This is a genomic window from Streptomyces sp. NPDC021096 (assembly GCF_040641275.1).
Classification (GTDB): Bacteria; Actinomycetota; Actinomycetes; order Streptomycetales; family Streptomycetaceae; genus Streptomyces.
This window is the reverse complement of record NZ_JBFADG010000008.1, coordinates 113,414-169,055: the sequence shown is the minus strand read 5'-3', so window position 1 is coordinate 169,055 and position 55,642 is coordinate 113,414. Positions and strand designations below refer to the sequence as shown.

54 protein-coding genes and 2 riboswitches (2 of these 56 cut by a window edge) are annotated in these 55,642 nt (G+C 73.0%); of the genes, 20 read left to right on the top strand and 34 right to left on the bottom strand.

Annotated features, from left to right (window positions below):
* Positions 1-2,185, top strand: the 3' portion of a protein-coding gene (locus tag AB0G59_RS14755; RefSeq protein ID WP_360911507.1) for a DUF3488 and transglutaminase-like domain-containing protein. 218 nt of this gene lie to the left of the window's left edge; the window shows 2,185 of its 2,403 coding nt (coding positions 219-2,403); its start codon lies beyond the left edge, outside the window; it ends in the stop codon at positions 2,183-2,185.
* 84 nt (positions 2,186-2,269) lie between these two features.
* Here the strand turns inward: AB0G59_RS14755 and AB0G59_RS14750 are convergent, their stop codons facing one another.
* The 3 genes from AB0G59_RS14750 to AB0G59_RS14740 all read right to left on the bottom strand — a co-directional run bounded on the left by AB0G59_RS14750 (position 2,270) and on the right by AB0G59_RS14740 (position 4,242).
* On the bottom strand, positions 2,270-2,665 hold the full coding sequence (locus AB0G59_RS14750; RefSeq protein WP_071966004.1) for a DUF3040 domain-containing protein: 396 nt from the start codon (positions 2,663-2,665) through the stop codon (positions 2,270-2,272).
* Between the two features lie 236 nt (positions 2,666-2,901).
* Positions 2,902-3,657 carry a methyltransferase domain-containing protein gene (locus AB0G59_RS14745; RefSeq protein ID WP_360911505.1) on the bottom strand — a complete coding sequence of 252 codons (756 nt, stop codon included), beginning with the start codon at positions 3,655-3,657 and terminating at the stop codon, positions 2,902-2,904.
* 117 nt (positions 3,658-3,774) lie between these two features.
* Positions 3,775-4,242, bottom strand: a complete 468-nt coding sequence (locus AB0G59_RS14740; RefSeq protein ID WP_360911575.1) for an SAV_6107 family HEPN domain-containing protein — start codon at positions 4,240-4,242, stop codon at positions 3,775-3,777.
* A gap of 230 nt (positions 4,243-4,472) precedes the next feature.
* On the opposite strand from AB0G59_RS14740, the gene AB0G59_RS14735 reads away from it, so the two are divergent.
* The 4 genes from AB0G59_RS14735 to AB0G59_RS14720 all read left to right on the top strand — a co-directional run bounded on the left by AB0G59_RS14735 (position 4,473) and on the right by AB0G59_RS14720 (position 9,849).
* Entirely contained in the window at positions 4,473-5,264 is a 792-nt protein-coding gene (locus AB0G59_RS14735) for an ATP-binding cassette domain-containing protein (protein ID WP_360911503.1), read from the top strand.
* Positions 5,236-7,362: a YhgE/Pip domain-containing protein gene (locus AB0G59_RS14730; protein ID WP_360911500.1), complete on the top strand. Its 2,127-nt coding sequence runs from the start codon at positions 5,236-5,238 to the stop codon at positions 7,360-7,362. Before AB0G59_RS14735 ends, AB0G59_RS14730 begins: the two co-directional genes overlap by 29 nt.
* A gap of 35 nt (positions 7,363-7,397) precedes the next feature.
* The gene (locus AB0G59_RS14725) at positions 7,398-8,015 is read left to right on the top strand and encodes a TetR/AcrR family transcriptional regulator (RefSeq protein WP_071966009.1); all 618 of its coding nucleotides are present in this window, start codon (positions 7,398-7,400) and stop codon (positions 8,013-8,015) included.
* Positions 8,016-8,346: 331 nt separating this feature from the next.
* A complete protein-coding gene (locus tag AB0G59_RS14720; protein WP_360911497.1) occupies positions 8,347-9,849 on the top strand; it encodes an NAD(P)/FAD-dependent oxidoreductase in 1,503 nt (500 codons plus the stop codon).
* A 22-nt stretch (positions 9,850-9,871) separates the two neighbouring features.
* Here the strand turns inward: AB0G59_RS14720 and AB0G59_RS14715 are convergent, their stop codons facing one another.
* From AB0G59_RS14715 to AB0G59_RS14695, 5 genes are all read right to left on the bottom strand, one after another.
* On the bottom strand, positions 9,872-10,855 hold the full coding sequence (locus tag AB0G59_RS14715; RefSeq protein WP_360911495.1) for a hypothetical protein: 984 nt from the start codon (positions 10,853-10,855) through the stop codon (positions 9,872-9,874).
* A gap of 39 nt (positions 10,856-10,894) precedes the next feature.
* Entirely contained in the window at positions 10,895-11,812 is a 918-nt protein-coding gene (gene metF / locus AB0G59_RS14710; protein WP_360911493.1) for a methylenetetrahydrofolate reductase [NAD(P)H], read from the bottom strand.
* Between the two features lie 86 nt (positions 11,813-11,898).
* A complete protein-coding gene (thiE, locus tag AB0G59_RS14705) occupies positions 11,899-12,570 on the bottom strand; it encodes a thiamine phosphate synthase (RefSeq protein WP_071966014.1) in 672 nt (223 codons plus the stop codon).
* Positions 12,571-12,660: 90 nt separating this feature from the next.
* Positions 12,661-13,026, bottom strand: coding sequence for an Rv2175c family DNA-binding protein (locus tag AB0G59_RS14700; RefSeq protein ID WP_360911490.1), 366 nt, complete (start codon positions 13,024-13,026; stop codon positions 12,661-12,663).
* A gap of 91 nt (positions 13,027-13,117) precedes the next feature.
* Positions 13,118-14,344: an FAD-dependent oxidoreductase gene (locus AB0G59_RS14695; RefSeq protein ID WP_360911488.1), complete on the bottom strand. Its 1,227-nt coding sequence runs from the start codon at positions 14,342-14,344 to the stop codon at positions 13,118-13,120.
* 188 nt (positions 14,345-14,532) lie between these two features.
* A riboswitch (TPP riboswitch) is annotated at positions 14,533-14,645 on the top strand.
* Here AB0G59_RS14695 and thiO point away from each other — a divergent pair.
* The 5 genes from thiO (at position 14,643) to AB0G59_RS14670 (ending at position 19,857) form a co-directional block, all read left to right on the top strand.
* Positions 14,643-15,821: a glycine oxidase ThiO gene (gene thiO, locus AB0G59_RS14690; protein ID WP_360911486.1), complete on the top strand. Its 1,179-nt coding sequence runs from the start codon at positions 14,643-14,645 to the stop codon at positions 15,819-15,821. Its footprint overlaps the riboswitch before it by 3 nt.
* The gene (gene thiS / locus AB0G59_RS14685) at positions 15,818-16,048 is read left to right on the top strand and encodes a sulfur carrier protein ThiS (RefSeq protein WP_071966019.1); all 231 of its coding nucleotides are present in this window, start codon (positions 15,818-15,820) and stop codon (positions 16,046-16,048) included. The genes thiO and thiS overlap by 4 nt, the downstream gene beginning before the upstream one ends.
* 9 nt (positions 16,049-16,057) lie before the next feature.
* The gene (locus AB0G59_RS14680; RefSeq protein ID WP_071966021.1) at positions 16,058-16,861 is read left to right on the top strand and encodes a thiazole synthase; all 804 of its coding nucleotides are present in this window, start codon (positions 16,058-16,060) and stop codon (positions 16,859-16,861) included.
* Positions 16,862-16,963: 102 nt separating this feature from the next.
* The gene (gene pknB / locus AB0G59_RS14675; RefSeq protein WP_360911482.1) at positions 16,964-18,952 is read left to right on the top strand and encodes a Stk1 family PASTA domain-containing Ser/Thr kinase; all 1,989 of its coding nucleotides are present in this window, start codon (positions 16,964-16,966) and stop codon (positions 18,950-18,952) included.
* A gap of 26 nt (positions 18,953-18,978) precedes the next feature.
* Positions 18,979-19,857, top strand: coding sequence for a deoxyribonuclease IV (locus tag AB0G59_RS14670; RefSeq protein WP_360911573.1), 879 nt, complete (start codon positions 18,979-18,981; stop codon positions 19,855-19,857).
* A gap of 29 nt (positions 19,858-19,886) precedes the next feature.
* On the opposite strand, the gene AB0G59_RS14665 is transcribed toward AB0G59_RS14670, so the two are convergent.
* The gene (locus AB0G59_RS14665) at positions 19,887-20,510 is read right to left on the bottom strand and encodes a sulfite oxidase-like oxidoreductase (protein ID WP_071966024.1); all 624 of its coding nucleotides are present in this window, start codon (positions 20,508-20,510) and stop codon (positions 19,887-19,889) included.
* 201 nt (positions 20,511-20,711) lie between these two features.
* On the opposite strand from AB0G59_RS14665, the gene bfr reads away from it, so the two are divergent.
* Positions 20,712-21,200, top strand: a complete 489-nt coding sequence (gene bfr, locus AB0G59_RS14660) for a bacterioferritin (RefSeq protein ID WP_360911480.1) — start codon at positions 20,712-20,714, stop codon at positions 21,198-21,200.
* A gap of 14 nt (positions 21,201-21,214) precedes the next feature.
* On the opposite strand, the gene AB0G59_RS14655 is transcribed toward bfr, so the two are convergent.
* Together AB0G59_RS14655 and AB0G59_RS14650 are read right to left on the bottom strand one after the other, a co-directional pair.
* Positions 21,215-21,478, bottom strand: a complete 264-nt coding sequence (locus tag AB0G59_RS14655; RefSeq protein ID WP_360911478.1) for a (2Fe-2S)-binding protein — start codon at positions 21,476-21,478, stop codon at positions 21,215-21,217.
* Between the two features lie 138 nt (positions 21,479-21,616).
* Positions 21,617-22,966 carry a class II 3-deoxy-7-phosphoheptulonate synthase gene (locus AB0G59_RS14650; protein ID WP_071966026.1) on the bottom strand — a complete coding sequence of 450 codons (1,350 nt, stop codon included), beginning with the start codon at positions 22,964-22,966 and terminating at the stop codon, positions 21,617-21,619.
* A 123-nt stretch (positions 22,967-23,089) separates the two neighbouring features.
* Between AB0G59_RS14650 and AB0G59_RS14645 the strand changes: the two genes are divergently transcribed.
* Positions 23,090-23,152, top strand: a complete 63-nt coding sequence (locus AB0G59_RS14645; protein WP_107423055.1) for a hypothetical protein — start codon at positions 23,090-23,092, stop codon at positions 23,150-23,152.
* A gap of 120 nt (positions 23,153-23,272) precedes the next feature.
* Positions 23,273-25,198, top strand: coding sequence for an anthranilate synthase family protein (locus AB0G59_RS14640; RefSeq protein WP_360911476.1), 1,926 nt, complete (start codon positions 23,273-23,275; stop codon positions 25,196-25,198).
* A 127-nt stretch (positions 25,199-25,325) separates the two neighbouring features.
* Here AB0G59_RS14640 and AB0G59_RS14635 read toward each other — a convergent pair whose 3' ends face one another.
* Genes AB0G59_RS14635 through AB0G59_RS14620 form a run of 4 tightly spaced genes read right to left on the bottom strand, consistent with a single transcriptional unit; the run spans position 25,326 to position 29,087 of the window.
* Positions 25,326-26,357: a 6-phosphofructokinase gene (locus tag AB0G59_RS14635; RefSeq protein ID WP_360911474.1), complete on the bottom strand. Its 1,032-nt coding sequence runs from the start codon at positions 26,355-26,357 to the stop codon at positions 25,326-25,328.
* Positions 26,358-26,399: 42 nt separating this feature from the next.
* Positions 26,400-27,068, bottom strand: coding sequence for a response regulator transcription factor (locus AB0G59_RS14630; protein ID WP_360911472.1), 669 nt, complete (start codon positions 27,066-27,068; stop codon positions 26,400-26,402).
* Positions 27,068-28,291: a DUF5931 domain-containing protein gene (locus AB0G59_RS14625; RefSeq protein WP_360911470.1), complete on the bottom strand. Its 1,224-nt coding sequence runs from the start codon at positions 28,289-28,291 to the stop codon at positions 27,068-27,070. Before AB0G59_RS14625 ends, AB0G59_RS14630 begins: the two co-directional genes overlap by 1 nt.
* A 28-nt stretch (positions 28,292-28,319) precedes the next feature.
* Positions 28,320-29,087, bottom strand: coding sequence for a lysophospholipid acyltransferase family protein (locus tag AB0G59_RS14620; protein ID WP_360911571.1), 768 nt, complete (start codon positions 29,085-29,087; stop codon positions 28,320-28,322).
* A 137-nt stretch (positions 29,088-29,224) separates the two neighbouring features.
* On the opposite strand from AB0G59_RS14620, the gene AB0G59_RS14615 reads away from it, so the two are divergent.
* Both AB0G59_RS14615 and AB0G59_RS14610 read left to right on the top strand, forming a co-directional pair.
* The gene (locus AB0G59_RS14615; RefSeq protein WP_360911468.1) at positions 29,225-30,043 is read left to right on the top strand and encodes an alpha/beta fold hydrolase; all 819 of its coding nucleotides are present in this window, start codon (positions 29,225-29,227) and stop codon (positions 30,041-30,043) included.
* Positions 30,036-30,680: a hypothetical protein gene (locus tag AB0G59_RS14610; protein ID WP_360911466.1), complete on the top strand. Its 645-nt coding sequence runs from the start codon at positions 30,036-30,038 to the stop codon at positions 30,678-30,680. The genes AB0G59_RS14615 and AB0G59_RS14610 overlap by 8 nt, the downstream gene beginning before the upstream one ends.
* 77 nt (positions 30,681-30,757) lie before the next feature.
* On the opposite strand, the gene AB0G59_RS14605 is transcribed toward AB0G59_RS14610, so the two are convergent.
* From AB0G59_RS14605 to AB0G59_RS14580, 6 genes are all read right to left on the bottom strand, one after another.
* Positions 30,758-31,507, bottom strand: coding sequence for an endonuclease/exonuclease/phosphatase family protein (locus tag AB0G59_RS14605; protein WP_360911464.1), 750 nt, complete (start codon positions 31,505-31,507; stop codon positions 30,758-30,760).
* 75 nt (positions 31,508-31,582) lie between these two features.
* On the bottom strand, positions 31,583-32,524 hold the full coding sequence (locus AB0G59_RS14600) for an ROK family glucokinase (protein ID WP_071965298.1): 942 nt from the start codon (positions 32,522-32,524) through the stop codon (positions 31,583-31,585).
* A gap of 87 nt (positions 32,525-32,611) precedes the next feature.
* Positions 32,612-33,073: a DUF5304 domain-containing protein gene (locus AB0G59_RS14595; protein ID WP_360911462.1), complete on the bottom strand. Its 462-nt coding sequence runs from the start codon at positions 33,071-33,073 to the stop codon at positions 32,612-32,614.
* Between the two features lie 57 nt (positions 33,074-33,130).
* A complete protein-coding gene (locus tag AB0G59_RS14590; RefSeq protein ID WP_360911460.1) occupies positions 33,131-34,372 on the bottom strand; it encodes an ArsA-related P-loop ATPase in 1,242 nt (413 codons plus the stop codon).
* A 50-nt stretch (positions 34,373-34,422) separates the two neighbouring features.
* The gene (locus tag AB0G59_RS14585; protein WP_360911458.1) at positions 34,423-34,872 is read right to left on the bottom strand and encodes an SRPBCC family protein; all 450 of its coding nucleotides are present in this window, start codon (positions 34,870-34,872) and stop codon (positions 34,423-34,425) included.
* 71 nt (positions 34,873-34,943) lie between these two features.
* Positions 34,944-35,705 (bottom strand): metallophosphoesterase, encoded by a 762-nt coding sequence (locus AB0G59_RS14580; RefSeq protein ID WP_360911456.1) that lies wholly within the window; start codon positions 35,703-35,705, stop codon positions 34,944-34,946.
* 267 nt (positions 35,706-35,972) lie between these two features.
* Between AB0G59_RS14580 and AB0G59_RS14575 the strand changes: the two genes are divergently transcribed.
* Positions 35,973-37,769: an AMP-dependent synthetase/ligase gene (locus tag AB0G59_RS14575; RefSeq protein ID WP_360911454.1), complete on the top strand. Its 1,797-nt coding sequence runs from the start codon at positions 35,973-35,975 to the stop codon at positions 37,767-37,769.
* 59 nt (positions 37,770-37,828) lie between these two features.
* Here AB0G59_RS14575 and AB0G59_RS14570 read toward each other — a convergent pair whose 3' ends face one another.
* Positions 37,829-38,971, bottom strand: coding sequence for a glycosyltransferase family 4 protein (locus AB0G59_RS14570; RefSeq protein WP_360911452.1), 1,143 nt, complete (start codon positions 38,969-38,971; stop codon positions 37,829-37,831).
* Positions 38,972-39,122: 151 nt separating this feature from the next.
* Here AB0G59_RS14570 and AB0G59_RS14565 point away from each other — a divergent pair, with 151 nt between their 5' ends.
* Complete coding sequence (locus AB0G59_RS14565; protein WP_360911450.1) at positions 39,123-40,367, top strand: glycosyltransferase 87 family protein; 1,245 nt, start codon at positions 39,123-39,125, stop codon at positions 40,365-40,367.
* Here AB0G59_RS14565 and AB0G59_RS14560 read toward each other — a convergent pair.
* From AB0G59_RS14560 to AB0G59_RS14540, 5 genes are all read right to left on the bottom strand, one after another.
* Positions 40,357-41,616, bottom strand: a complete 1,260-nt coding sequence (locus AB0G59_RS14560; RefSeq protein ID WP_360911448.1) for a hypothetical protein — start codon at positions 41,614-41,616, stop codon at positions 40,357-40,359. The genes AB0G59_RS14565 and AB0G59_RS14560 overlap by 11 nt on opposite strands.
* Before the next feature lie 48 nt (positions 41,617-41,664).
* On the bottom strand, positions 41,665-42,723 hold the full coding sequence (locus AB0G59_RS14555; protein ID WP_360911446.1) for an NlpC/P60 family protein: 1,059 nt from the start codon (positions 42,721-42,723) through the stop codon (positions 41,665-41,667).
* Between the two features lie 275 nt (positions 42,724-42,998).
* Complete coding sequence (locus AB0G59_RS14550) at positions 42,999-44,069, bottom strand: NlpC/P60 family protein (RefSeq protein WP_360911444.1); 1,071 nt, start codon at positions 44,067-44,069, stop codon at positions 42,999-43,001.
* Positions 44,070-44,242: 173 nt separating this feature from the next.
* A complete protein-coding gene (locus tag AB0G59_RS14545) occupies positions 44,243-45,595 on the bottom strand; it encodes an NYN domain-containing protein (protein WP_360911569.1) in 1,353 nt (450 codons plus the stop codon).
* A 40-nt stretch (positions 45,596-45,635) separates the two neighbouring features.
* On the bottom strand, positions 45,636-45,875 hold the full coding sequence (locus AB0G59_RS14540; RefSeq protein WP_360911442.1) for a hypothetical protein: 240 nt from the start codon (positions 45,873-45,875) through the stop codon (positions 45,636-45,638).
* A 155-nt stretch (positions 45,876-46,030) separates the two neighbouring features.
* Here AB0G59_RS14540 and AB0G59_RS14535 point away from each other — a divergent pair, with 155 nt between their 5' ends.
* Positions 46,031-46,750 (top strand): rhomboid family intramembrane serine protease, encoded by a 720-nt coding sequence (locus tag AB0G59_RS14535; protein WP_071964902.1) that lies wholly within the window; start codon positions 46,031-46,033, stop codon positions 46,748-46,750.
* Positions 46,747-47,028 carry an Lrp/AsnC ligand binding domain-containing protein gene (locus AB0G59_RS14530; RefSeq protein WP_071964901.1) on the top strand — a complete coding sequence of 94 codons (282 nt, stop codon included), beginning with the start codon at positions 46,747-46,749 and terminating at the stop codon, positions 47,026-47,028. The genes AB0G59_RS14535 and AB0G59_RS14530 overlap by 4 nt, the downstream gene beginning before the upstream one ends.
* Positions 47,029-47,064: 36 nt before the next feature.
* Here AB0G59_RS14530 and AB0G59_RS14525 read toward each other — a convergent pair whose 3' ends face one another.
* The 6 genes from AB0G59_RS14525 to AB0G59_RS14500 all read right to left on the bottom strand — a co-directional run bounded on the left by AB0G59_RS14525 (position 47,065) and on the right by AB0G59_RS14500 (position 54,129).
* Positions 47,065-48,420: an aminotransferase class V-fold PLP-dependent enzyme gene (locus AB0G59_RS14525; RefSeq protein WP_360911439.1), complete on the bottom strand. Its 1,356-nt coding sequence runs from the start codon at positions 48,418-48,420 to the stop codon at positions 47,065-47,067.
* A gap of 143 nt (positions 48,421-48,563) precedes the next feature.
* Positions 48,564-48,680: riboswitch (SAM riboswitch) on the bottom strand.
* A 61-nt stretch (positions 48,681-48,741) separates the two neighbouring features.
* A complete protein-coding gene (gene trpD / locus AB0G59_RS14520) occupies positions 48,742-49,806 on the bottom strand; it encodes an anthranilate phosphoribosyltransferase (RefSeq protein WP_360911437.1) in 1,065 nt (354 codons plus the stop codon).
* A gap of 153 nt (positions 49,807-49,959) precedes the next feature.
* The gene (locus AB0G59_RS14515; RefSeq protein WP_360911435.1) at positions 49,960-51,582 is read right to left on the bottom strand and encodes a cytochrome bc complex cytochrome b subunit; all 1,623 of its coding nucleotides are present in this window, start codon (positions 51,580-51,582) and stop codon (positions 49,960-49,962) included.
* Entirely contained in the window at positions 51,579-52,634 is a 1,056-nt protein-coding gene (locus tag AB0G59_RS14510) for a Rieske 2Fe-2S domain-containing protein (RefSeq protein WP_360911433.1), read from the bottom strand. The genes AB0G59_RS14515 and AB0G59_RS14510 overlap by 4 nt, the downstream gene beginning before the upstream one ends.
* Positions 52,631-53,440: a c-type cytochrome gene (locus AB0G59_RS14505; protein ID WP_360911431.1), complete on the bottom strand. Its 810-nt coding sequence runs from the start codon at positions 53,438-53,440 to the stop codon at positions 52,631-52,633. The genes AB0G59_RS14510 and AB0G59_RS14505 overlap by 4 nt, the downstream gene beginning before the upstream one ends.
* A gap of 68 nt (positions 53,441-53,508) precedes the next feature.
* Positions 53,509-54,129 carry a heme-copper oxidase subunit III gene (locus tag AB0G59_RS14500; RefSeq protein ID WP_071963529.1) on the bottom strand — a complete coding sequence of 207 codons (621 nt, stop codon included), beginning with the start codon at positions 54,127-54,129 and terminating at the stop codon, positions 53,509-53,511.
* Positions 54,130-54,367: 238 nt separating this feature from the next.
* Here AB0G59_RS14500 and AB0G59_RS14495 point away from each other — a divergent pair, with 238 nt between their 5' ends.
* The gene (locus AB0G59_RS14495; RefSeq protein WP_360911429.1) at positions 54,368-54,787 is read left to right on the top strand and encodes a hypothetical protein; all 420 of its coding nucleotides are present in this window, start codon (positions 54,368-54,370) and stop codon (positions 54,785-54,787) included.
* A gap of 3 nt (positions 54,788-54,790) precedes the next feature.
* Here AB0G59_RS14495 and AB0G59_RS14490 read toward each other — a convergent pair whose 3' ends face one another.
* A protein-coding gene (locus AB0G59_RS14490) for an Ig-like domain-containing protein (RefSeq protein ID WP_360911427.1) crosses the window boundary here: on the bottom strand, positions 54,791-55,642 show its 3' portion. 396 nt of this gene lie beyond the right edge of the window; only the last 852 of its 1,248 coding nucleotides appear in the window; the start codon falls outside the window, past its right edge; its stop codon occupies positions 54,791-54,793.

Here is a 55,642-nt window from a genome sequence, read left to right as displayed (position 1 = left end):
GGTCTTCGCCCGGTCGCAGGCGATCGGCGGGCTGCTGCCGGGGCCGGGTGTCTTCCGGGAGTTCGGCCAGCTGCTGCAGGAGGGCGCGGAGGACGTCGGGCGGTATGCGATCCCGGCGCCGGCGACGCTGGCCATCAGGCTGCTGCTGGTCGGCGGGGTGCTGGTCGTGGGCCTGGTGGTGGACGCGGTGGCGGTCACGTTCCGCAACGCGGCGCCGGCGGGCCTGCCGCTGCTCGCCCTGTATTCGGTCGGGGCCGGGCTGGCCAAGGGCGGCTTCGACTGGCTGTGGTTCCTGGCGGCGGCGGGCGGCTATCTGCTGCTGCTCCTGGCCGAGAGCCGCGAGCGGCTCGCGCAGTGGGGCCGGGTCTTCGCCGGCGGACCGAATCCCCCGCCGCCCGGCTCCCCCGGGCCGGCGGCCGGGGGTCCGGGGTCCGCCGTGAGCCCGGTGCGCACGGGGCGGCGGATCGGTGCGCTCGCGCTCGGACTCGCCCTGGCGATACCGGCCGTGCTGCCGTCGGTCGGCGGCGGGCTGCTGCAGCCGCGCGGCCGGGACGCGGGCTCCGGCGGCGACGGCGGCACGATCTCCGCCGTCAATCCGCTGGTCTCGCTGCAGAACAACCTCAACCAGCCGGAGAACCGCGAGGTGATGCGCTACCGCACCTCCACGGCCTCCACCGAGGACCTGTATCTGCGCATTGTCGCGCTCGACGACTTCGACGGTTCGTCATGGCGCGCCTCCGAGCGGCGCATCACCGATGTGCCCGACCCGCTGCCCGCCCCTGCCGGGCTGGCCCCCGGGGCCCGCACCACGGAGGTGACCACCTCCGTCGCGGCCTCCGAGGGCTACCGGCAGAACTACCTTCCCCTGCCCTATCCGGCGGAGCGGGTCCGGGTCGGGGGGCAGTGGCGGTACGAGCCGGAGGGCCGGACGTTGGTCGGCGACCACGGGCAGACCACCCGAGGTGTCCGCTATCAGGTCTCCAGCCTGCTGGTGGAGCCGACCGCCGCCCAGCTCGCGGCGGCGCCCGCACCCCCGCAGCAGCTGCTGCGCGAGTACACCAAGGTGCCGCAGACGCTGCCGAAGGTGGTGTCCTCGACGGCCCGGACGGTGACCGCCGGTGCGGCGAACGCCTATCAGCAGGCGGTCAGGCTGCAGGACTGGTTCTCCGTGGGCGGCGGCTTCCAGTACGACACCGAGGTGCGCTCGGGCAGCGGCAGCAACGCGATATCGCGCTTCCTGGAGGAGAAGAAGGGCTTTTGCGTCCACTTCTCCTTCTCCATGGCGGCCATGGCCCGCACGCTGGGCATCCCCGCTCGGGTGGCGGTCGGCTTCACACCGGGCACTCCGCAGGCGGACGGCTCGGTGTCGGTCGGCTCCAAGGACGCGCACGCCTGGCCCGAGCTGTACTTCGAGGGCGCCGGGTGGACCCGCTTCGAGCCCACGCCGAGCCGGGGCACCCCGCCGGAGTACACGGTCTCGCAGACCCCCACCACCCCCGACCCTGCCGAGCCGGAGCCGCTGCCGCGCCGCTCCGCCGCGCCGGCGCCGGCCCCTTCGGCGGACGCGGGCTGCCCCCCGCGGCTGAAGAAGGACGGCGGCTGCCCGGAGCCCGCGCGGCAGGCATCCGCCGCCGACGGCGGCGACGGGCCCTCCTGGCGCACACCGGCCGGTGTGGCGTTGGCGGTGCTGGCCGCGTTGGCGCTGCCCGTGCTGCCGCTGCTGTGGCGGGTGCGGGTACGGGCCCGGCGCCTGCGCGGCGGGGGCGATCCGGGGGCGGACACGCTGGCCGCCTGGCGTGAGCTGACCGACTCGGCGTGGGACTACGGCATCCCGCCCGATGAGTCCCTGACGCCCAGGACGGCGGCCGAGCGGATCGTACGGGCCGCGGCTCTCAAGGCTCCGGCAGCCGGTGCCGCGGGCCGGCTGGCCACGGCGGTCGAGCAGGTGCTGTACGCCCCTTCGCCGCGGCCGGCGGCCGAACCGGCCGCGGACGTCGCGGCGGTGCGGGCGGGCCTTCGGGCCTGGGCGGGCCACGGGACGCACCTGCGTGCTCTGCTGGCCCCCCGCTCGGCCGCCCGTCTCGCATGGGGCGCCTCGCGGCGCCGGTCGGAAGCGGGTGCGCGGCTACGCACCGCGCTCAGGCGCCGCACAGCCGGTGACGGACCATCGGTCCGACGTCGGTGACGGTCCCCCGGCGCGGGCATACGCCTGGGGGCCAGGACCATCGGTCCTGGCCCCCAGGGCCACGCTGAAAGGGGATCGCCGGGCTCAGTGGCCCTGTTCGTCACGGCGGCGCTGCCACCGCTGCTCGATCCGGTCCATCATGCCGCGACGGCGACCGGCCGGCCGCCGGGGCATTCCCGCCGGGGCGGCACCCCGCTGGGCACCCGGCCGGGGGGCCTTCCGCCAGCCCGTCACCGCGAGCACGGCGCAGCCCAGCATGACGAGGAAGCCCACGACGCTGATCCAGATCCGCTGGGCGACCATTCCGGCCATGAGGAGCGCGATGCCCACCAGAAAACCCGCGACCGCCTGGTAGACCCGTCGCCGGGTGTACGTACGCAGGCCGCTGCCCTCGAGCGCTGTCGCGAACTTGGGATCTTCGGCGTACAGCGCTCGCTCCATCTGCTCGAGCATGCGCTGCTCGTGCTCCGAGAGCGGCACGGAGTCCTCCTACTCGTCGGTCGCGGGGGGCGACCGGGTGCGACCCTTTCAGGATAGGCAGGGAATCGCCCCCGTGAAACCCGCCCCTCTGCGCCAAATCGGCCACCGGCCCCGGTGTGGCGATCGATGCCGTCGGGACGTACATTCCCTGCTCGCCGATCCGCCATGCCGGACGGTGTCCCCCGATCATACGGGGCGAACGGGCCGACCGGGTGGCCTGCGTGCGATGCGCGGATTCAGCCGCGCTCGGCCAGGACGTGCAGTTGGGTGGCCACCGAGTGGAAGGCCGGCAGCTCGGCCGCCGCGGCCTCCAGCGCCAGGAGCGCGTCGAGGGCTCCGGGCTCGGCGTCGACGAGGACTCCGGGCACCAAGTCGGCGAAGACGCGCACGCCGTGCACCGCGGAGACCTCCAGGCCCGCGTCGCCCGCGAGCGCGCTGAGCTGCTCGGCGGTGAAGCGTCGGGTGACCGGGTCGCCGGCGCCCCAGTGCCCGGCGGGGTCGGTCAGGGCCTGGCGGGCCTCGGTGAAGTGCCCGGCGAGGGCGCGGGCGAGCACGGCGCCGCCGAGGCCGGCGGCGAGCATGCTGAGGGTGCCGGCGGGGCGGAGCGCGGCGGCGGCGTTGCGGACGCTCTCCGCGGGGTCCTCCACGTACTCCAGCACGCCGTGGCACAGCACCAGGTCGTAGCCGCCGCGCTCGACGACGTCGAACAGGCCGTGGGCGTCGCCCTGGACGCCGCGGACGAGGTCGGCGACGCCGGCCTCGGCGGCCCGGCGCTCGAGGGCGAACAGCGCGTTGGGGCTGGGGTCGACGACGGTGACCCGGTGGCCGAGCCGCGCGAGCGGCACGGCGAACTTGCCCGAGCCGCCACCGGTGTCCAGGACCTCCAGGGTGTCCCGGCCCGCGGCCTTGACCCTGCGGTCGAGGGCGTCCCGCAGGACCTCCCAGACCACGGCGGTTCGGAGGGACGCCCGGGGGCGCAGGGGGTCTGACACGGCGGGTGACTCCTCGGCGACGACGGATGACCGGCGGACGACTGCCGTCGGCGGCCCCCAGCCTAATGGGCCCCACCACGCCGTTCCGCACCCCGACCGCGCCGCCCGCGCGCCGCCTCAGCCCGCCCGGCCGTACTCCGCCAACGGCTGCCGGGGCAGCCTCGGCTGGAGCACCAGCATCCGCTCGACCAGGCGCAGGAAGGCGTCCGCGTCCCGGAGCAGATCATCGGCGTCCCGGCGGCTCGCGGCCGACCGTATGCCCGCCTCGGCCCGCGCCCGGCGCTCGGCGCCGGAGGCGAACAGGGCGCTCCACTCGGCCAGTTCGGGAGCGACCTCCGGCAGCACGTCCCAGGCGCTGCGGATGCGGCGGCGCCCGCGCCGGGGCGTCTCGGGGCGGGCCCGGGCGGCGAGCACGGCGGCGGCGGTGCGCAGGGCGGCGAGGTGTGCGGTGGCGTAGCGCTCGTGGGGCGCGTCCAGCCCGGCGGCCTCCGCGAGGCCCCGGTGGGCCTGGGTGAGCAGGTCGAGGGCCGCGGGCGGGGCCACGGCACGGTGCGACGGGGGCGTCCCGTCGGCCCTCGAGGTCATGGGGGAGGGATGGACGTCGCTCACGCGGGCTGCCATGACGAACCTCCTTCGTCGGGGCGGCGATCCGCACGGTGACGGAGCCGCCGTATGGCCCCATCGTGGGGCACCCCACTGACAATCGGCCCTGACCTGCGCGAACGCCCCCACGGGAGGACGGGGTTGACGGGCGGGGGGCCCGGCGCGCCATACTTTTTGCACTGACCGGTCAGTACAAGATCGTTGGAGGTCGCGTGGACAGCACCCCGCACGGAGCCGCGATCACGGCCGAGGCCCTCGGGGTGAAGGGGCCGCGCGGCTGGGTCTTCCGCGATGTGGACGTCGCCGCCCCGCCCGGCTCGCTTATCGCCCTCGAAGGGGCCTCCGGCTCCGGCCGCACCTGTCTGCTGCTCACTCTCACCGGACGTATGCGCCCCACCTGCGGCCGAGCCGAGGTCGGCGGCCTGCCGCTGCCGGGGAGGATGGCGGCCGTCCGGCGGACGAGCGCGCTCGCCCACGTCCCCGGCGTCGCCGAACTCGACCCCGCCCTCACCGTCGCCGAGCACCTGCGCGAACGAGGGCTGCTGCAGCGCCGGTTCGGCGGCCCGCCGCTCACCTGGCTGCGGCCGCGCACCGGCCGCGACGCGGCCCGGGCCCGTACCGACGCCGCCCTCGCGGCCGCCGGCCTCGACCTGGCCGCGCTGCCCAAGGGGGCGGCCACAGCTGTGCGGGAGCTGGAGCGCCTCGACGCGCTGCGGCTGTCGCTGGCCCTGGCGCTCATCGGCCGGCCGCGGCTGATCGCCGTGGACGACACCGACCTCAAGCTCCCGGACGCGGAACGCGAACAGGCCTGGGCACTGCTGCGCTCGCTCGCCGGAGCCGGCACGAGCGTCCTGGCGGTCTGCAGCCAGGCGCCCCCGGGCGCCCTCGTCGTACCGACCGCACCAAACGCACGGCGGCCGGCTCGCACCACCCCCGCCCGCGACACCGCCGGCCACGGCAGGAAGGGAGCAACGGATGCGCTCGCCGAAACTGGCCGCGCTTGAACTGAGGCGCTTCGCCAGGGGCAGCCTGCCCCGCGCCGCCCTCGTCGCGCTGCTCCTGCTGCCGTTGCTCTACGGCGCCCTGTACCTGTGGTCCTTCTGGGACCCCTACGGGCGGCTCGACAAGGTGCCCGTGGCCCTGGTCAACGCCGACCGCGGCACGCGGGTGGACGGCGAGAGGCTGACCGCCGGGGACACCATCGCCGAGGGGCTGCGCGGCAGCAAGTCCTTCGACTGGCACGAGACGAGTGCCGCCGGGGCCCGCGAGGGCGTCGAGAACGGCCGGTACTACCTGTCGCTGACCATTCCCGCCGACTTCAGCGAAAAGGTCGCCTCCAGCTCCGGTACGACACCCACGACCGGTGCGCTCCAGGTCCGTACGAACGACGCCAACAACTACATCGTCGGCCAGATATCCCGCACGGTCTTCTCCGAGGTCCGCGCCACCGCGTCCCGCAGGACCTCGCGCTCCTTCTACGACAAGATCTTCGTCTCCTTCTCCGGCCTCCACGACGAGACGGCGAAGGCGGCGGACGGCGCCGACCGGCTGGGCGAGGGCATCGGCACGGCGCGCAAGGGGGCCGGGGACCTCAAGGACGGCCTGGCACGGGCCCAGCGCGGCAGCGGCGACCTCGAGACCGGCGTGGACAGGCTGCACACCGGCGCGGGCGCCCTGGACGAGAAGTCGCGGGAGCTGGCCACGGGCGCGCGGCAGGTGGCGGCCGGCACCCGGCAGCTGGCCGAGAAGGTGAACGGCGCGGCCGGCCGCGAGGGAGCCTTCGTCAAGGAGCACGCCCAGGAGATCGGCAAGGCCGCCCGCGTCGTCGCCAAGGAGACGAAGACACTCCGCGAGCACCTGGGCGACCTGCCCTCCCCCGCCGTCACCGGGCCGCTGGCCGAGGGCAGCCGCAAGAGCGCCGCCGCCCTCTCCACGGCGTACGAGGAGCAGTGCGCGACGCGCCCCGCCGCCTACTGCCCCGCCCTGAAGAAGGCCGTCTTCGCCGCCACCCAGTCCGCAGCCGGCGCCGCGCGGCTCGACGCCCTCGTCCGCGACGAGGGCGGCGAACTCGAACGGCTCCCCGGCCGGCTGGACACCCTGCACGCCTACGCCCAGCGGCTCGCCGACGAGGCCCCCGACCTCGCGCGGGACATCGACGGCGCCGTACGGAAGGTCAACGCCCTCGACGACGGCGCCCGGAAGGTGGCCGACGGGGCCGGCCGGCTCCACACCGGGGCCGGGCAGCTGCACAGCGGCCTCGGCACCGCCAAGGAGGGCGCCGCCGGCCTCGACGACGGCATCGGCAAGCTGCGCGAGGGCGCCGACGCGCTCCAGGGCGGCATCGTCAAGCTCTCCGAGGGCTCCGCCCGGCTCGCCGGCGGACTGCACGACGGCGTCGCCCGGATCCCCGACTACGACAAGAACGACCGGGACGCCCGTACCGAGGTGATGGCCGATCCGGTCCGGCTGGCCTCCCAGGCGACGCACAAGGCCCCCAACTACGGCACCGGCTTCGCCCCGTACTTCATCCCGCTGTCCCTGTGGGTGGGCGCCATGGTCGCCTACATGCTCGTCCAGCCCCTCAACCGCCGGGCCCTTGCCGCCGGCGCCTCCCCGTGGCGGATCGCGCTGGCGGGCTGGCTGCCGGTCGTCGCCGTCGGCACGGTCCAGGCCGGTGCGCTGCTGGCCGTACTGCACTGGGCGCTGGGCCTGCAGATGGTGCGCGCGGCGGGCACGGCCGGCTTCCTCGTCCTCGTCGCGGCCTGCTTCGCGGCCATCGTGCAGTGGCTGGGCGCCCGCTTCGGACCGGCCGGCCGCATCCTGGTGCTGGCGCTGCTGATGCTCCAGCTCACCTCGGCGGGCGGCACGTATCCCGTGCAGACCAGTCCCGGGTTCTTCAACGCCATCCACCCCTTCCTGCCGATGAGTTACGTCGTCGAGGGGCTGCGCCACCTGATCACCGGCGGCGGGACGGCGCCGGTGTGGCAGGCGTGCGGCGTGCTGGCCGCGTTCACGGTGTGCGCACTGACGCTGACCGCCTTCGCGGCGCGCGGCAAACAGGTCTGGTCCGTGAAACGGCTGCACCCGGAGCTGACTCTGTGAGCGCGGACACTGCGAGTACAGGGAGAATCACTCTCATGGACAGCAGCAGTACGCGCCGCCAGAACACCCGGCGGAAGCTCTTCGAGGCGGCGGTCACCCTCATCGCCGAGCAGGGGTTCTCCTCCACGACCGTGGACGAGATCGCCGAGCGGGCCGGGGTGGCCAAGGGCACGGTCTACTACAACTTCGCCAGCAAGACCGTGCTCTTCGAGGAGCTGCTGCGGCACGGCATCGAGCTGCTGACGGACTCCCTGCAGGCCGCCGCGGACGAGACGGCCGACCGCGGCGGCAGCCGTGTGGACGCCCTCGACGCGATGATCCGGGCGGGCCTGGACTTCATCACGCGCTACCCCTCGCTCACCCAGCTGTACGTGGCCGAGCTGTGGCGCACCAACCGGGCCTGGCAGTCGACGCTGATGCAGGTGCGGCAGAAGGCGATCGCCGTGATCGAGTCCGTCCTGCGGGAGGCGGTGGCGGACGGCGAGCTGAGCGAGGACATCGACGTTCCGCTGACGGCGTCCGCGCTGTTCGGCATGGTGCTGGTGGCGGCGCTGGACTGGCAGTCGTTCCAGCCGGAGCGGTCGATCGACGAGGTCCACTCGGCGCTGTCCCGGCTGCTGCAGGGGCGGGTGAGCGGCGGCAGCCGCCGCTAGCGGCAGGGGCGCGTACGTCCGCTGTTCCGGTGCGGGCCGATCCCCCTCGGCGCCACACCGGAACAGCGTTCCCCCGTACTCCCCCGAGCCCCCCCGTGGGAGCCCCCGTGCCCCCCGGTAGCGGCAGGGCCGCCGTGCCGTTCCGCCGCCCCGTGTCGGCGGTGCGGTCACCGGCGTCCCCTCCGTGGGCACCACTCTGTCCTCCGGGCCGGTGCCACCCCATCCGCGCACCTACTCATCTCGGTTTCTGAGTACGCGTACTCAGACGTGAGCACCCGGCACCAGCGCCCGGTCCCGGGGGCTGTCAGTGGCGCCGGATAAAGTCGGGCGCATGGCACGGATTGCGGTGATCGGCGCCGGGATGGGCGCGATGGCAGCCGCTGCACGGCTGGCCGTCGCGGGCCACCGGGTGGCGGTGTACGAGCGCGCGGGGACGTACGGCGGTGGCGTCGGCCGGCTCGCGCGGGACGGCTTCGTCTTCGACACGGGGCCGGGGCTGCTGCACCTGCCCGCCGTCTACCGCGACCTGTTCGTCAAGACCGGCAAGGAGTCGCTGGAGCAGAGCCTGGAGCTCTCCCAGGTCGACCCGGCGAGCCGGCATCTCTTCGCGGACGGCACGGACTTCCGGCTGCCCAACGCCTCGCGCGCCGGCGTCGTCGCGGCGCTGGACGGCGCGCTCGGCGCGGGTGCGGGCGAGCGGTGGAGCGAGCTGATCAACCGGGCGCGCGAGGTGTGGGACGCGACGCGGCGCCCGCTGCTGGAGGAGCCGCTGCGCGCGGAGCGCGTCGAGGCCCTGGGCCGCGACCCCTACCCGGCGGTGCGCAGGCGCTCGCTGTTCCGCCGCGCGGCGCCGGTGACGCTGGCGTCGGTGGCCGGGCACGAGCTGAAGGACCCCCGCCTGGCCGCCCTCCTGGAGAGCTGCGCCCTGGCCTACGGACTCGACCCGCGCCGCGCCCCCGCGAGCGCGGCCGTGCTGCCGTACATGGAGCAGACCTTCGGCAGTTGGTATGTGAGCGGCGGCATGCGGGGGCTCGCGGACGCGCTGTACGAGCGGTGCCTGGCCCGGCGGGTGGAGTTCTTCTTCGGTGCCGCGGTGAGCGGCCTGGTGGAGAAGGACGGGCGCGCGGCAGGGGTGCGGCTGGCCGACGGAAGCGTCGCGGAGGCCGACATGGTGGTCGCCGGCGTCTCCCCCGGGCAGCTGGAGGCGATCGCGCCGGGCGCGGACGCGCCCGCGGCGCCCGTGCCGGCCGGCAGGTTCCATGTCTTCCTGGCGCTCTCCGGGGCGCGGCCCGAGGGCACGGTGCACCGCACGGTGGTCCACGGCGGCGACCGCACGGCCGAGGTGGACGCCGTGTTCGGCCCGGGTCCGGCCGGTGCCGGGTCGTACGGGCCGACGGTCACGGTGCTGCGGCCGGACGACCCCGCGACCCGCCCCGACGAGGAGCACGAGGCCGTGACGCTCACCGCCACGGTCGCGCCGCACGGCCGCGTCGACTGGAGCGAGGAGGCGACGGCCGCGGCGTTCGCGGACCGGCTGGTGGCCGCCGCCGAGGCGGCGATACCGGGCCTGCGGGAGCGGTCGCTGTGGCGGGAGGTGCGCACTCCGGCCGATACGGAGGCGGCGACCGGCGCCGAGGGGGGCGGGGTGCCCGCTCCCGTCCTGGCCGGGGGCGAGGGCGCGTTCCTGCGTCCGGGCAATGCCACCGCCGTGCCCGGGCTCTACCGCGCGGGCGGCTTCGCCCATCCCGGCGGGGGGCTGGCCCACGCCGGGATGTCGGGAGCGCTCGTGGCCGGCCTGATCGTGGACGGGGCCGACTGGCGCGGCTCACAGTGAGCGCGGTCGCCGGCCGGCGGCGTCAGTAGCGGTAGCGCTGCTGTTCGTCGTAGCCCTGGCCGGGCTGCTGCTGCGGCGGGTAGGGCTGCTGCTGGCCGCCCTCGGGCGCGGTGGCCGGGGGCGCCGTGAGGTCCGCGATCTCGTTGTCCCGCTGCTGGGGCACCCACACGCCGCCGGGCGGGGTGTCGATGTCGTACTGCCGGGGCGCGTACCCCTCGGCGGAGTAGGCGCCCTGGCCGTACTGCTGCTGCGGATAGGGCTGCTGCTGGCCGTAGGCGTCGTACTGCTCGTAGGACGGGGGCCGGTTGCCGATGTACGGGTCGGAGTAGGACGCGTACTGCTGCCCCTGGCCGTAGTCGAACTGGCCGGCGTAGCCGCCCTGGGCGGGCGCCGCGGCGGTCTCCGCGTTCTGCGTGCCGTTGCCGTAGGCGTCGTACGCGGCCGTCGGATAGCCGGCCGCGTCGTAGCCCGCGGCCGGGGCGGCCGGGGGGTGCTCGGCGGTCGGCTGCTGGGGCACGTTGGGCATCAGTTCCGTCACCGCGCTGTCCACGCCGGGGACGGCCGACAGCGCGTCCGGGCCGGACGCCGGGAGCGTCATGTCGGAGACGGGGGACGGCGGCGGGGTGGCGGGCCGCTCGGCCTTGCGGCGGCGCCCGGCCCTCGACGTGCTCTCGCTCCGGCCCGCGCTCCGGCCCGCGCTCCGGCTGGCGCCGGCGCCGCGGCCCTTGGCGGGGGCGCCCTCCTCGTCGTCGGTGCGGCGCAGGGCCCAGCCCCGGGAGAAGCCCCGCCGGAAGGAGAGCGTGACGAAGGTCTGGCCCACGGCGAAGGCGACGGCGCCCACGACGATGACGGCCACGGACGGGATGACCACGCCCACGACGACGCCGAGGAAGCCGACGAAGGCGAGGAGCCGCCAGCGCAGCCGCGCCTTGTACTGCAGCAGCACCTCGCCGAGCAGCCAGAGCGCGACGACCCCGAACGCGATGTAGAGGACCGTCCAGCCCATTAGCGCCCCTCTCGTCCGGCCGCCGTCGCCGGCCGGCCGTCAGGACCGCTGGTGCAGTCCCAGATTCTCGTAGATCTCCAACGTGGCCGTGGAGTGGTTCAGGGTAATGAAGTGCAACCCGGGAATCTCCTCGGCCATCAACCGGGCACACAGGTCCGTCGCGTACTCGATCCCGATTGAGCGTACAGCGGCCGCGTCGTCCTTCACCGCGAGGATCCTCTCCGCCAGGTCCGGGGGGAACGCCGCGTTGCTGAGCTGTGCGAATCGTTCAATTTGTCGCACGTTGGTGACCGGCATGATTTCCGGAATGATCGGAGTGTCACAACCTGCCGCCGCGACCCGGTCACGCAGCCGCAGGTAATCCTCGGCGTAGAAGAACATCTGGGTGATCGCGAAGTCCGCGCCCGCCCGGCATTTGTCGACGAAGTGCCCGATGTCGGACTCCCAGTCCGTGGACCGGGGGTGCATCTCGGGGAAGGCGGCCACGCCCACGCAGAAGTCACCCGACTCCTTGATGAGCCGGACCAGGTCGGCGGCGTAGCGCACCCCTCCCGGGTGACGCACCCACTCGCCCATGGGGTCGCCGGGCGGGTCGCCGCGCAGCGCGAGCATGTTGCGGATGCCGACGTCGGCGTACTGGCCGATGATGTTGCGCAGTTCGGCCACCGAGTGGTTGACCGCGGTCAGGTGGGCGACGGGGGTCAGGGTGGTGTCGGTCGCGATCCGCTCCGTGGCCCGCACGGTGCCCTCACGGGAGGAACCGCCGGCGCCGTAGGTCACCGAGACGAAGGTGGGGCCGACGGCCTCAATGCGGCGGATGGCGTTCCACAGCGTCCGCTCGCCCTTCTCCGTCCTTGGGGCGGCGAACTCGAAGGAATACGAACGCTCGCCGGAGGCAAGCAGGTCACGCACCGTGCGCGCGTGGTCCGTCCTGGTGGAGGCAGTGCCAAGGGCCATACCGGCAAGTTAACCAGCGGCCCGTGGGGCCCCCAAGCCAGATCGGCGATTTGCCCTTTTCGCCCGACCGGTATCCAGCGGGTGTCTCACGCCTCGGACAACTGCCGTCCCGCGTGGGCCCGGATCCGCCCGGCGAGCCGTGCGGCGGCCTCGCCCGGGTCGTCCGCCTCGGTGATGGCCCGCACCACCACGACGCGCCGGGCGCCGGCGTCCAGCACCTCGTCCAGATTGCCCTCGTCGATGCCGCCGATCGCGAACCACGGCCGTACGGGCTCGAGCGCGGCGGCGTAGCGCACCAGGGACAGCCCCGGGGCGTGGCGGCCGGGCTTGGTGGGGGTCGGCCAGCAGGGGCCGGTGCAGAAGTAGTCCACGCCGGGCTCGGCGACGGCGGCGGCCACCTCGGCCTCCGCGTGTGTGGAGCGGCCGATCAGCACGTCCTCGCCGAGGACGGCGCGGGCGGCGGGCACGGGCAGGTCGCCCTGGCCCAGGTGCAGCACGTCGGAGCCGGCGGCGTGCGCGACGTCCGCGCGGTCGTTGACCGCCAGCAGCCTGCCGTGGCGGCGGGCCGCGTCGGCGAAGACGGCGAGGTGCTCCAGCTCCTCCCCCGCCTCCATGCCCTTGTCGCGCAGCTGGATGATGTCGACGCCGGAGGCGAGGACCGCGTCCAGGAACTCCGGCAGGTCGCCCTGGCGCTTGCGCGCGTCGGTGCACAGGTACAGCCGGGCGTCGGCGAGCCGCTCGCGCGCGGTGACGGACATCGGGTCTCTCCCCGGGTCGGCGGCGTACGGGCCGGGGGCCGCCCGCTGGGCGTCCCCGGCCCGTACGCCGGACGGTTCACTCGGTCTCGGTCAGACGGCGAGCGCCTGGGCGCGGCGCTTCACCTCCGTGCCGCGATTCTCGCGCAGCGCCTGCGCCGGCGTGCCGGGCAGGGTGGGGTCGGCAGTGAAGAGCCACTCCAGCATCTCCTCGTCGCTGAAGCCGTCGTCCCGCAGCAGCGTCAAGGTCCCGGCCAGGCCCTTGACCACCTTGTCCTCGCCGATGAAGTCGGCGGGCACCATGAGCACTCGGTTCTCGCCACGGCGCACCGCGATCAGCTGGCCTTCCTTGACCAGCTGCCGGACGCGCGTCACCTCGACATCGAGCTTGTCTGCGATGTCGGGGAGGTTGAGCCAGGCGGGGACGAGAGCATCGATCTTTGCGTCAATCTCGGTCACGGGACAAGCCTGCCATCCGGGACTGACAGCCGGTAGCCGGGTTGACCCGAGCCGGGCCGGGAACCCCCGCCGACATCACCCCACCGGGCGCTCAGAGCGCGGCGGACTTCAGCGGAACCGAGGCGTCCGCCGCCTTCGCGCGGTCCAGCGCGGCGCCCTTCTCGATGAGCTTGCGCCCCTGGGCGAGGTCGCGCGGCCGCCCCACGGCCAGCAGCGCCACCAGGACGCCCGAGCGCAGCCAGCACACCGTCCAGGCCGCCCCCGAGGGGTTGCCGCGCCACAGGAGCTCGTCGGCGCCCGCGTGGTGGCCCGCGTACTGCACGAAGCGCCCGAACTGCTCCGACCAGAAGTAGGGCACCGGGTCGTACACCGGGCTCTCGGCGGGCCCGTGGACGATGTTCTCGGCGACGGTCCGCGGCCCCTGCAGAGCGTTGTCCCAGTGGTGCACCAGCAGCCGCTCGCCGTAGCGGGCCGAGGGGAAGGAGCAGCAGTCGCCGACCGCGTAGACGTCCGGCAGGGAGGTGCGCAGCCGGTCGTCGGTGACGACGGAGGCGTCGGGTGCGAGCTCGACGCCCGAGCCGGCCAGCCAGCCCGTCGCGGGCCGCGCGCCGATGCCCACGACCACCGCGTCCGCGGGCAGGCGGGTGCCGTCGGCGAGGAGGACCGCCCCCGGCTCCACGGCGGCCACGCGCGCGCCCGTGAGGAGCCGGGCCCCGCTGTCGGCGTACCACTCGGCCATGTGGGCGGCGACCTCGGCCGGCATGGCGCCCGCCAGCGGCCGGTCCGCGGCCTCGACGACGGTCACCCGGCAGCCGGCCTCGCGCGCGGCGGTCGCGAGCTCCGCGCCGATCCAGCCGGCCCCGACGGCGACGACGTCGCGCTGCCCGGCCAGGACCGGGCGCAGCCGCTCGGCGTCGTCGACAGTGCGCAGCACGTGGACGCCCGGCTGGTCCTCGCCGCCGGGCAGGGTGATCGGCTCGGCGCCGGTGGCGATGACCAGCACGTCGTACGGCACGGGGCCGCGCCGCGTCTGCAGGACGTGCTCGTCGGCGCTCAGGCCGGTGGCCTCCAGGCCGAGCTCCAGGTCGATGCCGAGCGAGTCGAAGTCCACCTCGAAGGCGGATCCCTCCGCCCTGCCGAGCAGCACGGCCTTGGACAGGGGCGGCCGGTCGTAGGGCTGGTGGGGCTCGGCGCCCAGCAGGGAGATCGCGCCGTTCCAGCCCTGCTCGCGCAGGGCGACCGCGGTCTGCACCCCGGCCATGCCCGCGCCGACGATGACGACGCGCCGGTCACCGGAAGGTTTCGTCTGCTCGCTCACCCGATCACTGTAGGACGGCGGCCCGCGTCTGCCGCAGCACCGCGTGAGGAGACCTCTGACACAACGTCACGGGGGTTGCCCCCGCTCCCCCGGATCCCCCACGGGGGCGCGGCGCGGCGCGTGTGCGGCCCTCCGCGCGGTGCGGCCGCCCTTCCGGGCGGTCCTCGGCGCGTACTAGGGTGGCCGCTGCACGCACTCGCGGGAGCCCGGACGCACCGGGCTGAGAGGGAGGCTGGACGGCCTCCGACCGTACGAACCTGATCCGGGTCATGCCGGCGAAGGGAGGGGCTGGACGCCCATGCACGCGCATCGAAATCCTGCGCACCATTCCTGTGACGTCCTCGTCATCGGCGGGGGCGTCATCGGCCTCGTCACGGCGTGGCGCGCCGCCCAGCGCGGCCTGCGCACCGCCGTCGCCGACCCGGCGCCCGGCGGCGGCGCGGCGCGGGTGGCGGCCGGGATGCTGGCCGCCGTGACCGAACTGCACTACGGCGAGCAGACGCTGCTCGCCCTCAACCTGGCCTCCGCGCGGCGCTATCCGCAGTTCACGGCCGAGCTGGAGGAGGCCAGCGGCCAGGACACCGGCTACCGCGCCTGCGGCACGCTGGCCGTCGCGCTGGACGCCGACGACCGGGCGCACCTGAGGGAGCTGCACGCCCTGCAGCAGCGATCGGGCCTGGAGTCGCAGTGGCTGTCGGGGCGCGAGTGCCGTCGGCTGGAGCCGATGCTCGCGCCCGGCGTACGCGGGGGGCTGCGGGTGGACGGCGACCACCAGACCGACCCCCGGCGGCTCGCGCGGGCCCTGCTGACGGCCTGTGAGCGGGCCGGGGTCGTCTTCCACCGCTCGGAGGCGGTACGGGCCCTGATCGCCGCGGGCCGGGCCGCCGGGGCGGAGCTCGCGGACGGCACCCGGGTCGCCGCCGGGCAGACGGTGCTGGCGGCGGGCAGCCTCAGCGGCCGCCTCGCGGGCCTGCCCGAGCACGTGCTGCCGCCCGTCCGCCCGGTCAAGGGCCAGATCCTGCGGCTGCGCGTCCCGGCCTCCCACCGGCCGTTCCTCTCCCGGACGCTGCGGGCGGTCGTCCGCGGCGGCCCGGTGTACCTGGTGCCGCGCGAGAACGGCGAGCTGGTCGTCGGCGCGACGACCGAGGAGCTGGGCTGGGACACCACCGTGACGGCGGGCGGCGTCTACGAGCTGCTGCGCGACGCCCACGAGCTGGTGCCCGGCATCACCGAGCTGCCCCTGGTGGAGACCCTCGCGGGGCTGCGCCCGGGCTCCCCGGACAACGCCCCGCTGCTCGGTCCGACCGAGCTGCCGGGGCTGCTCGCGGCCACCGGCCACCACCGAAACGGCGTGCTGCTGACCCCCGTCACCGGTGACGTGATGGCCGAGGTCCTGACCACCGGGCGGCTGCCCGAGGCGGCCCGCCCCTTCTCCCCCCGACGCTTCACCCCCGCATTCCAGGAGCAGTCCGCATGACCGGCAGCGAAGTCGCCACCCACACCATCAGCGTCAGCGTCAACGGAGAGCGCCGCGCCGTCCCGGCGGGGACGACCCTCGGCGGGCTCGTCTCGACGCTCACCGACGCGCACAGCGGCGTCGCCGCCGCCGTCAACGAAGCCGTCGTGCCCCGGGGCCGGTGGCAGGAGACCGTGCTCGACGACGGGGACCGCGTCGAGGTCCTCACCGCGGTGCAGGGGGGCTGATCAGCACAGATGGCTGACGATCTGCTCACCGTCGCGGACACCTCCTTCACCTCCCGGCTGATCATGGGCACGGGCGGCGCCCCGAGCCTGGACGTGCTCGAACGCGCCCTCATCGCCTCCGGGACCGAGCTGACCACGGTCGCCATGCGCCGCCTCGACGCGACCGTGCGGGGTTCGGTGCTGTCGGTGCTGGAGAAGCACGGCATCCGGGTGCTGCCGAACACGGCGGGCTGCTTCACCGCCGGCGAGGCGGTGCTCACCGCCCGGCTGGCCCGCGAGGCGCTCGGCACGGACTGGGTCAAGCTCGAGGTGATCGCCGACGAGCGCACCCTGCTGCCCGACCCCATCGAGCTGCTGGACGCGGCCGAGATCCTGGTGGACGACGGCTTCACCGTGCTGCCGTACACCAATGACGACCCGGTCCTGGCCCGCAAGCTGGAGGACGTCGGCTGTGCGGCGATCATGCCGCTGGGCGCGCCGATCGGTTCCGGCCTCGGCATCCGCAATCCGCACAACTTCCAGCTGATCACCGAGCGCGCGGGCGTCCCGGTGATCCTGGACGCGGGCGCGGGCACCGCCTCGGACGCCGCGCTGGCCATGGAGCTGGGGTGTGCGGCCGTGATGCTGGCCTCGGCCGTGACGCGCGCGCAGGAGCCGGTGATGATGGCCGAGGCCATGCGGCACGCGGTGGAGGCGGGCCGGCTGGCCCACCGGGCGGGGCGGATCCCGCGCCGGCACTTCGCCGAGGCGTCGTCGCCGGTGGCGGGCCGCGCGGACCTGGATCCCGAGCGGCCGGCGTTCGGCCGCCCGTAGCGCCGCCCCGAACGGGCATTCCTGTCACTGTTCGGCTTCAGAAAGCGCGAGCGAGGCACAACGCGCACGGGGTGTCGGTCATGGCTCGTAAACTCCTATGCCGTGGATACGACCCTGCCGGACCCCCTCGTCGATCACCTGCTCGACGGCCGTTACCGCGTCGAGGCGCGGGTGGCCGTGGGCGGCATGGCCACGGTGTACCGCGCGCTGGACACCCGGCTCGACCGGGTGCTCGCCCTGAAGGTGATGCACCCCTCGCTGGCCGCCGACGGGGCCTTCGTGGACCGCTTCATCCGTGAGGCCAAGTCCGTGGCCCGGCTCGACCACCCCAACGTGGTGAGCGTCTTCGACCAGGGCACCGACGGCCGGTACGTCTATCTCGCGATGGAGTACGTGGCCGGGTGCACGCTGCGCGACGTGCTGCGCGAGCGCGGGGCCCTGCAGCCGCGCGCCGCGCTCGACGTCGTCGAACCGGTGCTGGCGGCCCTGGGCGCCGCGCATCTGGCGGGGCTGGTCCACCGCGACATGAAGCCGGAGAACGTCCTGATCGGCGACGACGGCCGGGTCAAGGTCGCCGACTTCGGGCTGGTGCGGGCGGTGGACACCAACACCACGACCAGCACGGGCTCGGTCCTGGGCACGGTGTCGTACCTGGCCCCCGAGCAGATCGAGCACGGCACGGCCGACCCCCGGGCGGACGTCTACGCCTGCGGCGTCGTGCTCTACGAGATGCTCACCGGCGCCAAGCCGCACGGCGGGGCCACCCCCGCCCAGGTCCTCTACCAGCACCTGCACGAGGACGTACCGCCGCCGTCGGCGGCCGTTCCCGGGCTCGCACCCGGCCTGGACGCCCTGGTGGCCGCCGCCACCGCCCGTGACCCGCGGCAGCGGCCGGCCGACGCGGTCGCCCTGCTGGGCGAGGTCCGCCGGGCGCGTGCGGCCCTGACCCCCGAGCAGCTGGACGCGATGCCGCCGCAGGCGTCGGCGCCCCGGACGGACCAGGCGGGACAGCCGGGTCAGGCAGCTCAGGCGGGCTCCGAGGACCGTACGAGCGTGATCCCGCGGATCACCGCGCAGCCCCTGCCGCCGCGCGCCGAGGACGATCAGCTCAACCGCACCTCGCGCCTGGAGCTCCCGCCCACACCCGCCGCACCGCCGCCGGGCCACCACGCCCCGGTCCGCCCGCCGCGCACCGGGTGGCCGCTGCCGCGCCGCTGGGTGCTGGCGGCGGCCGCCGCCCTGCTGGCGATCCTGGCGGGCACGGGTGTCTGGTACATCAACTCCGGCCAGTTCACCTCCGTGCCGGCCGTCCTGGACATGACCGAGGCCAAGGCGACCTCCGAGCTGGACAAGGCGGGGCTGGGCGTGAAGACCCGGCAGGCGTTCAGCGACACCGTCGAGCGGGGCCACATCATCGCCACCGACCCCAAGCCGGGCGAGCGCATCCGCAACACCGGCAAGGTGACGATCACGATCTCGCGCGGCCCCCAGCGGGCCGAGGTGCCCAACCTCGCGGGCATGCCCTTCGCGGACGCCAAGCGGAAGATCGAGGGCCTGGGGCTGACCGTCGGCGACGTCAGCCGCCAGTTCAGCGACGAGACGCCCAAGGACGCGGTGCTCTCCAGCGACCCGCGCCCCGGTGCCCAGCTGCGCCCGGAGTCGCCCGTGGCGCTCGTCGTCAGCAAGGGCAGGCCGCTGAACGTCCCGGACGTGACCGGGCTGTCCGTCGCGGACGCGACCACCGCCCTGACCGGCGCGGGGCTGCAGGTGAAGGTCTCGGACACCGAGGTCTTCTCCCCGCAGAACAAGGGCGCCGTGGCCGAGCAGTCCCCCGCCAGGGGCTCCCGGGCCGCCGAGGGCGACACCGTCACCGTGACCGTCTCCAAGGGCAGGGAGATGGTCGCCGTCCCGGACGTCACCGGCCGCAGCGAGGCGGACGCCAAGAAGGCCCTGACGGACGCGGGCTTCCAGGTGAAGGTGGACCGGCCGTTCCTCTTCCCGAAGGACTCGGTCGAGAGCCAGTCCGTGCGCGCCGGCCAGCAGGCCGCCAAGGGCGAGACCATCGTCATCCGGATGAAGAGCGGATTCTGACCACCGTGAGCACGATCACCGCGACCATGGACGACGTCCTTCCCGGCCGGCTGCGCAATCCCGTCGGCGGCCACATTCCCGTGGCCGGCGGCCTGGCCCGCATCGGGCTGCCGTACGCCCGCGCGATGGGCGCCGAGGCCGTGCAGGTCTTCGTCGCCAACCCGCGCGGCTGGGCGACCCCGGCCGGCACGGCACGGCAGGACGAGGAGTTCCGCGAGGCCTGCGCCCGCGAGTCGCTGCCCGTCTTCGTGCACGCGCCCTATCTGATCAACTTCGGCTCGCACACCGAGGCCACCGTCGAGAAGTCGGTGGAGTCGCTGCGGCACTCCCTGCGCCGGGGCCGGGAGATCGGGGCGCGCGGCGTCGTCGTGCACACCGGTTCCGCGACCGGCGGCCGCCCCCGCCACGAGGCGCTGGCCCAGGTGCACGAGCGGCTGCTGCCCCTGCTGGAGGAGCTCGTCCACGACGACGACCCGCGGCTGCTGCTGGAGCCGACGGCAGGTCAGGGCGCCTCGCTGTGCTCGCTGGCGGCGGATCTGGGGCCGTACTTCGAGGCGCTGGAGCACCACCCCCGGCTGGGGGTCTGCCTGGACACCTGCCACCTCTTCGCCGCCGGGCACGACCTGGCCGGGCCGGGCGGGATGAAGCAGACGCTCGACGAACTGGTCTGCGTGGTCGGCGAGGGCCGGCTGGGGCTCATTCACGCCAACGACTCCAAGGACGTCGTCGGCGCGCACAAGGACCGGCACGAGAACATCGGTTCCGGCCATATCGGGGCCGAGCCCTTCGCCGAGCTGTTCACGCACCCGGCGACGCGCGGCGTGCCGCTGACGATCGAGACGCCGGGCGGCCCGGAGGGACACGCCGCGGACGTGGCGCGGCTGAAGGCCCTGCGGGACGGCTGACCGCCGCGCCCGGCCGCGGGGCCGGGCGGCTAGAGCTCCGGGCCCTCGCCCGGCTGCTCCTGGTAGGAGTAGCGCTGCTCGCGCCAGGGGTCGCCGATGTTGTGATAGCCGCGCTCTTCCCAGAAGCCGCGCCGGTCGGCGGTCATGTACTCCACGCCGCGCACCCATTTGGGGCCCTTCCAGGCGTAGAGGTGCGGCACGACCAGGCGGACCGGGAAGCCGTGCTCGGCGGTGAGGGCCTCGCCGTCCTTGTGGGTGGCGAACACGGTCTTCTCGGCGGTGAAGTCGGCGAGCCGGAGGTTGGAGCTGAAGCCGTACTCGGCCCACACCATCACATGCGTGACCTCCGGTGCGGGCGGGGCGAGTTCGAGGATCGTACGGGCCGAAACCCCACCCCACTCGGCGCCGAGCATGCTGTACTTCGTGACGCAGTGCAGATCCGCCACCACCGTCGTGTACGGCAGCGCCGAGAACTCCTCGTGCGTCCAGCAGTGCTTGTCGCCGTCGGCGGTCGAGCCGAAGACACGGAACTCCCAGCGGTCCGGCTTGAACTTCGGGACCGGCCCGTAGTGCGTCACCGGCCATCCGCGCTGGAGCCGCTGCCCCGGAGGCAGCTGGAGATGCTCCCCTTTGCGGCTTTCCGACTGACCCATGGGTCCATGGTGACAGACCTTCGGCAGTGGTGATGACCAGGGCCCGGGCCGGTACCGGCGTATCGGGGCAACTCCCACTAAGTGTGCACTTACTGGACGGTTCCGAAGGGCAGTGCGAGGATGCGCGCGCAACCTGCAAGCCACCCTCCCCCACAGGCCTGAACGGCCGTGGGAGGTGCCCCCAGGAAGGAGCACTCTGCAATGCAGGGCGACCCCGAGGTCATCGAGTTCCTGAACGAGCAGCTGACGGCCGAGCTGACGGCCATCAATCAGTACTTCCTGCACGCGAAGCTGCAGGAGCACCACGGCTGGACCAAGATCGCCTCGCACACCCGTGCCGAGTCGTTCGACGAGATGCGGCACGCCGAGGTCCTGACCGACCGGATCATCTTCCTGGAGGGGCTGCCGAACTATCAGCGGCTCTTCCACGTCCGGATCGGCCAGACGATCACCGAGATGTTCATGGCCGACCGCCAGGTGGAGGTCGAGGCCATCGACCGCCTCAGGCGGGGCGTGGAGGTCATGCGGGCCAAGGGCGACATCACCTCGGCCAATATCTTCGAGTCGATCCTCGCGGACGAGGAGGACCACATCGACTATCTCGACACCCAGCTGGAGCTGATCGAGAAACTCGGCGAACCGCTCTACATCGCCCAGTTCATCGAGCAGGAGAACGGCGGGGGCGACTGACCGGTGCGCGGCGCCTAGGCGGCGGCCCGCTCCTTCGCGGCCGCGGACGCCGGTATGAACGCCACGTCGGGGGCCAGCATGTCGGAATCCCCCTGGTCGGCCAGCTCACGGCGCGGGCACGCGCCCCGGCCGAGCAGGGCCTGGATGCGGCGCACACAGCTGCCGCAGTCGGTGCCGGCCTTGCAGGCGGAGGCGATCTGGCGGGGCGTGCAGGCCCCGTCGTCCGCGTGCTGACGCACCTGCTGCTCCGTGATGCCGAAGCACGAGCAGACGTACACGCGGTCACCGCCTTGCGTCGGCCGGAAGGCCGGGTTGATCAATAAGGTTACCCTTACCTTACCCGGCCCGACGGCCGAAAAACAACGCCGTGGGGCCCGGATCACAGATCCGGGCCCCACGGTCGTTACCTGCGGTTCCTACTGGTCCCGGTACATCTCCGCGACCAGGAAGGCCAGGTCCAGGGACTGGCTGCGGTTGAGGCGGGGGTCACACGCCGTCTCGTAGCGCTGGTGGAGGTCGTCGACGAAGATCTCGTCGCCGCCGCCCACGCACTCCGTGACGTCGTCGCCGGTCAGCTCGACGTGGATGCCGCCCGGGTGGGTGCCGAGGCTCTTGTGGACCTCGAAGAAGCCCTTGACCTCGTCCAGCACGTCGTCGAAGCGACGGGTCTTGTGACCGGAGGCCGCCTCGAAGGTGTTGCCGTGCATGGGGTCGCTGATCCAGACGACCTGCGCGCCGGACGCCGTGACCTTCTCGACCAGGGTCGGGAGCTTGTCCCGGATCTTGTCGGCACCCATGCGGGTGATGAAGGTGAGACGGCCCGGCTCGCGCTCGGGGTCGAGCCGCTCGATGAGGGTCAGCGCGTCCTCGGGCGTCGTCGTCGGGCCGAGCTTCACACCGATCGGGTTACGGATCTTCGACGCGAACTCGATGTGCGCGCCGTCCAGCTGCCGGGTGCGCTCACCGATCCACAGCATGTGGCCGGAGACGTCGTACAGATCGCCGGTGCGCGAGTCGACACGGGTCAGCGCCGACTCGTAGTCGAGCACGAGCGCCTCGTGGGAGGCGTAGAACTCGACCGTCTTGAACTCCTCCGGGTCCACCCCGCAGGCGTTCATGAAGTTCATCGCCCGGTCGATCTCGCGGGCCAGCTGCTCGTAGCGCTGACCGGAGGGCGAGGACTTCACGAAGTCCTGGTTCCAGGCGTGCACCTGGCGCAGGTCGGCGTAGCCACCGGTGGTGAAGGCGCGCACCAGGTTCAGCGTCGAGGCCGAGGCCTGGTACATCCGCTTCAGCCGCTGCGGGTCCGGCGTACGGGCCTCGGGCGTGAAGGCGAAGCCGTTGACGGAGTCGCCGCGGTAAGTCGGCAGGGTCACGCCGTCGCGGGTCTCGGTCGGCTTCGAGCGCGGCTTGCTGTACTGGCCGGCGATGCGGCCGACCTTCACGACGGGCACGGAACCCGCGTAGGTCAGCACCGCGCCCATCTGCAGCAGCGTCTTGAGCTTGTTGCGGATCTGGTCGGCGCCGACGGCGTCGAAGGCCTCGGCGCAGTCGCCGCCCTGGAGCAGGAACGCCTCACCACGGGCGACGGCTCCCAGGCGCTGGCGCAGCTGGTCGCACTCGCCCGCGAAGACGAGAGGCGGATAGGACTCGAGCTCGGCGATCACATCGCGCAGAGCCTCTTGGTCCGGCCAGTCAGGCTGCTGCGCCGCGGGCAGGGAGCGCCAGGTGTTGCCACCGGCGTGGATTTCAGCGTTCACGGTCACGCCTCAACATTACGGGGTCCGGGCAGCCATCCCGGCGGCCGGACCGGAATCTGAGACATCTGCCGAGACAGCTTTAGGGAAAACCCGGGACCTCCCCCGGGGGCGTCGGGTAGGGTGCCCGCCATGTACGTGCTTCAGTCGCAGAACCAGAACTGGTGGTGGACCGCTCCTCCGGCGGCCCACTGATCGCGCGTACTCCCGACCGATCGCGAAGGCCGCCCCGAGGGGCGGCCTTCGGCGCACCTGACGGTCGCCGGCCCCGGGCCGTTCCTCTCCTCGAAGTCCTCCAGGAAGGAACGACCCCAGATGACCGTGGACCACGCAGCCACCGCAGCCCTCCTCGCGCGGCTGACCGCCGCCGGCTGCCCGCCCTTCGCCCTGCTCCACCGCCGCACCCCCGGCCGTGGGCACGACGCCGTCGAGCTGCTCCTGGGCCCCGTGGCCGAGGCCGGGCGCCTGGGCGACATCCCCCTGCCGGCGGGCCCACCGGCCCACGGCGGCCCGGCGCACGACGCGCTGGCCCTCGTCCCCTTCCGCCAGATCCGCGAGCGCGGCTTCGACGTCCGCGACGACGGCACGCCCCTGCTGGTCCTGCGGCCCGAGGAGTCCCACGAGCTCCCGCTCGCCGCCGTCCGCGCCGCACTGCCCGCGCACGAGGTACGGGTGGAGGGCGGCGCCTTCGACGTGGACGACGAGGAGTACGCACGGATCGTCGAACGGGTCATCGAGGACGAGATCGGCACGGGCGAGGGCGCCAACTTCGTCATCCGCCGCACCTTCGAGGGCGAGATCCACGGCTTCACCGCCGCCGACGCGCTCTCCCTCTTCCGCCGCCTGCTGGACGGCGAGCGCGGCGCCTACTGGACCTACGTGGTGCACACCCCCGACCGCACGCTGGTGGGCGCGAGCCCCGAGGTGCACGTGCGGATGTCCGGCGGGACGGTCGTGATGAATCCCATCAGCGGCACCTACCGCTACCCGGCCGGCGGCCCCACCACCGACGACCTGCTCGGCTTCCTGCACGACCGCAAGGAGGTGGAGGAGCTGTCCATGGTCGTGGACGAGGAGCTGAAGATGATGTGCACCGTCGGCGACATGGGCGGCGTGGTCGTCGGCCCCCGCCTGAAGGAGATGTCCCACCTCGCCCACACCGAGTACGAGCTGCGCGGACGCTCCTCGCTGGACGTCCGCGACGTGCTCCGCGAGACGATGTTCGCGGCCACGGTCACCGGCTCGCCGGTCCAGAACGCCTGCCGGGTCATCGAGCGCCACGAGCGGCGGGGCCGCGGCTATTACGCGGGCGCGCTCGCCCTCATCGGCCGGGACGCGGGAGGCGCCCAGACCCTCGACTCGCCGATCCTCATCCGTACGGCCGACATCGACCGGCGCGGCCGGCTGCGGGTGGGCGTCGGCGCCACCCTCGTGCGGCACTCCGACCCCCACGGCGAGGTCGCCGAGACCCACGCCAAGGCGGCGGGCGTCCTCGCGGCCCTCGGCGTGCGACCGGGCCCCGTACGCCCGGCGGCGGCCCCGCCCGTACGGCTCGCCGACGACGCCCGCGTACAGGCCGCGCTGGACGCACGTCGCGCGGATCTGGCCCCCTTCTGGCTGCGGATGCAGACCGAGGACTGCGCCGCGGCGCTGAGCGGACACGCGCTCGTCGTCGACGGGGAGGACACCTTCACGGCGATGCTGGCCCATCTGCTGCGCACCTCGGGACTGACGGTGACCGTGCGGCGCTACGACGAGCCCGGGCTGCACGACGCCGCGCTGGCCCACGAGGGGCCCGTGGTGCTGGGGCCCGGCCCGGGCAACCCCGCGGAGGCGGACGACCCCAAGATGCGGATGTTGCGCGGGCTGGCGGCGGACCTGCTGCGCCGGCACCGGCACGGTCTGCTGGGGGTGTGCCTGGGGCACGAGCTGATCGCCGCGGAGCTGGGCCTGGAGATCGCCCGCAAGGCGGTGCCGTTCCAGGGCGCGCAGGAGCGGATCGACTTCTTCGGGCGCGAGGAGACGGTGGGGTTCTACAACACGTTCACGGCGCGGTGCGACGGTGATACGCAGGCGGAACTGGCGCTCCACCGGGTGGAGCTCAGCCGCGATGCCGCGAGCGGCGATGTGCACGCCCTGCGGGGGCCCGGCTTCGCGGGGGTGCAGTTCCATCCGGAATCGGTGCTGACGTTGAACGGCGCCGCGATCACCGCCGAGCTGCTGACCGCCGTCCTGGTGTGACCCGCCGCTTCGCGGCGGGCACCTCCCACCCGCCCGCCCATGACCCGGCAACGTCATGACGTGCCGGGTGATCGGGCGGGTGGGTGGGCGAAGGGCCCGCACCGGAGGCGCGGTGAACCACCGGCGGTCAGCCGAAGAAGACCTTCGCCTCCTCGTACAGCGCGGCCGGCACGGTCTTGAGCCTCGCCGTGGCCTCGGCCAGGGGGACCCGGACCACGTCCGTGCCCCGCAGCGCGACCATCTTCCCGAAGTCACCGTCCCGCACCGCGTCGATCGCGTGCAGCCCGAACCGCGTGGCGAGCCACCGGTCGAAGGCGCTGGGCGTGCCCCCGCGCTGGACGTGGCCCAGCACCGTGGTGCGGGCCTCCTTGCCCGTACGCGCCTCGATCTCCTTGGCCAGCCACTCCCCCACCCCGGACAGCCGGACGTGGCCGAAGGAGTCGAGCGCGGCGGAGTCCTTCAGCACCAGGTCCCCGTCCGTGGGCATGGCGCCCTCCGCGACGACGACGATGGGGGCGTAGCTGGCGCGGAAGCGGGAGGTGACCCAGCCGCAGACCTCGTCGAGGTCGAAGCGCTGCTCGGGGATCAGGATGACGTTGGCGCCGCCGGCCAGGCCGCAGTGGAGGGCGATCCAGCCCGCGTGCCGGCCCATGACCTCCACGACGAGGACGCGCATGTGGGACTCGGCCGTGGTGTGCAGCCGGTCGACGGCCTCGGTGGCGATGTTGACGGCGGTGTCGAAGCCGAAGGTGTAGTCGGTGGCGGACAGGTCGTTGTCGATGGTCTTGGGCACGCCCACGCAGCGGACGCCGTGCTCCTCGTACAGCCGGCGGGCCACCCCCAGGGTGTCCTCGCCGCCGATGGCGATCAGCGCGTCCACCTCGTACTTCGCGAGGCTCTCGGTGATCCGGCGGACGCCGTCCGGTTCCTTGAAGGGGTTGGTCCGGGAGGAGCCGAGGATGGTCCCGCCGCGCGGCAGGATGCCGCGCACCGCGGGGATGCCGAGCTCGGTCACGGCCCCGTTCAGGGGACCGCGCCAGCCGTCCTTGAAGCCGATGAAGTCGTAGCCGTGGTCCTGGACGCCCTTGCGGACGACCGCGCGGATGACCGCGTTGAGCCCGGGGCAGTCGCCGCCGCCGGTCAGCACTCCGATCCGCATGAGACACCTTTCCTTCCGCCGGGAACGCCCGGCCGCGAAGGGTCAGGCGTCGTCGAGACCTCGCTCTATCGCGTAGCGGACGAGCTCCACGCGGTTGTGCAGCTGGAGCTTGCCCAAGGTGTTCTGCACATGGTTCTGCACCGTGCGGTGGGAAATAACCAGGCGTTCGGCGATCTGCTTGTAGGACAGTCCCTTGGCGACGAGCCTGAGGACCTCCGTCTCGCGCTCGGTGAGCTGCGGGGCCTTGGGCTCGTCGGGGGCGGCCGGGGCGGGGTCGGCGGCCAGGCGGCGGTACTCGCCGAGGACCAGTCCGGCCAGGCCCGGGGTGAAGACGGGGTCGCCCGCCGCGGTGCGGCGCACGGCGTCCAGCAGCTCCTCGGTGCTGGCGGACTTCAGCAGATAGCCCGTCGCGCCGGACTTCACGGCCTCCAGGACGTCCGCGTGCTCGCCGCTGGCGGAGAGCACCAGGACGCGCAGCGCCGGGCGGTCCGCCACCAGCTCCTTGCAGACGGCCACGCCGGGCAGGCCGGGGAGGTTGAGGTCGAGGACCAGGACGTCGGGCTGGGCCGCCTTGGCCCGGCGCACCGCCTGGGGGCCGTCGCCGGCCGTGGCCACCACGTCGTACCCGGCGCCCGCCAGGTCGCGGGCGACCGCGTCGCGCCACATCGGGTGGTCGTCGACCACCATGACCCGTACTGCCTCTGTGTTCATCACGTGCCCTCGCTCCCCCGTGGAACCTTCAGTTCTACCTCGGTGCCCTGCCCCGGCACCGATACCAGCTCGGCGGTCCCGCCCAGGTCCCGCAGCCGGCCGCGGATGGACAGGGCGACGCCCATGCGTCCCTCCCGCTCCGCGTCCGCCAGCCGGCCCTCGGGAATGCCCGGGCCGTCGTCCCGCACGGTGACGATCACCTCGTCCGGCTCGTCCTCGAGCAGGATCCAGGCCCGCGCGCCCTCGCCGGCGTGCTTGGCGACATTGTCCAGTGCCGCGCCGACGGCGGCCGCCAGCTCCGCCGCCGCGGCCGCCTCCAGCAGCACGGGCGTGCCCGGCGCCGAGAAGGTGACCGTGGCTCCCGCGTGCGGGGCGAGGAGCGCCCGTACGTCGCAGGGGCCCGTCGGCGGTGCGGGGGCGGGCCGGACGGCCCGTACCAGCTCCGCGTCCTCGGCGAGCTGTGCGGCGGAGCGCTGCGGGGGCAGCAGGCCGCCCGCCACCAGGCTGCGCAGGGCGATCTCCTGCTCACCGGCCATCCGGCCCAGCTCGGCGGCCTCGCCGCCGATCTGCGCGCCCCGGCGCTGCACCATGGCCAGCACCTGCAGGACGCTGTCGTGGATGTCGCGGGCCAGCCGCTCGCGCTCGCGCGTGGCGGCCTCGATCTGCAGGGCGCGGGCGAGCGTGCGCTCACTGGCCCGGGCGACCTCGACGATGTAGCCGATGGCGATGCTGGAGACCCACACCAGGACCACGTTGTGGACCGTGTCGCGGGCCGGGCTGCCGCGCTCGACCAGATTGGCGACCGCCACGATCGTGGAGCCGGCCGCCGCCCAGCGCCAGCCGCCCTTGATGGCCAGGCCCAGGACGGCCCCGCCGGTCCAGATGGACGGCAGGGTGGCCGAGCCTGCGTCGATGCGCTCGGCGGTGTCGATGAAGGGGGTGAGCAGGATTCCGGCGAGCGCGATCGACAGGTCGGCGATCAGGAACGGCTTGGTGCACCGCTCGGCGGACGTGACCCGGTTCCAGGTCAGCAGCATCCACAGGGTGAGTACGCCCATGTAGAGCGCGGCCGCGGGTGGATGGGCGTACTCGCGGTAGTTCAGGAAGAACAGGGCGAGCGCGTAGCCGAGCGTCAGGATGCGGTAGCCGGTCAGGGCGCGCCACAGCGGCAGCTCCACCGACATCCGCACGGCACGCTGACGCCCACCGGTGCGCTGTGTCATCCCTGCCCCAACCCCCCAGCCGGGCGACCTACGCCTCGGGCTTGTGATCCGCCTTCTGCTGCGTCTTGTCGGCCCTGTCGAGACCGGCGGCCTTGGCCGCCTTCTCCTCCTCGGCCTTCTGCTTCGCCTCGTCCGCGATCTGCCGCTTGGCGGCCGTCGCGTAGATGTCGACGTACTCCTGGCCGGAGAGCTTCATGATCTCGTACATGACCTCGTCGGTCACCGAGCGGAGGATGAAGCGGTCGCCGTCCATGCCGTGGTAGCGGCTGAAGTCCAGCGGCTTCCCGATCCGGATGCCCGGCCGGATCATCTTCGGCAGGACCTTCCCCGGCGGCTGCACCTTCTCCGTGTCGATCATCGCGACCGGGATCACGGGTGCTCCGGTGGCCAGCGCCACCCGGGCCAGCCCGCCGGGCTTGCCGCGGTAGAGGCGGCCGTCCGGGGAACGGGTCCCCTCCGGGTAGATACCGAAGAGCTCACCGCGCTCCAGCACCTCGATGCCACTCTTGATCGCGGCCTCGCCGGCGCCGCGGGCGCCGGAACGGTCGACCGGGAGCTGGCCGACGCCCTTGAAGAAGGCGGCCGTCAGCTTCCCCTTGACTCCGGGGGAGGTGAAGTATTCCTGCTTCGCGATGAAGGTGACCTTGCGGTCCAGCACCGCGGGGAGGAAGAAGGAGTCCGAGAAGGACAGGTGGTTGCTCGCCAGGATCGCGGGCCCCTCGGCCGGGATGTTCTCCAGACCCTCCACCCACGGCCGGAAGGCAAGCTTCAGCGACCCGCCGATGGACAGCTTCATTGCGCCGTAGAACAACCGAGAACCTCCTGTAGTGACGAGGAGACCTTAACCTGCCTACCCGCCGTGCGGCGCTCCGCGTAGGCTGAGGGCCAGACCCTCTCTTTCCTGTTGTCCCGCTCCATTGATCGGAGATTCCGGTGCCGCTCCTCCCCGGAGCCGAGCCGTTCCGCCATGACGGCGGAGAGGTCGGCGTCCTCGTGTGTCACGGCTTCACCGGTTCGCCGCAGTCCGTCCGGCCCTGGGCCGATTATCTCGCGGAACGGGGTTTGAGCGTCTCCCTGCCGCTGCTGCCGGGGCACGGCACGCACTGGCAGGACATGGCGATCACCGGCTGGCAGGACTGGTACGCCGAGGTCGACCGCGAGCTGTGGTCGCTGCGCGAGCGGTGCTCTCAGGTCTTCGTGTGCGGTCTGTCGATGGGCGGCGCCCTGACGCTGCGCCTTGCGGCCAAGCACGGCGACGCGGTCTCGGGCATCGTCCTGGTCAACCCCGCCAACAAGGTGCACGGCCTGGCCGCCAAGGCGCTGCCGGTGGTGCGCCATCTGGTGCGGACGACCAAGGGCATCGCCAGCGACATCGCCAAGCCCGGCGTGGAGGAGACCGGCTACGACCGGGTTCCGCTGCACGCCGCGCACTCCTTCCGGCGCTTCCTGCAGATGCTGGACCCCGAGCTGCCCCAGGTGACCCAGCCGTTGCTGCTGATGCACAGCCCCGAGGACCATGTGGTGCCGCCGGCCGATTCGGCGCGCATCCTGGCCCGGGTCTCGTCCCGGGACGTCACGGAGCGGCTGCTGGAGCACAGCTATCACGTGGCGACGCTGGACCACGACGCCCCGTGGATCTTCGAGGAGACGTACGGGTTCATCAGCCGGCTCTCCACCGGCACCGGTGAGGAGAGTGCCGGGGAGCCCGCCGACAGCCACGCCGACCCGCAGGGGACGGCCTCCCGTGGCTGAGCACGACGCGGACCGCGACCGCGACGAGAGCCGCGACCCGCTGGACGAGGACCGGGCGTGGGCCGAGCTGGTCGCCGCCTACGGCGAGCAGCCGGACCCGGACAAGGGCCGCTGGCCCGCCTCCGGCGACATAGCGGACACCCCGCGCTCGCCGGCCGGGGCGGAAGGGCCCGACGCCCCCGAGCCCTCCCCCAAGGCCGGGACCGCCCCCCGGTCCGAGGCCACGAAGGAGAACGAGACCGGGCCGACCGGGGACGCCCCCGAGGACGCGGACTCCGCCCCCGCCGCGCCCAAGCGGCCGGGCAGCTTCATCGTCTACGCGCCGGGCGTCGGCCCGCGCGACTGGAGCGCCTCCGAGGCCGCCGACGAGGACGACGCCGTGGAGGAGGGCCACTTCGTACCGCCGGAGCCGCCGCCGCTGCCGACGGGTGACGTCACGTCGCGCTTCGCGTGGATCGCGGTGCTCGGTGGACCGTTGCTGCTGCTCATCATGGTCCTGCTGCGTCAGGAGCTGACGTGGTGGGCCACCACGCTGGGGGTGGGCGGCTTCCTCGGGGGCTTCGCGACGCTGGTGCTTCGGATGAAGGACGGCGACGAGGACGAGGACGACGACCCGGGGCGCGGCGCGGTGGTTTAGGGGGTTCTTTCCCCTACCGACGGGCTCAATTGAGCCCGTCCGGCGTTTGAGGACCGGGGTCCGGGGCGGAGCCCCGGTCAGGCGGCCGGCACCCGCACGACCGCCAGCACCGGCAGATGGTCCGTGGCCGCACGAAGGTCCGCTTCGGCGACCCCCGGCAGCCCCATGGGCACCCCGCATCCCAGTACCTCGACGCCCTTGGTCGCGAAGACCGCGTCGATGCGCTGCTCGGGATCGCCCAGGCGGGTCGTGTGCTCGCGGCCCCACGGCCTGGTGGCCCAGCCGTCCTGCAGCTCGCCCGCCAGCAGGCCGAACGTCCGTCCGTCGGGCCGGTCGTTGAGGTCGCCGGCCGCCACGGCGTGCGGGGCGTCCAGGGCGGCCAGCCGGTCCAGGAGCAGCCGCCCCTGGGCGTACCGCTCGCCGTCCCGGATGCTCAGGTGGCAGCTGAGGACGCCGAGGCGGGCCCGGCCGAAGCGGAGCACGGCGGTCGCGAAGCCGCGCTGGTGCAGCCCCGGGGTGCGGGGCAGCAGGACGTCCTCGGTGCGCTCGACGTGCGCGCGGAGCGAGGTGAGGATCATCGGCCCGGAGGCGGTGGCGCCCCCCGTGGTGTACACCAGCTCCGTCGCGCGGGCCAGGCGGGCGGCCGCCTTGCGCCAGCGGAAGAAGCGCGGCGCCTCCTGGACGCACAGGACGTCCGGCGCACAGGCCCGCACGACCCGGGCCAGGGCGTCGGTGTCGTCGCGCAGGGAGCGGATGTTGTAGCTCAGTACGCGGACGACGGCACAGCCGTCGGAGTCCGTCCGGGATGCGGGGAGATCGTGCAACACGGGCTGTCCCTTTCCGCCGCGGGGGCGCTGGGAGACGGTGGAGTCCGACGGCTGTCCGCGGGGCGGACGGGAGGGTTACCCCTGACGTGCCAGGTCGGCCGCGCCCACGAGGCCGGCCTTGCCGCCCAGCTGTGCGGCGAGCACCTGGGCGTGCGGGCGCCACTGGCCGCCGACCAGCCAGCGGCGGAAGGACTTGCGGATCGGGTCCAGGACCAGGTCGCCCTCGTCGGAGACGCCGCCGCCGACGATGAACGCCGAGGGGTCGAAGAGCGAGGCGAGGTCGGCGAGGCCCGCGCCGGCCCAGCGGGCCAGCTCGCGGAAGGAGTCGATGGCCACCGGGTCGCCCTGGCGGGCGGCGTCGCTGATGTGCTTGCCCTCGATGCCCTCGGGGGTGCCGTCGCCGAGGCCGAGGAGGATCTCGGCGTTCTCCGGGGTGGCCTGCGCGCGCTGCTTGGCGTAGCGGACGAGGGCGCGGCCGGAGGCGTACTGCTCCCAGCAGCCCTGGCTGCCGCAGCCGCACAGCAGGCCGTCGGGCACCACGCGGATGTGGCCGAACTCCGCCGCGACGCCGAAGCGGCCGCGGCGCAGCTTGTTGCCGATGATGATGCCGCCGCCGAGGCCGGTGCCGAGGGTGATGCAGATGACGTCGTCGTGGCCCTGGCCGGCGCCGAAGCGGTACTCGCCCCAGGCGGCGGCGTTGGCGTCGTTCTCGACGACGACCGGGAGGCCGACGCGCTGCTCGACCTTGTCCTTGAGCGCCTCGTGCCGCCAGTTGATGTTCGGGGCGAAGAGGACGGTGGCGCGCTTGTCGTCCACGTAGCCGGCGGCGCCGATGCCGACGGCCTCGACCTCGAAGCCCTCGCTGACCGTGCGCACCGCGTCCGCGATCGCGTCGATGACCCCCTCAGGAGTCCCCGGGGTCGGCACCTTGCACGTCGCGAGGATCGAGCCCTCTTCGTCGACCACGCCGGCCGCGATCTTCGTGCCGCCGATGTCGACGCCGATGGTGAGTCCCATGTGTCCCTCAGTTATTCGCTCGAACCCCGCCGCGACCCACCGTACCGGAGCGTGGGGGCAGCCCTGTGCCGTTCCGGCTACAGGGGGTCAGTCGAGGTCGATGCGCTCGCTTCCGCCGTTGTCACCCTCGCCCTTGTGGGGCTCGCGGGGCTCGTGCGGCGGCTCGTCGCGCGTCCAGCGCGCCTCCTGGCCGTGGACGGCGGCGCGGTAGGCGGCCATCAGTTCGGAACCGGCGGAGGCCAGGTGGTCGAAGACCTCGGGGTTGCGCTCGATGACCGGTTCGACGGCGGCCTTCGCCTGGGCGATGAACTGCTGGACGGCGCCCTGCGCGGCCGCGCCCGCCAGGGGCAGCTGGAAGGCGGAGACCTTGTCGGCGACGGCGTCGACGAGTCTGCGCAGCTCCTCGGCGGCGCTGCCCGGTTCGTAGCCCTGGCCGGACCCCGCGCGGCGGCGGGCGTTCTCGGCGGCGAGGTCCTCGGCGCAGGCCCGTTCCCAGGCGTCGGGGTCGGGCGCCCGGCCGGGGCCGGGGCGCTCGGTGGCATCGGTCATGACGGGCTCCTGCGGGCTGGATTTTCCTTCGACGTTACCTGAACGGCGCAGCGCCGTTCAGCTGCTCCTTGGCCACAGGTCGGGGTCGGGTATGAAGCGCACGCTGAGCGCCCCGTCGCGCAGCCCGGCGCCGGAGACGGTGCAGCGGCGCAGCGCCGACGGCAGGGGCAGGACGCGGCGGAACGGGCCGACTCCGACGATCAGTTCGTCGCCCCGGCGGACGAGGCCGAGGCCGTCGCGGTCGGCGCCGGGCAGCGGCAGCCGCCAGACGAGCATGCCGTCGGTGGCCAGGCGGTCCTCGACGGTCCAGGGGTCGGCGGGCGGGCCGGCCACGGCGGCCTCGTGGTCCTCGCGGGGCAGCGTGGCGCGGGCGGCCAGGTCGCCGAGGTCGGCCGGGCCACGGGGGGCGCGGCCCAGGTGCGGCAGGTCGCGCACGGTGACGCCGTCGGCGAGGAACTCCTCGCACAGGGCCCGGTGGGCGGCGGCCTGCTCGGTGGCGAGGGCGGCGAGCCAGGGGTCGGCGGAGTCCTGGGGCAGCAGCCGGTTCGCTACGAGCGAATCGATACGGCAGCCCTGCAGGGCGAGGCCGGCGCGGGCGGTGCGCAGCGCGTCGGCGGCGAGGGCGCCGGGTTCGGCGACCAGGCGCACGGTCGTGCCGGGCGCCTCGATCACCTGCTGTACGGCGGTGAGCTCCTGCTGCCAGCGCTCGACGGTGTCGTAGAGGAGCTGGGCGGGCATCGGGACCCGGGCCAGCTGGGCCAGCATCGGCCGCAGGGCGCGGGCGGCCTGGCGCTCGGGGGGCAGCAGGCGGCGCAGGTAGCGGCTCAGCTGTTCGGGGAGGGCCAGCAGCCGCACGGTCTCGTGCACGGGGGGCATGTCGACGACGAGCAGGTCCCAGCGTCCGTCGGCGTGGGCGGCGCGCAGTGCGGAGAGGATCGCCAGCGGCTCGGCGCCGGGGAGCTCGGTGAGCTCCTCGGGGTCCAGGGGGGTGGCGCCGAGGAGGTCGAGGAGGGAGGTGCCGCGGTCCTGCAGGTCGCGGGCGAGGGCGCCGAAGTGCTCGCCGGCGGCGATGCGGGCGGCCCACAGGCCGGGGGTCGCCTCGACGGGCGGCGCCCAGGGGGCGCCGTCGTCGGTGCCCTGCGTGGGCAGGGCGGCGGAGAGCACCGTGTCCGGGGCGCGCCCGCGGTCGCAGGTGAGCAGCAGGACACGGCGCCCGGCGCGGGTGGCGGCGAGCGCCGTGGCCGCGGCCACGGTGGTGCGGCCCGCGCCGCCGGGACCGGTGACGAGGACCGTACGCAAGGTGGAGCCTCCGGCAGTGGTTCAGTGCATCGGCTGGAGCGTCGGGAGGGTCAGGAAGGGGTGCCCTGCTCGACGCGCTTCTTGAGCCCCGACAGGGCGCGGTCGATGATGACCTTCTCCGCCTTGCGCTTGATCATCCCGAGCATCGGGATCTTCACGTCGACGGTGAGCTGGTAGGTGACCTCGGTGTGCTTGCCGCCTGCGGCGGGCTTGAGGCTGTAGGAGCCGTCGAGCTGGCGCAGCATCGCGGACTTGTCCAGGGACCACTGGACGACGTCCGTCTCGGGCCAGCTGTAGTTCAGGGTGTGGTCGTCCTTGATGGCGCCCGCGTCGAGGACCAGGCGCACCTTCCTGGCGCGGCCCTGCTCGTCCTTCTCCAGCACTTCGGCCTGCTTGACCTCCCCCGTCCACTCCGGGTAGCGGTCGAAGTCGGCGATCACCGACATGACCTGGGCCGGCGTCGCCTCGATCGTGATGCTCGAGCTGGTGTGTTCCGCCATCTGCGTGGCTCCTCCGTACCGGTGCGCGGCCTCTTCATGGTCTGCCGGTGAAGGCTACCTCCCGCTGCGTGTCACCACTCCAGCACCCAGGGTGTGGCCGTGGACGCGAAGTGGCCGACGTTGACGCATTCGGTCGCGCCGATGCGCATCCGGCGCGCGAGCGGCTGGTGGACGTGGCCGAAGAGGGCGTACTTGGGGCGGGTGGCGCGGATGGTCTCCAGCAGGGCCGCGCTGCCGCGCTCGAAGCGGCGGGCGACGGTGTCGTAGCAGAGCTCGGGCACGTCGGGCGGGATGTGCGAGCACAGCACGTCGACCTCGCCGAGGGCGGCGAGCTTGGCGGCGTAGGTCTCGTCGTCGATCTCGTAGGGGGTGCGCATGGGCGAGCGGAGGCCGCCGCCGACGAAGCCGAAGACGAGGCCGCCGATCTCGACGCGCTCGCCGTCGAGGACGGTGGTGCCGGGGCGGGCGTACTCGGGCCACAGCGGCGGGATGTCGACGTTGCCGTAGGTGGCGTAGGTGGGGGTGGGGAAGGCGGCGAAGAGCTCGGCGTACTGCTTGCGGACGGCGGCCTCGACGGCCGCCTTCCGGTCGATGCCGTCCCACAGGCTGCGGGAGAGCGCGCGGGCCTCGTCGAAGCGGCGGGCGGTGCGCAGCTCGACGATGCGGTCGGCGGCCTCGACGCCGAACAGCTCGGGGAAGATGCCGCGCGAGTGGTCGGCGTAGTCGAGGAAGAGCACGAGGTCCCCGAGGCAGACGAGGGCGTCGGCGCCGTCCCCCGCCCGCGCCAGACCCTCGGCGTTGCCGTGTACGTCGCTGACCACGTGGACTCGCATACGGATCACCCTAGGCGGTGCTGCGGGCTCGCTGGAAGGGCCCCGACCTGCGGTTACTTCCGAGTCACCTAGCCGGGAGGCTAGGGTGCCGGAAGCAGTCCGGTGGCATGTGACGCATAGAACATCTGGCCGCGACCCTCTATTCGAAAAGTGGTACTGGTGGGTAACGTCCGGGCAGTCCACTCCCCCCGCCAGATCATGGACCGCAGCCGACGCAGCGCCCCTCGAAGACGCGGCGGCGCCGGCGCCCGACGAGGAGCAGCAGTCTTGCGCGAGTTCAGCCTTCCGGCCCTGTACGAGGTCCCCGCCGACGGAAACCTGACGGATCTCATCCGCCGGAACGCCGCGCTCCACCCCGACGTCGCCGTCATCGGACGCAAGGTCGACGGCCACTGGGAGGACGTCACCGCCGCCGGCTTCCTGGCCGAGGTGCGTGCCGCGGCCAAGGGGCTGATGGCCTCGGGCATCAAGCCGGGCGACCGCGTCGGCCTGCTGTCCAGGACCCGCTACGAGTGGGCGCTGCTGGACTTCGCCATCTGGAGCGCCGGCGGCGTCACGGTGCCGATCTACGAGACCAGCTCGCCCGAGCAGATCCAGTGGATCCTCGGCGACTCCGGCGCGGTCGCCTGCCTGGTGGAGACCCCGGCGCACGAGGCCGCCGTGGAGTCCGTGCGCGAGCGGCTCCCGGAGCTGGCGAACATCTGGCAGATCGAGCGCGGCGCCGTGGAGCGGCTGCGGGCGGCGGGCGAGCCGCTGAGCGACGAGGCGGTGGACGAGCGCAGCGCCCTGGCCGTCGCCGACTCCCCCGCGACCATCGTCTACACCTCGGGCACCACCGGCCGCCCCAAGGGCTGCGTCCTGACCCACCGGGCCTTCTTCGCCGAGTGCGGCAACGCGGTCGAGCGGCTCAAGCCGCTCTTCGACACGGGCGACTCGTCCGTGCTGCTGTTCCTGCCCGCGGCCCACGTCTTCGGCCGGCTGGTGGAGGTCGCGGCGGTGCTGGCCCCGATCCGGCTGGGCCTGGTCAGCGACATCCGCAACCTCACGGACGATCTGCAGGGCTTCCGCCCGACGCTGGTGCTGGGCGTGCCGCGCGTCTTCGAGAAGGTCTACAACGGCGCCCGCGCCAAGGCGCAGGCGGACGGCAAGGGCAAGATCTTCGACAAGGCGGCCGACACCGCCATCGCCTACAGCCGCGCCCTGGACACGCCCTCGGGCCCGTCCTTCGGCCTGCGGCTCAAGCACAAGATCTTCGACAAGCTGGTCTACAGCAAGCTGCGGGCGGTCCTCGGCGGCCGGGCCACGCACGCCATCTCCGGCGGCGCCCCGCTGGGCGAGCGGCTGGGGCACTTCTACCGCGGCATCGGCTTCACGGTCCTGGAGGGCTACGGCCTGACGGAGTCGTGCGCGGCGACCGCCTTCAACCCCTGGGACCGGCCGCGCATCGGCACGGTCGGCCAGCCCCTGCCGGGCTCGGTGGTGCGCATCGCCGACGACGGCGAGGTGCTGCTGCACGGCGAGCACCTGTTCACCGGCTACTGGAACAACGAGGCGGCCACCGCCGAGGCGCTGTCGGACGGCTGGTTCCACACCGGCGACCTGGGCACGCTCGACGAGGACGGCTATCTGAGCATCACCGGCCGCAAGAAGGAGATCATCGTCACGGCCGGCGGCAAGAACGTCGCCCCCGCCGTGATCGAGGACCGCGTCCGCGCCCACGCGCTGGTCGCCGAGTGCATGGTCGTCGGCGACGGCCGGCCGTTCATCGGCGCGCTGATCACCCTGGACGAGGACTTCCTGCCCCGCTGGCTGGAGCAGAACGGCAAGACCGCCGGGCTGACGGCCGCCGACCTCGCCGACGACGCGGACCTGCTGGCGGCCGTGCAGAAGGCCGTCGACGACGGCAACGCGGCCGTCTCCAAGGCCGAGTCGGTGCGCAAGTTCCGTGTGCTGCCCACGCAGTTCACCGAGGCGTCCGGCCATGTGACGCCGTCGCTGAAGCTCAAGCGGAACGTGGTCGCGAAGGACTTCGCCGACGAGATCGAGGCCATCTACCACGGCTGACGCCGTGGACGAGGGACACGGGTAAGGGGCTTGCGCCATGGCGCAAGCCCCTTACCCGTCTACAGCAGTTCCTTCAGCCGCTCGGCCAGCAGGTCCCAGCGCCAGCGCTCCTCGACCCACTCCCGGCCGCGCTCGCCCATCCGCCGCCGCAGCTGCGGATCCTTCAGCAGCGTGACGATGCGGTCGGCCGCCTCACCGGGCGAGCCGCCGCGCACCACGTAGCCGGTCTCGCCCTCCAGCACCGCGTCCGGCGCACCCCCGGAGTCGCCGGCGACCACCGGCAGCCCGGTCGCGGAGGCCTCCAGATAGACGATGCCGAGCCCCTCGACGTCCAGCCCGCCCCGGCGCGTACGGCAGGGCATCGCGAAGACGTCGCCCGCGCCGTAGTGGGCCGGCAGCTCCTCCCAGGCGACCGGGCCCGTGAAGCGGACCGCGTGCGCGACGCCCGTGCGCTCCGCGAGCCGGCGCAGGTCGTCCGCGTAGGGCCCGCCGCCGACTATGAGCAGCACCGCGTCGGGAACGGCCGCCAGGATCCGCGGCATGGCCTCGATGAGGGTGTCCTGGCCCTTGCGCGGCACGAGCCGCGAGACGCACACCACGACCGGCCGGTCGGCCAGCCCCAGCCGGGCGCGGATCTCGTCGCCCCCCGAGCCGGGGTGGAAGGTCTTCTCGTTCACCCCCGGCGGCAGTTGCACCATGCGCGCCGCCGCCTCGGGCGTCAACGCGGCGGCTATCCGCGACCGCGTGTACTCGCCCAGATAGGTGATTGTGTCGGTGCCCTCGCCGATCCGCCGCAACAGCTGCCGCGAGGCCGGCAGCTGGGCCCATCCCGCCTCGTGCCCATGGGTCGTGGCAACCAGCCGGCGGGCGCCCGCCCGGCGCAGCGCCGGGGCCATCAGCCCCAGCGGCGCGGCCGCCCCGAACCACACCGAGGTGCAGCCGTGCTCCCGCAGCAGGGACGCCGCGCGCCGGGTGACCCGGGGCGTGGGCAGCAGCATGGTCGTGCGGTCACGGACGACGGGGAAGGGCTGCTCGGCGTCGAAGCGTGCGGTGGCCTCGGCGCCCTCCCGGCCGCGCTTCCAGGTGGAGGCGTAGACGACGATGCTCGCCGGGTCCAGGCGCAGGGCCATGTTGTGCAGGAAGGCCTGGATGCCTCCGGGGCGGGGCGGGAAGTCGTTGGTGACGATCAGGGTCTTGTGCATCGCCGCCGACAGTACCGGGTGGGATCGGGCGTCAGCCGCGCCGCGTCCCTCACGTCGTCGCGCGCGGGCCCCGGGACCGGCATCATTCCCTTCAGTGACGGCAGGCACACGCTGTGTGGTGGCGCAGCGACCGAGGGGAACGAGGTGAGTGATGGTGGCGGGCACTGGTCTGCGGCTCTCGATCGTGGCGTGGGCCGTTAGCCGGGTCGCTTTGATGATGTGCGTGTTCCGGGTGTGGGACATGCCCGGCTCGGACGTCTCCGTCGACATCGAGGTGATCTACCAGGGCTGGTACGGGGTCCTGCGCACCGGAATCTTCCCCTACGACGACGTCACCTGGCAGTACCCGCCGGCCGCCGCGCTGGCCGTGCTCGCGCCCGGGCTGCTGCCGTTCCTCGACTACGCCCCGGCGTTCTTCGTGCTGTGCCTGCTGGCGGACGCGGCGGTCATGGGGATGCTGCTGTACGCGGTGCGCGACCCCCGGCGCGGCAAGGCGGGGGTGTGGGTGTGGGTCACCGGGGTGCCGCTGCTGGGGCCCATCGTCTACGCCCGCTACGACGTCATGGTCACCGCGGTCGCGGTGGCGGCCCTGCTGACGACCGCGCGCCGGACGCGGCTGTCGGGGGCGCTCATGGGCTTCGGAGCGCTGCTGAAGGTCTGGCCGGTGCTGCTGCTCGTCGGCACCCCGCGCGGCCCGCGCACCCGCTCCACCTGGGGCGCGGCACTGGTCACGGCGCTGCTGCTGGCGATGTTCTGCACGGCCGCGATGCCGGGGGCGCTGGCGTTCCTGACCTTCCAGCGCGACCGGGGCACCGAAGTGGAGTCCCTGGGCTCGCTGGTCTTCCATCTGGCGCGGCACTTCGGCTGGCACGGCAAGGCGCGGCTGAACTACGGCTCGGTGGAGTTCCTCGGCCGCCACGTCCACGCGGTGAGCGCCATGGCGCTGGGCCTGAGCGTGCTGGCCCTCGTCTGGCTGCTGCTGTGGCGGGTGCGGGCGCGCAGGTTCACCACCACCACGCCCTACGACGCGGCGTTCGCGGCGGTGCTGCTGTTCACCACCACCAGCCGGGTGATCAGCCCGCAGTACATGGTGTGGCTGATCGGCCTGGCGGCGGTGTGCGTGGTGATGCGCACGCCGCGGCAGGGCCTGCCGGTCGTGCTGGTGCTCCTGGCCGCGCCGCTGACGCAGCTGGAGTTCCCGATCTGGTTCTCGCACGTCGTGGCCAGCGACAAGCTGGGCATCGCCACGCTGACGCTGCGCAACGGGCTGCTGGTGGCGGCGACGCTGGTCGCCTGTACCCGGCTGTGGCGGGAGACGGTCTCGGAGGAGCCGGCGGCCGGCGGCGAACCGGACCCGCCGACCGAGCCCCGCGAGTCCGCCCTCGTCAGCCGGTAGAGCCGGCGAGGCCGCCCGCCACGTACGAGCGCCAGCGCCCGGTGAAGTCGTCCTGGCCGACCCCCAGCACCTCGCGCAGCGCCGCCTCGAGCGCGCCCTCGCGGCTGCGGTGGCCGCCCACCGCCCGGTAGAAGGCGACGAGCTTCTCCTCGCCCCACTGCTCGGCGATCATGCGGCAGGCCAGCCAGCCCTCCTCGTAGGCGCGGGCCAGCCGGCCGGCCTCGCCCGCGAAGCCGAAGTCGGCGTCCTCGGGCAGGTGCTGCGGCAGCCGTCCCGCGGAGACGGCCACGGCCAGCTCGGGGGCGGCCTGCCGGGCGGTGCGGCCGGTGTCGCGGTAGGCGGCCCAGTCGGCGAAGCCCTCGGAGAGCCACAGCGGGGTGGCGGGCGAGGTCAGGGCGCGGGTGGCGACATGGGCGGTCTCGTGGGTGAGCACGATCCGGCGGCCGAAGTCGCCGAGGACGCCGTAGGCCTCGGGGTTGACGATGATCCGGTCGGCGGGGGCCGCCCCCGCCCCGCCGACCTCGCCGGTGGTCACCGCCGCGATGCCCCGGTAGTTCGACGCGGGGGCGCCCAGCAGCGCCGCCATCCGCTCCAGCGAGGCGGGCATCTCGACCACCACCCGCTCCGCCCACTTCCCCGGCCATGCGGCGTCCACGGCGGGCACCGCCCGGTCGGCGAGGTCCGCCAGCGCCCTCAGCCGTGCCTGGTCCTGCCCCACCCCGAGGACCAGGCTGTGCTCGCCGCGCACGGCCGTGACCTCGCCCTGCTCCCACAACTGCCCGCCACCGCCCCGGCCGTCCTGGCCGGCCACGTACCAGCGGTCGGCGCGGCGCACCACGGTCAGCCGCAGCGAGGCGGTGACGGGCGCGGTGTCGTACCCGTCGAGCCGGTAGCGCAGTTCGGCCTCGGCGGCGACGCGGCGGCCGTCGCCGGGGGCGGGGGTGAAGCCGCCGGTGCGCACCAGGCGGTACTCCCAGGAGGCGAGCGGCACGGCGGCGAGGTTGGCGAACGCCCGGCGCCGCTCGGCCCGGTAGCCGTCGGCGGCCGGGTCCACGGCCGCGAGGTAGGCGCCCTCGTCCCGGGCCCGTACGGCGGCGCCCCACCGGTCGAGCAGGTACTGCACGGAGGTGTCGGCCCTCTCGGGGCCCGCGCCGCCGCCGGAGCCGCAGCCGGCCAGGGCCTGGAGCGCGAGCGCCACCACGACCAGGCAGCTCCATGCCCGCCGTCCACTCCGCCTGCTGCCCGTCACGCCCGCATCGTACGAGCCGGACGGGCCCGGACACCGGTCAGGGCACGCTCATGGCCGGGTGACGGAGGAAATCGGCATCATGTTGGCCGGGTCGTAGCGGACGCGCGCGCCGGGGTAAGGGGCGTGCACCACCTGTCCGTTGCCGACGTACATGCCCACGTGGCTGGCGTCGTCCCGGTAGATGACCAGGTCGCCGGGGCGGGCATCGGCCAGCGAGACGCGGCGGCCGGCGTTGCGCTGCGCCTGGGAGGTGCGCGGCAGGCCCACCCCGGCCCGCCCGTAGGCCCACTGCATCAGCCCGGAGCAGTCGAAGGCGCCGGGCCCGGTCGCGCCCCAGGCGTAGGGGGAGCCCACCGCCGAGCGGGCCGCCAGGGCCGCGGCGGCGCCGCGGCCGGAGAGGCCGCTCAGGTCCGGCAGGGCGCTGTGCAGGGCGCCGGACGGGCGCTCCCCGGAGCGGGAGGAGCGGGTGATCTCCGCCCGGTCCGACTCGGGCAGGGAGTTCAGCAGCCGGCGGGCGGCGGCGAGCTTGCCCTCGACCTCGTGCTTGTGGCGCTCGACGGCCGCCCGGCTGACCTCCAGCTCGGCGAGGGTGCGGGCGGCTTCGTGCCGCTCCTGGCGCAGGGTGCGCTGCGCGGCCAGCAGGGCCTTGAGCTGTTCGGCCTGGCGGCCGGTGACGCGGTCGAGGGTGGCGGCCCTGTCGAGGTAGCCGTCGGGGTCGGAGGACAGCAGCAGCTCGATGGCGGGGTCCACGGCGCCGTTGCGGTACTGGGCGGTGGCGATCATGCCCAGGGCGCTGCGCATCCGGTTGACCTGCTCCTGGCCGCGCGCGACCCGGTCGGCGGCCTGCTCCACCCGCTCGCGCAGGGCGTCGGCGCGCTCGCCCGCCGCGTTGTACTTCTCGGTGGCCTGCTCGGCCTGCTCGTAGAGCTGGTCGAGCTGCGCTTTCACCGTCCCCGGAGCCTTGGAGTCGTCGGCGGTGTCACCGGGGCGTGCGCTCGCCGGGGCCGCCGAGAAGGCGGCCGCGGCGGTGGCCACGGCGGCGGACAGAACGGTGACCCGGACGCTCTGGGTGAGACCGGACTGCGAAGGACGGCGATGGGACGCCACTGGGTGCCGCACTCCCTTCCACTGTGTGCGGACCCTGCCGCCCGGTTGACGGGCGGTCGACGGCCGGGCACCGCGCGCCAGACAGTAGCGGCGCGCTCACCCCCGGTTCAAAGACCCTGCGGGGCGTGAAAACTGACGCCCCGCCGGAGACGCAGGTCACCGGCGGGGCGTGGTGTCAGTTGCCGTAGCCGTGATTCGCCCGAACGGGCGGTGCGGCGCGGCGGGGGGTTTGGGCCATGGGGGTACTCCCCCCGCCGTTCGGGCGATGGGGGAGGTCAGCCCACCCGGACGCCGAACTGGAAGGGCATGTTGCTCATCGGCTCGTACCGCACGTTGGTGCCCGACCGGGGCGCGTGCAGCACCTGGCCGTTGCCCGCGTACAGGCCCACGTGGTGGAGGTCGCCGTAGAAGATCACCAGGTCGCCGGGCTTGAGGGAGCCCTGGTCGTAGATGCGGGTGCCGGCGTTGGCCTGGTCCTGCGAGATGCGCGGCAGGGTGACGCCGGCCTGTGCGTACGCCCAGGAGGTGAGCCCGGAGCAGTCGAAGGAGTTGGGGCCGGTCGCGCCCCAGACGTACGGCGAGCCGATCTTGCTCTGCGCGGCGCCGAGGGCACCGCCGGCGCGCTGCGAGGTGGGCAGGGACTTGCCCAGGTCCGGGCGGCTCTCGGAGCGCCCGGCGCGGGAGCCGTCCGTACCCCCCTTACCGGCCTCCTTGCCGGCGGACTCGCCCTCGCCGAGGACCTCGGCGCGCTCCTTGGCGGTGAGGGTGTTGAGCAGGTCGCGGGCCTCGCCGAGCTTGCCCTGGACCTCGCTCTTGCGCTCCCCCAGCGCCTTGCGGGTCGACTCCAGGTCGGCGAGCTTGCCGGTGGCCTCGGCGCGCTCCTGGCGCAGCGTGCGCTGCTTGGCGGCTATCTGCTGGAGGGTGTCGGCCTGCTTGGCGCTCAGCTGGTTGAGGGTGGACGCCTTCTCGAGGTAGGAGTCCGGGTCGGAGGAGAGCAGCAGCTGCAGGGTCGGGTCGATGGAGCCACTGCGGTACTGGGCGGTGGCCATCGAGCCGAGGCCGTCACGGAGCTTGTTGAGCTCCTCCTGGCCGCGGGCGACCTTGTCCTGGAGCTCGCCGACCTGCTTCTCGAGCTTCTCCTGCTTCTCCTTGGCCCCGTTGTACTTCTCGGTGGCCTGCTCCGCCTCTTCGTGAAGCTTGTCGACCTTCGTCTTGACGTCCGTCTTGGAAGGCTGGGGGTCGGCGCTCGCGGACTGCGCGGAGAGGGCGACGGCCGCGGCGGCGGTCGCGGTCAGCACGGTCACCCGAGTGCGACTCGGCTGCTTGGGACGACGGTGGGAGGCCACGGAGCGAGCCCCTCCTCTTCCTCGAACAGAAAATCACGGTACAGAGGTTCGAGGCCCGACCCTAGTGAGCGGAATGTGATCCATTCAAATTCTCGTGCGAAAAATCTGCACCGTCAGTCCAACCTTTACCAAGGCGGCCCCTCAGGTCACACAGACTTAAGCGGACGTATCGCTCATGTACGAGCAAGTCGCTTGAGCAGCAACGCCGATGCGACCGGCCGCGCCCCCGCCTTGGCGACCCCGTCCGCGACCTCGCGGTCGGTGGAGACCACCACGACCGGACGGCCCGGCGGCTCGGCGCGCACGAGCTGGCGGATCAGCTCGTCCGCCGTCACCCCGGGCTTGCTGAACAGCACCCGCACCCCGCGCGGCGGCGCCAGCAGCACCGGCGCCGCGAGCTCGGCCCCGTCGAAGACACAGGTCACCTCGGCGCCGGTCTGCGCGGCCAGCATCGCCAGCCCGCCCAGCAGCCGCAGCCGCTGCTTGTCCAGCGGCATCGTCGGATAGCCGGTCTTGGTGACGTTGTAGCCGTCGACCACCAGATGCGCCTGAGGCAGCGCCAACAGCTGGTCCAGCAGGGCCGGATCGGTCTCCGACAGGGCCCGCGTGGCGATGTCCTTGGGCGTCATCGTGCCCGGCTGGACGGCCTCGACCGTGTCCGCCGGGTGCACGGAGGCGGGCGGCAGCGCCAGCTCGCGCCGCAGCCCCTGCGCCGCGTCCAGCACCGTGTCCAGCAGCAGCCGCAGCCGCATGTCCTCCACGCTGCGCCCCTCGCGGGCCGCCCGGCGGCTCGCCTCCAGGCCGGCCTCGGCCTCCGCCAGCCGCGCCTTGACGCGCCGCGTCTCGGCCAGGGCCGCCGCCTTCTCGGCCGCGGCCTCCGAACGCACCGACTCCAGCTCCGTCTGCGCCTTGCGCAGCGCCGCCTCGCCGCGCCGCACGTCGCTGACGGCGCTGCGCAGCTTGCGCTGGTGCGACTCGGCCTCCCTGCGCGCGGTCTCCAGCTCGGCCCGCACGCGCTCGTTCTCCGCCCGCGCCTCGGCCCGCGCGGCCGCCAGCTCCTCGCGCAGCCGGCGCAGTTCGCGCTGGGCCTCCTCGCCGGCCCGCTCCGCGCTCGCCCGCTGGGCCTCCTCGCCGGCCGCGGTGACCAGCTTGACCCAGCCCGGCGGGCGCAGCACGAAGGCCATGGCCGCCACGTCCTCCGGATCGGCCGCCGCCGGCGGGGAACCGGCGTCGAGCGCCTCCGCCAGCTCGGAGCCCGTCTCGCGCAGCCGCGCGGAGATGCGCTGGCGGAAGACGGCGTCGCTCTCGACGGCCGCCGCCATGGCGTTCCCGGCGAACTTGGCCCGCCGGGTAGGGGTGAACCGGGCGTACTGCCGCAACTGGGGCGGAAGTTCGGTGACCGTCAGGCCGCCGAACGCCTCGGCGACGAGCCCGACGACGCGCCGCCTGATCCCCTCGGGCAGGGGACGGTCGAGCACCTCGGTGACGCCGTCGTCGGCCCCGCCGGCATCACCGGCCGCCTCCACGCCGTCTGTGTGCTCCACCACCGTTCATCGCTCCCGTTCTTCAGGCACTCGCGCCCGGCCGGTCCACCAGCTCGATCTGGTCGACCACGTTGCACCAACGGCACCGCACGGACTCGATCGTCTCACTGACGACCTCGCGCTCCTCCACCTTCGACTCCCCCGCGAGATCGAGGTGCACGTAGTCGACAGCCTTCGTCGTACGCGTGACGTCGAACCGGGTGAGATTGCCGCACAGCGTGCAGCGCCACCGGGTGTCGGCTGTCGGCCGGGGAACGCCCATGGTGTCGTCCATCCTCGTTCGCGGTGCATACGGTCGGTGGAGTGCTTTTCGTAACCCTACGGCCTGGTGGTCGCCGAGCGCGGGGGCACGGGCCCGAGCGGGCGGACCGGCGAGGCACTCTGTGCTGGTTACGCCCGGTACGCCATGATCTGGTCATGATCAGAACGGCATGGCGCCCGGGCCGGGGCGGCATCCCCTGGGTGACCTGGACGCTCCTGGGCGGCTGCTGCGCGGCCTTCCTCGCCGGTCCCGCCTCGGGCCTGAACGCCTCCTACGGCACCGGCCCCGCGCTGCTGTCCGCCCAGACCGCCTACTTCGAGCGCTGGGGCGTCGTACCGCACGAGCTGTGGCACGGCCCCCTGCTGGGTCTGTGCACCCCGCTCACGGCGCTCTTCGTCCACGGCAACTGGCTGCATCTGCTCGGCAACATGCTCTTCCTCTACGTCTTCGGCGCCATGACCGAGGCACGCATGGGCCGCTCCGCCTTCGCCTGCTGCTACCTCCTCACCGGCTACCTGGCGCTGCTCGGCTACGCGGTCGTGCACGCCCAGTCCGAGCGCACCCTCGTGGGAGCGTCCGGCGCCATCTCCGGCGTGCTGGGGGCGTTCCTCTATCTCTTCCCCAGGGCGCGCGTCACCAGCCTCTTCCCCTTCCTCTTCTTCCTGCCGCTGCGCTTTCCGGCCTGGGCCGTACTACTGTTCTGGTTCGTTCTGCAGTGGCTGGCGACGGGCACGGAGGCCGGACGGCCGGGGATCGCCTATCTGGCCCATGTCCTGGGCTTCTCGCTCGGCTTCGGCTTCGCCTGGGTCCACCGCACGGCTGCGGCTAGAGTGAAGAACGCAGCCAGGTCCACCGAAGGAGACAAGCCGACGTGATCACTTCGATCGTGCTCATCAAGACCGACGTGGACCGGATCCCCGAGATCGCCGAGAAGATCGCCGCGCTCGAGGGCGTCAGCGAGGTCTACTCCGTCACCGGGGCGCACGATCTGATCGCGATGGTGCGGGTGGCCCGGCACGACGACCTCGCGGACGTCATCCCGGGCCGGATCAGCAAGGTGCCGGGCGTGGCCTCCACGGAGACGCACATCGCCTTCCGCACGTACTCGCAGCACGACCTGGAAGCGGCCTTCGCCATCGGCCTGGACAACTGACCACCGCGCCCCGCGAGGGGCGCGGGTCGCGGGGAGCTACGCGGCCACGTCCGGCACGCAACGGCCGCCTTCGGTGCGGTAGATCCAGCGCGCGCCGTTGGCCACCAGCTCCCCCACGGCCCGGACGAACCGCTCGACGTGCTCGTCGGGGGTGCCGGCGCCGAAGCTGACCCGGATGGCGTTGAGCGACTGCCCCTCGTCGGGGGCGCCGCACTCCCCCGGGGCGTCCGGCTCGCCGCCCAGCAGCGTTCGCACCAGCGGATGGGCGCAGAACAGTCCGTCGCGGACCCCGATGCCGTACTCGGCGGACAGCGCGGCCGCGAAGTGCGAGCTGTTCCAGCCGTCCACGACGAAGGAGATGACGCCCACGCGCGGGGCGTCCTCGCCGAACAGCGACAGCACCCGCACCCCGGGCACCGCGGCCAGGCCCGCCCGCACCCGGTCGACCAGGTGCCGCTCGCGCGCCACCAGCCGGTCGAAGCCCGCGTCGGTCAGCGCCCTGCAGGCGGCGGCGACGGCGTAGACGCCGATGACGTTGGGCGAACCGGCCTCGTGCCGGGCGGCGCTGTCGTGCCACTCCACGTCCACGCCGCCGTCCGCCCGGCGGGCCACCGCGCGGCTCGCCCCGCCGCCCGCCAGGTACGGCTCGGCGCCCCGCAGCCAGTCGGCGCGCCCGGCCAGGACGCCCGAGCCGAACGGCGCGTACAGCTTATGGCCGGAGAAGGCGACCCAGTCGACGTCCAACTCGGCGATGTCCACGGGGTGGTGAGGGGCCAGCTGCGCGGCGTCCAGCACGATGCGCGCCCCGTGCGCGTGGGCGGCCGCGGCCAGCTCCCGCACGGGCCACACCTCGCCCGTCACATTGGACGCCCCGGTCACACAGACCAGGGCGGGACCGTAGGGGTCGCGGTCGGCCAGCGCCCGCTCCAGCGCCTCGACGGCCTGCCGCGGGGAACGCGGGGCGTCGAGGTAGGTGACGTCCGCTTCGTTCCAGGGCAGCAGGGCGGCGTGGTGCTCGGTCTCGAAGACGAACACCCGGCAGCCGGCGGGCAGTACGGCGGCGAGGAGGTTGAGCGAGTCGGTGGTGGACCGGGTGAAGACGACCTGGTCGTCGGCGCGGCAGCCGAGGAAGTCGGCGACCGCCGCCCGGCTGTTCTCGAAGAGGTCGGTGGACAGCTGCGAGAGGTATCCCGCGCCCCGGTGCACGCTGCCGTAGTACGGCGCGTACGCGGCGACGTCGTCCCAGACCCGCTGCAGCGCGGGGGCGCTGGCGGCGTAGTCGAGGGCCGCGTACGTCACCTCGCCCCCGGTGACGAGCGGCACGCGGACGTCGCGGCCGAGGACGGGCAGCGGTGCGGTGGTGGAAACAGCGTCAACAGCGCATGCGGACATGGCGAATTCTCCCGGCAAGGGCGATGGATGGACGCGCGCGCCCGGACAGGGGCGCACGGAATTACCGGAAACGGGCCGTAGGCCCTAACGCATTCGCTGAATCACGGAAGGATCTCCCTCGACAACCAGGATCCCTGGCGAGGGATCCGCGCTTGCCGCAGACGTCGCTGCCTGCGGCCTGGTCATCACCCGGGGCACCCCGCCACGGAAGGAGGGTTGCCGGACAGCAAGCCGGGGCCGTATCGCTGTCGCTCGTGACCTGGCCAGGAGTATGGCACAAACGGATCGCCCCGCGGAACCGTCGTTCCGCGGGGCGAGACGTCAGGCGTTGCTGGCCGCCACCCACCGCTCGAGCGCCCGCCGCGCCGCGCCGGAGTCGATGGCCTCAGCGGCCCGTTCCATCGCCGCCCGGATCTGCTCCGCGAGCGGGGCGTCCGCCGGCTCCAACGCCACCAGCGCCGCGGCCGCGTTCAGCAGGACCGCGTCCCGCACCGGGCCCTGCTCGCCCGCCAGCAGCCGCCGCGCCACATCCGCGTTGTACGAGGCGTCGGCGCCGCGCAGAGCCTCCACCGGCACCAGCTCGATCCCCACGTCCCGCGGGTCGAAGGGCTCCTCCCGCACCGCGCCGTCCCGCACGATCCACACCCGCGAGGTCGCGGTCGTCGTCAGCTCGTCCAGCCCGTCGTCACCGCGGAAGACCAGCGCCGAGGAGCCGCGCTCGGCCAGCACGCCGGCCAGGATCGGCGCCATCCGGGCGTCGGCCACGCCGGTGGCCTGGGCACGCACCCGGGCCGGGTTGGTCAGCGGGCCCAGCACGTTGAAGGTCGTACGGATGCCCAGCTCGCGGCGGGCGGCCGCCACGTGCCGCAGCGCGGGGTGGAACTTCACGGCGAAGCAGAAGGTGATGCCCGCCTCCTGGGCCACCTCCACCACCCGGCGCGGGGTGAGGTCCAGATTGACCCCGAGCTTCTCCAGCACGTCGGAGGCGCCGCTGGCGGAGGACGCCGCGCGGTTGCCGTGCTTGACGACCTTCGCGCCGGTGCCGGCGACGACGATCGAGGACATGGTGGAGATGTTGACGGTCTTGGCGCCGTCGCCGCCGGTGCCCACGATGTCCACGCTCGGGCCGGGCACCTCGATCAGGTTGGCGTGCGCGTACATCGCGCGCACCAGGCCGGAGATCTCGGCGACCGTCTCGCCCTTGGCCCGCAGGGCCACCACGAAGCCCGCGATCTGCGCGTTCGTCGCCTCGCCGCGCATGATCCGGTCCATGGCCCAGGCGGTGTCGTCCGAGCTGAGGTCGACGTCGCTGAGCAGGGCGTCCAGTACGCGGGGCCAGGAGGGGGCCACCGAGCGCTCGCCGCCTGCCGGGGTCGCAACGTTCATGGTCCACACTCCTGGTGGTCTCTCGTGTCCACAGGGCCCGATTGGGGGCCCGGGTCCAGCCTATCCACGACCGGGGACGGCGAAGAGCCCCGTCCATGCGATGGACGGGGCTCTCGCTGTGGCGATCAGTTCACTGTGATCAGCAGGCGGGGATCAGTGGTGGCCGTGGCCGCTGGTGATCTCCTGGTACTCCTCCGCGGTGGCCTTGGGGATGTGCGTCCCCTCGCCGTAGAAGCCCTTCGAGAGCTTGACCCGCAGCTTCTGGCCCGCGCCGACCTTGCGGGCGACGCCGTTCTCGTCCACCTCGGGCTCGAGCTCGAGCGGCCGGGGCTGCTCGTGCGCGGTGAGGGTGTGCAGCTGCTCCTGCGAGAGCGGCTCGTGGACCTCCACGAACTCACCGTGCGGCAGGCGCTTGATGATGCCGGACTCGCGGCCGTGCAGCACCTTCTCCTTGTCGCGACGCTGCAGACCCATGCAGATCCGGCGCGTGACGACGAAGGCGATGACCGGGCCGACGAAGAACGCGATCCGGACGAACCAGGTGATGGCGTTGATCGACAGGTGGAAGTGGGTCGCCCACAGGTCGTTTCCACCACCGACCAGCAGCACCAGGTACCAGGTCAGCCAGGCCACACCGAAGGCGGTGCGGGTCGGGGCGTTGCGCGGGCGGTCCAGCAGGTGGTGCTCACGCTTGTCGCCGGTGACCCAGGACTCGATGAACGGGTAGACCGCGATGGCCGCCAGGACCAGCGGGAAGATCATCAGCGGGATGAACACGCCCAGGACGAGCGTGTGACCCGCGAAGTTGATCTCCCAGCCCGGCATCACTCGGATGAGGCCCTCGGAGAAGCCCATGTACCAGTCGGGCTGCGCACCGGTGGACACCTGGTCCGGGCGGTACGGGCCCATGGCCCAGATCGGGTTGATCGTCGCGACGGCGGCGATGGCCGCGATCACACCGAAGACCAGGAAGAAGAAGCCTCCGGCCTTGGCCATGTAGACCGGCAGCAGCGGCATGCCGACCACGTTCTTGTTCGTCCGGCCGGGGCCGGGGAACTGCGTGTGCTTGTGGTAGAAGACCAGGATCAGGTGCGCCACCAGCAGGCCGAGCATGATGCCCGGCAGCAGCAGGACGTGGATCGAGAAGAACCGCGGCACGAAGTCCGAGCCGGGGAACTCGCCGCCGAAGAGGAACATCGAGATGTACGTGCCGATGATCGGCACGGACAGGATCGCGCCCTCCATGAAGCGGACACCGGTGCCCGAGAGCAGGTCGTCCGGCAGGGAGTAACCGGTGAAACCGGTGAACATGCCGAGGACCAGCAGCAGGAAGCCGAACAGCCAGTTGACCTCACGCGGCTTGCGGAACGCGCCGGTGAAGAACACGCGCATCATGTGCACGAGCATGGCCGCGACGAAGATCAGCGCCGCCCAGTGGTGGATCTGCCGGATGAGCAGACCACCGCGGACGTCGAAGCTGATGTCGACCGTCGACTTGAACGCCTCGGACATCCGCATGCCCTGCATGGGGACGTACGAGCCGTGGTAGACGACCTCGTTCATGCTGGGGTGGAAGAACAGCGTCAGATACACACCCGTGAGGATGATGATGATGAAGCTGTAGAGGCAGACCTCGCCCAGCATGAAGGACCAGTGGTCCGGGAAGATCTTCCGCATGTTGGACTTGGCCAGGCTGTAGATGCCCAGCCGGCCGTCGGCCCAGTCGGCGACCCGCTCACCGGCGGGCGCCTTGCGGCGGTTGTCGTTGTTGCTCATCCGCGCTCCCAGTAGGCAGGACCGACGGGCTCGGCGAAGTCGCCCATGGCCTCAAGGTAGCCCTTGTCATTGACCTTGATCCGCAGCTGCGGAAGGGCGTGGCCGGCCGGGCCGAAGATCACGCGACCGCCGTCGGCGAGGTCGAAGGTGGACTGGTGGCACGGGCACAGCACGTGGTGCGTCTGCTGCTCGTAGAGGCTGATCGGGCAGCCGACGTGGGTGCAGATCTTGGAGAACGCGACGATGCCGTCGGCCGACCAGTCGAGCTCGCGCTTGTCCTTGATGTTCTCCGGACGGAGCCGGACGATCATCAGGGCGGCCTTGGCGATCTCCTGCTGGAAGTCGTGGTCCTCCTCCTTCATGCCCTCGGGCATGGCGAAGGTGAGGGAGCCGACCTGGATGTCCTCGGGACGCAGCGGCTGCAGCGTGTTCTGGTTGATGAGCATCTTGCCCTCGGACCAGGCGGTCTTGCGGAGCTTGGTGCCCGGCAGCGGACCGAGGTCACGCAGCAGCACCACGCCGGAGAGCGGCACCAGGGCCAGCGCGCCGAACATGGTGTTGCGGATCAGCTTGCGACGGCCGAAGCCCGACTCCTCGGCACCCAGCTTGAAGTCGGCCATGACCTTGGCCTTGACCTCGGCGGGCGCCTCGATCGGGTGCCGCTCGTCGGCGACCTCGACGTCGGACATCAGGGTGCGGGCCCAGTGGACCGCGCCCGCGCCGATGCAGAACAGCGCCACGCCGAGGGTGAGCCCCAGCGAGAAGTTCAGCGCGCTGATGTGGCCGATCGGGAACACGTAGATGTTCTTGTCGACCGGCAGGCTCACGTAGGCGGCGATGAAGCCGACCGTGGCCAGCATCGACAGCATGAACAGGAACGCGACCACGCGCTCGGAGCGCTTGGCGGCCCGCTCGTCGATGTCCTGCATGCGCGGCTCGTGGGGCGGCAGCCCCGGGTCCGCGAACGGGTCGCCGGCGGTGGCTACGGCACCTTCGTGCGCGTGGCCCTGCGTGCTCGGCAGGGTCTCTTCTGGAATGTCTTGGCTACTCATGACTTCTTGGCCTTAGCGGTGTGGGCCGCGACCCAGATGGCGACTGCGATCAGCGCACCCAGACCGAAGATCCACGCGAACAGACCCTCACTGACCGGGCCGAGGCCGCCCAGTTCGAGGCCGCCCGGGCTCTTGGTCTTGTCGCTGTTGACCGTGTCGAGGTACGCGATGATGTCCTTCTTGTTCTTCTCCGACATCGTGGTGTCGGGGAAGGAAGGCATGTTCTGCGGGCCGGTCTGCATGGCCTCGTAGATGTGCTTCGGGTCGACGCCCTCGAGGCTCGGGGCGTACTTGCCGTTCGAGAGGGCGCCGCCCTTGCCCGTGAAGTTGTGGCACTGGGCGCAGTTCGTGCGGAACAGCTCGCCACCCTTGGCGATGTCGGCACCTTCGGGGCTGTACTGGTTCTTCGTCGGGACCGAGGGGCCCGCGCCGAGGGAAGCGATGTACGCCGCGAGCTGGTCGATCTCGGCCTGCGTGTAGATGGCCTTCTTGCGGGGCGCCTGGGCGCCCTGCTGCTGCAGCGGCATGCGGCCGGTGGCGACCTGGAAGTCGACGGCGGCGGAACCCACGCCGACCAGGCTCGGCCCGTCGGTGGTGCCCTGACCGCCGGTGCCGTGGCAGCTTGCGCAGCCCACGGAGTAGAGCTTCTTGCCCTCCTCGATGGCGAGGGACTGGGCGGTGTCATCGGCCTTGGCCGTGTCCGCCGGCGCGAACGCGGCGTACAGCCCCCCAGTTACCGCCAGCGCGAAGAGTAGGACGACGACCGCCGCCAGCGGATGGCGTCGTCGTGCGGAGAGCTTTTTCACGGATTACCCCGGTGTCAGGATCTTCTGCGTCGATGTCGGACTGTTGGTCCGGTGCGGGACAGGACCGATTACTTGATCAAGTAGATCGTGGCGAAGAGCCCGATCCAGACCACGTCGACGAAGTGCCAGTAGTAGGACACGACGATGGCCGCTGTCGCCTGGTGGTGGGTGAACCTCTTGGCCGCGTACGTCCTGCCCAGGACCAGCAGGAAGGCGATGAGGCCGCCCGTCACGTGCAGGCCGTGGAAGCCGGTCGTCAGGTAGAACACCGAGCCGTACGGGTCGGAGGAGAGGGAGAGGCCCTCCTCCTTGACCAGATCGGTGTATTCGAAGACCTGGCCGCCGATGAAGATGGCACCCATCACGAACGTGACCACGAACCACATGCGCAGCTTCTTCACGTCGCCGCGCTCGGCGGCGAAGACGCCGAGCTGGCAGGTGAGGGAGGAGAGCACGAGGATCGTGGTGTTGGTGGCCGAGAACGGAAGGTTCAGCGCGGACGCCATTTCCTTCCAGTGCTCGGCTCCGGTCACCGATCGCAGGGTGAAGTACATCGCGAAGAGGGCCGCGAAGAACATCAGCTCGGAACTCAGCCAGATGATGGTTCCGACGCTGGTGAGGTTCGGTCGATTGACCGACGGGTGCGCGTGCCCGGTATCTGTTGCTGTTGCTGTCGCCACGACCGACATTATGTCGGTCGCTTATCTCGCGCTCACTCCGGGGGGTGCCGTTCGGTGTGTCAAGACGGTATGCCCTGCTCGTACGGCCCATTGCGCGGGTCCCCCAAAGGGGGGAAGGGCCGCTTCCGGGGCCTCGCGGGCCCTGTCGAACCCTCCTCCCGGACGGCCCTCGCGGAGTAGCATCCGCGCACAACCGCTCGACCCACAAGCTGTGCTGTCCATGTGTGCCCACAAGCCTGGAGGAACGATGCAGCCGACTGCCACGGTGCTGGTCTACAGCGACAACTCGAGCACGCGCGAGCAGGTGCGGCTGGCCGCCGGGCGGCGGCCGGCGGCCGATGTCCCAGCGGTGAGCTACCTGGAGTGCGCGACCCTGCCGGCCGTGCTGAAGACCCTGGCGGAGCACCATGTCGACGTGTGCGTGCTGGACGGGGAGACGGCGCCGGCGGGCGGCATGGGGGTGTGCCGGCAGCTGAAGGACGAGGTGTTCCGCTGCCCGCCGGTGCTGTTGCTCATCGGCCGTCCGCAGGACGCCTGGCTGGCCACGTGGAGCCGCGCGGACGCGGCCGTCACCCATCCGCTGGACCCGGTGGAGTTCGCGGCCGCGCTGGCCGCCCTGCTGCGCGAGGCCGGCCGGCCCCAGCCCGTGGCTTGCCAAGACTCCTGAGACCTACATCCGGGGACGCAGCCGGGCGGTGTCGGCGGGGCTCGTCCCCTCTCGTTTCCCGGCCGCCAGGGCGCTGCCCTCGCGCCACTGCTGCCACGGCATGTTCCAGTCCCCGAAGCCGTTGTCGAAGGGCGTCATGGTCGCGCCGGCGCTGCCCACGACCTTGACGACGTCGCCGACGCGCACGTTGTCGAAGAACCACTTGGCGTTCGCGGTGCTCATGCCGGTGCACCCGTGGCTGACGTTGTCCGCCCCCTGCGACCCCTCGGACCAGGGGGCGGCGTGCACGTATTCACCGCTCCACGTGACCCGGGTGGCCCAGTAGACCGGCAGGTCGTAGGAGTCGGAACTGCCCTCCGCGATGCCGATGCTGGTCCCGCGCATGCGTACGAAGGATTCCTGGCCCAGGATCACCTTGACCCCGTTGCGGGTGGCGTAGCCGGGTTTGCCGGTGGTCACGGGGATGGAGCGGATCTCCTCCCCGTTCCTGCGGACCGACATGTAGTGCCCGGCGGCGTCGGTGATGGCCTCGACGCGGTCGCCGGTGGTCAGGTGCACGGGCTTGGAGGGGCCGCCGTAGAGGCCGCCGCCGACCTTGATGCCGTCGAGGGTGGCGGAGACGTCGATGTCGGCGTGGGCGGGCCAGTACTCCTGCGGGCGGTAGTGCAGGGTGCGGTTGTCCACCCAGTGCCAGGCGCCCTCGACGGCCGGCCGGGAGCGGACCCGCAGGGTGCGCTCGACGACGGCGCGCGCCCCCGGGTCCTGGACGGGCTCGCTGAGCTCGGCGGTGATGGGCTGTCCGACGCCGTAGGTGCCGTTCTGCGGGCCGAAGGCGACCCTCAGCAGCCGGTCGGC

Excerpts from the sequence above, each read along its gene's own strand:
- AB0G59_RS14535 (WP_071964902.1), top strand. The coding sequence starts at position 46,031 with ATGATCAGAACGGCATGGCGCCCGGGCCGGGGCGGCATCCCCTGGGTG.
- AB0G59_RS14500 (WP_071963529.1), bottom strand. The coding sequence starts at position 54,129 with ATGTCGGTCGTGGCGACAGCAACAGCAACAGATACCGGGCACGCGCAC.
- AB0G59_RS14540 (WP_360911442.1), bottom strand. The coding sequence starts at position 45,875 with ATGGGCGTTCCCCGGCCGACAGCCGACACCCGGTGGCGCTGCACGCTG.
- AB0G59_RS14595 (WP_360911462.1), bottom strand. The coding sequence starts at position 33,073 with ATGACCGATGCCACCGAGCGCCCCGGCCCCGGCCGGGCGCCCGACCCC.
- thiO (WP_360911486.1), top strand. The coding sequence starts at position 14,643 with ATGCACGCGCATCGAAATCCTGCGCACCATTCCTGTGACGTCCTCGTC.
- AB0G59_RS14565 (WP_360911450.1), top strand. The coding sequence starts at position 39,123 with ATGGTGGCGGGCACTGGTCTGCGGCTCTCGATCGTGGCGTGGGCCGTT.
- AB0G59_RS14680 (WP_071966021.1), top strand. The coding sequence starts at position 16,058 with ATGGCTGACGATCTGCTCACCGTCGCGGACACCTCCTTCACCTCCCGG.
- AB0G59_RS14665 (WP_071966024.1), bottom strand. The coding sequence starts at position 20,510 with ATGGGTCAGTCGGAAAGCCGCAAAGGGGAGCATCTCCAGCTGCCTCCG.
- AB0G59_RS14720 (WP_360911497.1), top strand. The coding sequence starts at position 8,347 with ATGGCACGGATTGCGGTGATCGGCGCCGGGATGGGCGCGATGGCAGCC.
- AB0G59_RS14630 (WP_360911472.1), bottom strand. The coding sequence starts at position 27,068 with ATGAACACAGAGGCAGTACGGGTCATGGTGGTCGACGACCACCCGATG.
- AB0G59_RS14515 (WP_360911435.1), bottom strand. The coding sequence starts at position 51,582 with ATGAGCAACAACGACAACCGCCGCAAGGCGCCCGCCGGTGAGCGGGTC.
- AB0G59_RS14510 (WP_360911433.1), bottom strand. The coding sequence starts at position 52,634 with ATGAGTAGCCAAGACATTCCAGAAGAGACCCTGCCGAGCACGCAGGGC.
- AB0G59_RS14640 (WP_360911476.1), top strand. The coding sequence starts at position 23,273 with ATGACCGTGGACCACGCAGCCACCGCAGCCCTCCTCGCGCGGCTGACC.
- bfr (WP_360911480.1), top strand. The coding sequence starts at position 20,712 with ATGCAGGGCGACCCCGAGGTCATCGAGTTCCTGAACGAGCAGCTGACG.
- AB0G59_RS14495 (WP_360911429.1), top strand. The coding sequence starts at position 54,368 with ATGCAGCCGACTGCCACGGTGCTGGTCTACAGCGACAACTCGAGCACG.
- AB0G59_RS14620 (WP_360911571.1), bottom strand. The coding sequence starts at position 29,087 with ATGAAGCTGTCCATCGGCGGGTCGCTGAAGCTTGCCTTCCGGCCGTGG.
- thiS (WP_071966019.1), top strand. The coding sequence starts at position 15,818 with ATGACCGGCAGCGAAGTCGCCACCCACACCATCAGCGTCAGCGTCAAC.
- AB0G59_RS14740 (WP_360911575.1), bottom strand. The coding sequence starts at position 4,242 with ATGACCTCGAGGGCCGACGGGACGCCCCCGTCGCACCGTGCCGTGGCC.
- thiE (WP_071966014.1), bottom strand. The coding sequence starts at position 12,570 with ATGTCCGTCACCGCGCGCGAGCGGCTCGCCGACGCCCGGCTGTACCTG.
- AB0G59_RS14600 (WP_071965298.1), bottom strand. The coding sequence starts at position 32,524 with ATGGGACTCACCATCGGCGTCGACATCGGCGGCACGAAGATCGCGGCC.
- AB0G59_RS14725 (WP_071966009.1), top strand. The coding sequence starts at position 7,398 with ATGGACAGCAGCAGTACGCGCCGCCAGAACACCCGGCGGAAGCTCTTC.
- AB0G59_RS14570 (WP_360911452.1), bottom strand. The coding sequence starts at position 38,971 with ATGCACAAGACCCTGATCGTCACCAACGACTTCCCGCCCCGCCCCGGA.
- AB0G59_RS14730 (WP_360911500.1), top strand. The coding sequence starts at position 5,236 with ATGCGCTCGCCGAAACTGGCCGCGCTTGAACTGAGGCGCTTCGCCAGG.
- AB0G59_RS14525 (WP_360911439.1), bottom strand. The coding sequence starts at position 48,420 with ATGTCCGCATGCGCTGTTGACGCTGTTTCCACCACCGCACCGCTGCCC.
- AB0G59_RS14635 (WP_360911474.1), bottom strand. The coding sequence starts at position 26,357 with ATGCGGATCGGAGTGCTGACCGGCGGCGGCGACTGCCCCGGGCTCAAC.
- metF (WP_360911493.1), bottom strand. The coding sequence starts at position 11,812 with ATGGCCCTTGGCACTGCCTCCACCAGGACGGACCACGCGCGCACGGTG.
- AB0G59_RS14715 (WP_360911495.1), bottom strand. The coding sequence starts at position 10,855 with ATGGGCTGGACGGTCCTCTACATCGCGTTCGGGGTCGTCGCGCTCTGG.
- AB0G59_RS14585 (WP_360911458.1), bottom strand. The coding sequence starts at position 34,872 with ATGGCGGAACACACCAGCTCGAGCATCACGATCGAGGCGACGCCGGCC.
- AB0G59_RS14625 (WP_360911470.1), bottom strand. The coding sequence starts at position 28,291 with ATGACACAGCGCACCGGTGGGCGTCAGCGTGCCGTGCGGATGTCGGTG.
- AB0G59_RS14670 (WP_360911573.1), top strand. The coding sequence starts at position 18,979 with ATGGACGACGTCCTTCCCGGCCGGCTGCGCAATCCCGTCGGCGGCCAC.
- trpD (WP_360911437.1), bottom strand. The coding sequence starts at position 49,806 with ATGAACGTTGCGACCCCGGCAGGCGGCGAGCGCTCGGTGGCCCCCTCC.
- AB0G59_RS14580 (WP_360911456.1), bottom strand. The coding sequence starts at position 35,705 with ATGCGAGTCCACGTGGTCAGCGACGTACACGGCAACGCCGAGGGTCTG.